The organism is Vibrio sp. YYF0003 (genome assembly GCF_036350715.1).
Lineage (GTDB): Bacteria > Pseudomonadota > Gammaproteobacteria > Enterobacterales > Vibrionaceae > Vibrio > Vibrio natriegens.
On sequence record NZ_JAZDWA010000005.1, the window covers coordinates 1 to 57,671 of the forward strand.

48 protein-coding genes (1 of these 48 running past the window's edge) are annotated in these 57,671 nt (G+C 46.0%); 27 read left to right on the top strand and 21 right to left on the bottom strand.

Annotation, left to right across the window (positions count from 1 at the left end):
- Positions 1-628 precede the first annotated feature (628 nt).
- The 9 genes from V1U08_RS14850 to luxS all read left to right on the top strand — a co-directional run bounded on the left by V1U08_RS14850 (position 629) and on the right by luxS (position 11,185).
- Positions 629-886, top strand: coding sequence for an oxaloacetate decarboxylase subunit gamma (locus V1U08_RS14850; protein WP_014232970.1), 258 nt, complete (start codon positions 629-631; stop codon positions 884-886).
- 32 nt (positions 887-918) lie between these two features.
- Positions 919-2,706 (top strand): sodium-extruding oxaloacetate decarboxylase subunit alpha, encoded by a 1,788-nt coding sequence (gene oadA / locus V1U08_RS14855; protein ID WP_118119360.1) that lies wholly within the window; start codon positions 919-921, stop codon positions 2,704-2,706.
- Positions 2,707-2,715: 9 nt separating this feature from the next.
- Positions 2,716-3,846: a sodium ion-translocating decarboxylase subunit beta gene (locus V1U08_RS14860; RefSeq protein WP_014232968.1), complete on the top strand. Its 1,131-nt coding sequence runs from the start codon at positions 2,716-2,718 to the stop codon at positions 3,844-3,846.
- Positions 3,847-3,983: 137 nt separating this feature from the next.
- Entirely contained in the window at positions 3,984-4,934 is a 951-nt protein-coding gene (locus V1U08_RS14865) for an NADP-dependent oxidoreductase (protein WP_329349786.1), read from the top strand.
- Positions 4,928-5,389 (top strand): YqaA family protein, encoded by a 462-nt coding sequence (locus tag V1U08_RS14870; protein WP_330470921.1) that lies wholly within the window; start codon positions 4,928-4,930, stop codon positions 5,387-5,389. Before V1U08_RS14865 ends, V1U08_RS14870 begins: the two co-directional genes overlap by 7 nt.
- Before the next feature lie 9 nt (positions 5,390-5,398).
- Entirely contained in the window at positions 5,399-8,242 is a 2,844-nt protein-coding gene (locus V1U08_RS14875) for a M16 family metallopeptidase (RefSeq protein ID WP_330470922.1), read from the top strand.
- Between the two features lie 156 nt (positions 8,243-8,398).
- Entirely contained in the window at positions 8,399-9,967 is a 1,569-nt protein-coding gene (gene gshA / locus V1U08_RS14880) for a glutamate--cysteine ligase (RefSeq protein WP_020333954.1), read from the top strand.
- Positions 9,968-9,991: 24 nt separating this feature from the next.
- Positions 9,992-10,597, top strand: a complete 606-nt coding sequence (locus tag V1U08_RS14885; RefSeq protein WP_014232963.1) for a transglycosylase SLT domain-containing protein — start codon at positions 9,992-9,994, stop codon at positions 10,595-10,597.
- Between the two features lie 69 nt (positions 10,598-10,666).
- A complete protein-coding gene (gene luxS, locus V1U08_RS14890; RefSeq protein ID WP_014232962.1) occupies positions 10,667-11,185 on the top strand; it encodes an S-ribosylhomocysteine lyase in 519 nt (172 codons plus the stop codon).
- 84 nt (positions 11,186-11,269) lie between these two features.
- On the opposite strand, the gene V1U08_RS14895 is transcribed toward luxS, so the two are convergent.
- Both V1U08_RS14895 and V1U08_RS14900 read right to left on the bottom strand, forming a co-directional pair.
- Entirely contained in the window at positions 11,270-12,547 is a 1,278-nt protein-coding gene (locus V1U08_RS14895) for an HlyC/CorC family transporter (protein ID WP_014232961.1), read from the bottom strand.
- Between the two features lie 118 nt (positions 12,548-12,665).
- Positions 12,666-13,460: a cytochrome C assembly family protein gene (locus tag V1U08_RS14900; RefSeq protein WP_014232960.1), complete on the bottom strand. Its 795-nt coding sequence runs from the start codon at positions 13,458-13,460 to the stop codon at positions 12,666-12,668.
- Positions 13,461-13,684: 224 nt separating this feature from the next.
- Here V1U08_RS14900 and ffh point away from each other — a divergent pair, with 224 nt between their 5' ends.
- From ffh to rplS, 5 genes are all read left to right on the top strand, one after another.
- On the top strand, positions 13,685-15,067 hold the full coding sequence (gene ffh, locus V1U08_RS14905; protein WP_014232959.1) for a signal recognition particle protein: 1,383 nt from the start codon (positions 13,685-13,687) through the stop codon (positions 15,065-15,067).
- 208 nt (positions 15,068-15,275) lie between these two features.
- On the top strand, positions 15,276-15,524 hold the full coding sequence (gene rpsP, locus V1U08_RS14910) for a 30S ribosomal protein S16 (RefSeq protein WP_005379962.1): 249 nt from the start codon (positions 15,276-15,278) through the stop codon (positions 15,522-15,524).
- A gap of 30 nt (positions 15,525-15,554) precedes the next feature.
- On the top strand, positions 15,555-16,103 hold the full coding sequence (rimM, locus tag V1U08_RS14915) for a ribosome maturation factor RimM (protein WP_014232958.1): 549 nt from the start codon (positions 15,555-15,557) through the stop codon (positions 16,101-16,103).
- Positions 16,104-16,130: 27 nt separating this feature from the next.
- Entirely contained in the window at positions 16,131-16,892 is a 762-nt protein-coding gene (gene trmD / locus V1U08_RS14920; RefSeq protein WP_014232957.1) for a tRNA (guanosine(37)-N1)-methyltransferase TrmD, read from the top strand.
- A gap of 40 nt (positions 16,893-16,932) precedes the next feature.
- The gene (gene rplS / locus V1U08_RS14925) at positions 16,933-17,286 is read left to right on the top strand and encodes a 50S ribosomal protein L19 (RefSeq protein ID WP_005379971.1); all 354 of its coding nucleotides are present in this window, start codon (positions 16,933-16,935) and stop codon (positions 17,284-17,286) included.
- Positions 17,287-17,627: 341 nt separating this feature from the next.
- Here the strand turns inward: rplS and yacG are convergent, their stop codons facing one another.
- The 8 genes from yacG to nadC form a co-directional block, all read right to left on the bottom strand.
- Positions 17,628-17,822 (bottom strand): DNA gyrase inhibitor YacG, encoded by a 195-nt coding sequence (yacG, locus tag V1U08_RS14930; protein ID WP_014232956.1) that lies wholly within the window; start codon positions 17,820-17,822, stop codon positions 17,628-17,630.
- A gap of 73 nt (positions 17,823-17,895) precedes the next feature.
- Positions 17,896-18,636 carry a cell division protein ZapD gene (zapD, locus tag V1U08_RS14935; protein WP_014232955.1) on the bottom strand — a complete coding sequence of 247 codons (741 nt, stop codon included), beginning with the start codon at positions 18,634-18,636 and terminating at the stop codon, positions 17,896-17,898.
- 26 nt (positions 18,637-18,662) lie between these two features.
- Positions 18,663-19,277 carry a dephospho-CoA kinase gene (gene coaE / locus V1U08_RS14940; protein WP_014232954.1) on the bottom strand — a complete coding sequence of 205 codons (615 nt, stop codon included), beginning with the start codon at positions 19,275-19,277 and terminating at the stop codon, positions 18,663-18,665.
- Positions 19,278-20,147, bottom strand: a complete 870-nt coding sequence (locus V1U08_RS14945; protein WP_330470923.1) for a prepilin peptidase — start codon at positions 20,145-20,147, stop codon at positions 19,278-19,280.
- A gap of 67 nt (positions 20,148-20,214) precedes the next feature.
- Entirely contained in the window at positions 20,215-21,438 is a 1,224-nt protein-coding gene (locus tag V1U08_RS14950) for a type II secretion system F family protein (protein ID WP_330470924.1), read from the bottom strand.
- Between the two features lie 30 nt (positions 21,439-21,468).
- Positions 21,469-23,154 carry a type IV-A pilus assembly ATPase PilB gene (pilB, locus tag V1U08_RS14955; protein WP_330470925.1) on the bottom strand — a complete coding sequence of 562 codons (1,686 nt, stop codon included), beginning with the start codon at positions 23,152-23,154 and terminating at the stop codon, positions 21,469-21,471.
- 3 nt (positions 23,155-23,157) lie between these two features.
- Positions 23,158-23,607, bottom strand: coding sequence for a pilin (locus tag V1U08_RS14960; RefSeq protein WP_330470926.1), 450 nt, complete (start codon positions 23,605-23,607; stop codon positions 23,158-23,160).
- 258 nt (positions 23,608-23,865) lie between these two features.
- Positions 23,866-24,753: a carboxylating nicotinate-nucleotide diphosphorylase gene (nadC, locus tag V1U08_RS14965; RefSeq protein WP_020333946.1), complete on the bottom strand. Its 888-nt coding sequence runs from the start codon at positions 24,751-24,753 to the stop codon at positions 23,866-23,868.
- Between the two features lie 92 nt (positions 24,754-24,845).
- Here nadC and ampD point away from each other — a divergent pair, with 92 nt between their 5' ends.
- The 5 genes from ampD (at position 24,846) to lpdA (ending at position 32,881) form a co-directional block, all read left to right on the top strand.
- Positions 24,846-25,391 (top strand): 1,6-anhydro-N-acetylmuramyl-L-alanine amidase AmpD, encoded by a 546-nt coding sequence (gene ampD / locus V1U08_RS14970; protein ID WP_330470927.1) that lies wholly within the window; start codon positions 24,846-24,848, stop codon positions 25,389-25,391.
- A 409-nt stretch (positions 25,392-25,800) separates the two neighbouring features.
- Positions 25,801-26,568 carry a pyruvate dehydrogenase complex transcriptional repressor PdhR gene (gene pdhR, locus V1U08_RS14975; RefSeq protein WP_014232947.1) on the top strand — a complete coding sequence of 256 codons (768 nt, stop codon included), beginning with the start codon at positions 25,801-25,803 and terminating at the stop codon, positions 26,566-26,568.
- A gap of 49 nt (positions 26,569-26,617) precedes the next feature.
- Positions 26,618-29,278 (top strand): pyruvate dehydrogenase (acetyl-transferring), homodimeric type, encoded by a 2,661-nt coding sequence (gene aceE, locus V1U08_RS14980; RefSeq protein WP_014232946.1) that lies wholly within the window; start codon positions 26,618-26,620, stop codon positions 29,276-29,278.
- 19 nt (positions 29,279-29,297) lie between these two features.
- Positions 29,298-31,187, top strand: a complete 1,890-nt coding sequence (aceF, locus tag V1U08_RS14985) for a pyruvate dehydrogenase complex dihydrolipoyllysine-residue acetyltransferase (RefSeq protein WP_065297359.1) — start codon at positions 29,298-29,300, stop codon at positions 31,185-31,187.
- A gap of 266 nt (positions 31,188-31,453) precedes the next feature.
- Positions 31,454-32,881 carry a dihydrolipoyl dehydrogenase gene (lpdA, locus tag V1U08_RS14990; protein ID WP_014232944.1) on the top strand — a complete coding sequence of 476 codons (1,428 nt, stop codon included), beginning with the start codon at positions 31,454-31,456 and terminating at the stop codon, positions 32,879-32,881.
- 123 nt (positions 32,882-33,004) lie between these two features.
- Here lpdA and V1U08_RS14995 read toward each other — a convergent pair whose 3' ends face one another.
- Positions 33,005-33,619 carry a LuxR/HapR/OpaR family quorum-sensing transcriptional regulator gene (locus V1U08_RS14995; RefSeq protein WP_065300180.1) on the bottom strand — a complete coding sequence of 205 codons (615 nt, stop codon included), beginning with the start codon at positions 33,617-33,619 and terminating at the stop codon, positions 33,005-33,007.
- A gap of 317 nt (positions 33,620-33,936) precedes the next feature.
- Between V1U08_RS14995 and hpt the strand changes: the two genes are divergently transcribed.
- Positions 33,937-34,467 (top strand): hypoxanthine phosphoribosyltransferase, encoded by a 531-nt coding sequence (hpt, locus tag V1U08_RS15000; protein WP_014232942.1) that lies wholly within the window; start codon positions 33,937-33,939, stop codon positions 34,465-34,467.
- 88 nt (positions 34,468-34,555) lie between these two features.
- On the opposite strand, the gene can is transcribed toward hpt, so the two are convergent.
- A complete protein-coding gene (can, locus tag V1U08_RS15005) occupies positions 34,556-35,224 on the bottom strand; it encodes a carbonate dehydratase (protein ID WP_014232941.1) in 669 nt (222 codons plus the stop codon).
- Positions 35,225-35,503: 279 nt separating this feature from the next.
- Between can and V1U08_RS15010 the strand changes: the two genes are divergently transcribed.
- The 3 genes from V1U08_RS15010 (at position 35,504) to V1U08_RS15020 (ending at position 39,173) form a co-directional block, all read left to right on the top strand.
- Positions 35,504-37,174 carry a SulP family inorganic anion transporter gene (locus tag V1U08_RS15010; protein ID WP_014232940.1) on the top strand — a complete coding sequence of 557 codons (1,671 nt, stop codon included), beginning with the start codon at positions 35,504-35,506 and terminating at the stop codon, positions 37,172-37,174.
- 307 nt (positions 37,175-37,481) lie between these two features.
- Positions 37,482-38,393, top strand: a complete 912-nt coding sequence (locus tag V1U08_RS15015) for an ABC transporter ATP-binding protein (RefSeq protein WP_014232939.1) — start codon at positions 37,482-37,484, stop codon at positions 38,391-38,393.
- A 9-nt stretch (positions 38,394-38,402) separates the two neighbouring features.
- Positions 38,403-39,173, top strand: a complete 771-nt coding sequence (locus V1U08_RS15020) for an ABC transporter permease (protein WP_014232938.1) — start codon at positions 38,403-38,405, stop codon at positions 39,171-39,173.
- 68 nt (positions 39,174-39,241) lie between these two features.
- Here the strand turns inward: V1U08_RS15020 and panC are convergent, their stop codons facing one another.
- The 7 genes from panC to sfsA form a co-directional block, all read right to left on the bottom strand.
- A complete protein-coding gene (gene panC, locus V1U08_RS15025; protein WP_268668701.1) occupies positions 39,242-40,144 on the bottom strand; it encodes a pantoate--beta-alanine ligase in 903 nt (300 codons plus the stop codon).
- A gap of 11 nt (positions 40,145-40,155) precedes the next feature.
- Positions 40,156-40,950 carry a 3-methyl-2-oxobutanoate hydroxymethyltransferase gene (panB, locus tag V1U08_RS15030; protein WP_020333937.1) on the bottom strand — a complete coding sequence of 265 codons (795 nt, stop codon included), beginning with the start codon at positions 40,948-40,950 and terminating at the stop codon, positions 40,156-40,158.
- 24 nt (positions 40,951-40,974) lie between these two features.
- Positions 40,975-41,460: a 2-amino-4-hydroxy-6-hydroxymethyldihydropteridine diphosphokinase gene (folK, locus tag V1U08_RS15035; RefSeq protein WP_065297357.1), complete on the bottom strand. Its 486-nt coding sequence runs from the start codon at positions 41,458-41,460 to the stop codon at positions 40,975-40,977.
- Positions 41,457-42,821, bottom strand: coding sequence for a polynucleotide adenylyltransferase PcnB (gene pcnB, locus V1U08_RS15040; protein WP_065300178.1), 1,365 nt, complete (start codon positions 42,819-42,821; stop codon positions 41,457-41,459). The genes folK and pcnB overlap by 4 nt, the downstream gene beginning before the upstream one ends.
- A 100-nt stretch (positions 42,822-42,921) precedes the next feature.
- Positions 42,922-43,785, bottom strand: coding sequence for a tRNA glutamyl-Q(34) synthetase GluQRS (gene gluQRS / locus V1U08_RS15045; protein WP_014232933.1), 864 nt, complete (start codon positions 43,783-43,785; stop codon positions 42,922-42,924).
- 76 nt (positions 43,786-43,861) lie between these two features.
- Positions 43,862-44,308 carry an RNA polymerase-binding protein DksA gene (gene dksA / locus V1U08_RS15050; protein ID WP_014232932.1) on the bottom strand — a complete coding sequence of 149 codons (447 nt, stop codon included), beginning with the start codon at positions 44,306-44,308 and terminating at the stop codon, positions 43,862-43,864.
- Positions 44,309-44,432: 124 nt separating this feature from the next.
- Entirely contained in the window at positions 44,433-45,161 is a 729-nt protein-coding gene (gene sfsA / locus V1U08_RS15055) for a DNA/RNA nuclease SfsA (protein WP_020333934.1), read from the bottom strand.
- A gap of 67 nt (positions 45,162-45,228) precedes the next feature.
- On the opposite strand from sfsA, the gene hrpB reads away from it, so the two are divergent.
- From hrpB to acnB, 4 genes are all read left to right on the top strand, one after another.
- Positions 45,229-47,697, top strand: coding sequence for an ATP-dependent helicase HrpB (hrpB, locus tag V1U08_RS15060; RefSeq protein ID WP_330470928.1), 2,469 nt, complete (start codon positions 45,229-45,231; stop codon positions 47,695-47,697).
- Positions 47,690-50,062 carry a penicillin-binding protein 1B gene (mrcB, locus tag V1U08_RS15065; RefSeq protein WP_330470929.1) on the top strand — a complete coding sequence of 791 codons (2,373 nt, stop codon included), beginning with the start codon at positions 47,690-47,692 and terminating at the stop codon, positions 50,060-50,062. The genes hrpB and mrcB overlap by 8 nt, the downstream gene beginning before the upstream one ends.
- 136 nt (positions 50,063-50,198) lie before the next feature.
- Positions 50,199-52,517 carry a patatin-like phospholipase family protein gene (locus V1U08_RS15070; RefSeq protein ID WP_330470930.1) on the top strand — a complete coding sequence of 773 codons (2,319 nt, stop codon included), beginning with the start codon at positions 50,199-50,201 and terminating at the stop codon, positions 52,515-52,517.
- A gap of 267 nt (positions 52,518-52,784) precedes the next feature.
- Positions 52,785-55,382, top strand: a complete 2,598-nt coding sequence (acnB, locus tag V1U08_RS15075; protein ID WP_065302855.1) for a bifunctional aconitate hydratase 2/2-methylisocitrate dehydratase — start codon at positions 52,785-52,787, stop codon at positions 55,380-55,382.
- A 76-nt stretch (positions 55,383-55,458) separates the two neighbouring features.
- Here acnB and V1U08_RS15080 read toward each other — a convergent pair whose 3' ends face one another.
- Together V1U08_RS15080 and V1U08_RS15085 are read right to left on the bottom strand one after the other, a co-directional pair.
- A complete protein-coding gene (locus tag V1U08_RS15080) occupies positions 55,459-56,592 on the bottom strand; it encodes a glycerate kinase (protein WP_330470931.1) in 1,134 nt (377 codons plus the stop codon).
- Positions 56,593-56,609: 17 nt separating this feature from the next.
- Positions 56,610-57,671, bottom strand: the 3' portion of a protein-coding gene (locus V1U08_RS15085; RefSeq protein ID WP_330470932.1) for a GntP family permease. It continues 204 nt past the right edge of the window; only the last 1,062 of its 1,266 coding nucleotides appear in the window; its start codon lies off the right edge, out of view; the stop codon is at positions 56,610-56,612.

Here is a 57,671-nt window from a genome sequence, read left to right on the forward strand (position 1 = left end):
TCCTTAGCTCAGCTGGATAGAGTACCTGGCTACGAACCAGGCGGTCGGAGGTTCGAATCCTCCAGGACGCGCCACTTATTACAAAGCCTCGCTTATGCGAGGCTTTTTTGTATCTGCCATTTGTGCTCTTTCTCTCAAATAAATTCTCTGTTTGCCGATTTTCAGCTTTTACTGATTTATTCAAAACTTGCTTATCATAGCCAATTTGTTTTGTGGCGAAGGTTTTCACGCTGAAAATGACGTTTTCTCCCTGTTTAACCTCTTTTCCTTCCTCACTTCTTTTGTTGTAAATTCTTTGTTTTTCTTATGTTTTTAAAATGTTAAATCTAATTATCCCATTGTTTATTATTGGTTTTTATTGATCTTGCCTATCGTTGTTTTGAAGCCCTAATCGCAGTTTTTATATGTGCTTTGATTTAGTCTGTTTATGAATTGAATTGTCACATTACCTGCATTGTTTGCATACGAACTGTGATCTGGGTAGTGAATGAATAATCATTTGTAGGGTTTACTACCAACCTTCCTTAAACAAAATTGACAAAGTTTAACCAGTCGAGATAATCCATGGGTCGGGATATGACACAATTAACATCCTGCACCTGTCAGGATGACAAAGAAAGGAAGCAACATGACTAATATAGGAAGCCTGCTAGTAGATGCAGCCACTCTCATGATTACTGGGATGGCGGTTGTATTTATTTTCCTCACTATTCTTGTTTATCTCGTTCGGCTCATGTCGAGACTCATACCAGAAGAAGTCCTAGAGCCGATCGCTGCACCTAAAATAAAAAACAATAATCAATCAACCTCTTCAGCTGTTAGTCCACAAGTCGTGGCGGCGATCTCGGCTGCGATTCATAAACATCGCACCTCTGTCGCGAAGTAGCCGAAAATAGGATTAAAAAGGAGTTTAAGAGTATGTCTAAACCACTAGCTATTACTGATGTGGTCCTAAGAGACGCCCATCAATCACTGTTTGCTACGCGTATGCGTATTGACGATATGCTGCCTATCGCGGCTGAACTGGACAAGATTGGTTATTGGTCTTTAGAGACGTGGGGTGGGGCAACGTTTGATTCGTGTATTCGATTCCTTGGAGAAGATCCGTGGGAGCGTTTACGAGAGCTGAAAAAAGCGATGCCGAACACACCAATGCAAATGCTGCTGCGTGGTCAGAACCTTTTAGGATACCGCCATTATGCTGATGACGTAGTAGAGAAGTTTGTTGAGCGTGCACATGCCAATGGTATGGATGTTTTCCGTATTTTTGATGCGATGAATGATGTGCGAAATTTCCAAAAAGCGGTTAAAGCAACCGTGGATGTTGGCGCTCACGCACAAGGCACGCTGTCTTACACAACCAGCCCAGTACACAACGCTGACACGTGGGTTGATCTGGCAAAACGTCTGGAAGACCTAGGCTGCCATTCTTTATGTATCAAAGACATGTCAGGTCTACTAAAACCTTATGAAGCTGAAGAGTTGATTACTCGTATCAAAGCATCGTGTGATGTGCCACTGGCACTGCACTGCCATGCAACTACGGGGCTATCGACGGCTACTGCGATTAAAGCGGTAGAAGCGGGTATCGACATTCTTGATACTGCGATTTCATCAATGAGTAGTACCTACGGCCATACGCCAACAGAAACTGTGGTAGCGATGCTTCAGGGTACAGAGCGTGACACTAACCTGAAACTGGAAGAGATTGAGCCAATTGCTGCTTACTTCCGTGAGGTTCGTAAGAAATACGCGAAGTGGGAAGGTCAATTGAAAGGCGTGGACTCTCGCATTTTGATTGCTCAAGTGCCAGGTGGCATGTTAACCAACATGGAAGGCCAGCTTAAAGAGCAGGGCGCTGCTGATCGTCTTGATGAAGTACTAGAAGAGATCCCTCGTGTTCGTGAAGATCTTGGTTTCATTCCATTGGTAACACCAACTTCGCAAATTGTCGGCACTCAGGCTGTTATCAACGTACTGACTGGCGAGCGCTACAAGAGCATTACCAAGGAAACTGCGGGTCTGTTGAAGGGCGAATATGGTCAAGCGCCTGCGCCAATCAATGCAGAGCTACAAGCTAAAGTTCTGGAAGGTAAAGAGCCTATCACTTGCCGCCCGGCTGATTTACTAGAGCCAGAAATGGAAGCGCTGACAGTTGAGCTGATGGATAAAGCGAAATCTGAAGGCATCAAGCTGGCAAGTGAAAGAGTTGATGATGTATTAACTTACGCGCTATTCCCTCAAGTTGGCCTTAAGTTCCTGAAAAACCGCGGCAACCCTGAAGCGTTTGAGCCAGCTCCTACCTTAGAATCTGCTAAACCAGCTCCGGCACCAGTTGCTCAAGCATCAGTAGGCGGCGTAGAAACATACAGTGTTCGTGTTGACGGACAAGTTTATGAAGTAGAAGTAGGACCGCAAGGTGAGCTGACGTCGGTAACACCTTCAGCAGCGCCAGCGAAAGCCGCGGCTCCAGCAGTACCAGCTAACACTTCCGCTGAGTCAGTTCCTGCTCCACTTGCGGGCAACATCTTTAAAGTCAATGTACAGCCAGGTGCTGAAGTGGCTGAAGGTGACGTGCTACTGATCTTAGAAGCGATGAAGATGGAAACGGAAGTTCGAGCTGCGCGTGGTGGTATCGTTCAGGAATTAAATGTGAAAGAAGGTGATGCCGTGACGGTAGGTGCACCTCTTCTTAGCCTGGCGTAAGGGAGTATCATGGACGGATTGATGACCCTATGGTTAGAAACAGGGATCGCTAACTTTGAGTTTGGCCAAATCTGCATGATGCTGGTTGGCTGTACTCTGCTGTTTTTGGCGATTCGAAAGGGTTTTGAACCCCTGCTTCTACTTCCAATTGGTTTTGGTGCGATTTTAGCTAACATTCCTAATGCGGGTTTCACCGAGCCGGGTGGTTTGCTGTACTACGTCTACCACATCGGGATTGAGTCGGGTGTCTTCCCGCTGTTGATCTTTATGGGCGTTGGCGCAATGACGGACTTTGGCGCGTTGATTGCGAACCCTAAAACGCTTTGGTTAGGTGCTGCGGCGCAGTTTGGTATTTTTGCAACGCTATTTGGTGCGATTTTGCTGAACTATGTACCGGGCATGGAATTCTCCATGGCAGACGCATCGTCAATTGCGATTATCGGTGGTGCTGATGGCCCAACCGCTATTTTCCTGGCAAGTAAACTGTCTCCAGACTTACTCGGCGCGATTGCGGTTGCGGCATATAGTTACATGGCGTTGGTGCCGATTATCCAGCCACCAATCATGAAAGCGTTAACCACACAGGAAGAGCGTCAGGTAAAAATGGCTCAGTTGCGTCATGTCGGTAAGTGGGAAAAAGTGATTTTCCCGCTAGCTGTACTGTTGATGACCATTCTGTTTTTGCCATCTGCAACACCTCTGGTAGGGATGTTCTGTTTGGGTAACTTGATGCGTGAAGCAGGGGTTGTCGATCGTTTATCGAAGACAGCCCAGAACGAACTTATCAATATCGTGACCATCTTCCTTGGTCTTGGTGTTGGCTCTAAGTTGCAAGCGGATAAGTTCCTAAACTTGGAAACGCTTGGTATTTTGGCTTTGGGCGCGGTTGCTTTCAGTATCGGTACGGCAGCTGGCGTTCTAATGGCGAAGTTACTCAACAAGTTCTCGAAAGAAGACATCAACCCACTTATCGGCGCGGCTGGCGTTTCTGCTGTGCCAATGGCGGCGCGAGTGGTGAACAAAGTGGGCTTGGATGCAAACCCACAAAACTTCTTGTTGATGCACGCTATGGGTCCTAACGTAGCGGGTGTTCTTGGCTCTGCAGTAGCGGCAGGTATTCTGCTTGCACTGGTCGGCTAGTGTGTGGGTAACATACTCGCGCAGTGACTGTGCGGGGGATTAAATTATCCGCTTACAGCCATTAACTTAGCTAAACAAAATGGTTTATAGTCAAAGGGATGCTTCGGCATCCCTTTTTGTCTTTCAAGGAATGGTTTATGGAACACAAACAAATAGTTATCACTGAATTTGGAGAAGCAAGCGTACTTGCGGTTCAACATGCCCCAACACCGTCACCACAGTCAGGTGAAGTGTTAGTTAAGGTTTCTTTTTCTGGCATTAATCCTATTGATGTGAAGACTCGTGCAGGTCTGGGCTGGGCTGCGGCGCAAAACAAAGACAATCTGCCTTGGGTTCCGGGATATGACATTTCAGGCGAAGTCGTATCTTGTGGAGAGCAAACATCCCGCTTTGCTGTTGGAGATAAGGTAGCTGGTTTCATTGGTTTTCCAGTAAGAGGTGGCGGATACAGTCAATATGTATCTGTGCCTGAATCAGAACTGAGCCACGTACCAAGTAATGTTCCTTTGGAATCGGCGGCAGTGCTTCCTCTTGCCGGCCAAACCGCGGCTCAGGCACTGGAGAAAGCTAACGTCACAGAAAGCGATCGTGTTTTAGTGCTTGCTGGTGCGGGTGGCGTAGGACACATTGCGGTGCAACTGGCTGTCGCAAGTAAGGCTGAGGTTTTTACAACTTGTAGTGAGCGAAATGTCGATTATCTCACCTCACTTGGTGCCCATGCAGTGAACTATCAATTAGGACCAGTGTCAGAACGTGTTGAAGATATAGATGTTTTAATTGATTTAGTGGGTGGAGATGCGGCTCTGGACGCTCTCAAATGTCTCAAGCCTAATGCTAGGATTGTGACTATTCCTACGATTACTGCTGAGAAGATTTGCGAACAAGCGAAACAGTTGGGCTTAGAAGCGAACGGTATGTTGGTTGAGCCTAAGCCAGAGCAGCTGGATTCTTTACTGTATATGGCTGATGTAGGTTTACTAAAAACAGAGGTTCAACATGTCTACGCAATGGACGAGGTTGTCTCAGCTCACGAACAAGTGGAGTCTGGGCGCACTCGAGGCAAGGTTTTGCTTGATATGACATGTTAGAAGCATTCAATGCTGGCTTTGAGAGCATCGCGCTTTGGTTTTCTGGGTCAGCATTGTGGGTGCTTTTTATGACAGGCTTTCTCAGTGCTACCTTACTTCCTGGTGGCTCTGAGGCTGGTCTCATAGCGACCCTCTCTCTAAATCAATATTCCGTCTTTTCCATCATCACTGTAGCTACGATTGGTAATACCCTTGGCGGTTTGACCAATTACTGGCTTGGATTATGGATTCCAAATAAAACCCAGGATGAAAAACATGGCCATACCGCGTTAAAGTGGTTAGCAAAATATGGTTACTGGGCTTTATTTTTCAGTTGGCTACCTATTGTTGGTGACCCGCTGTGCTTAGCGGCAGGATGGTTAAGGATGAATTTCCTGCCGTGTGTAATGTTAATATTTTTTGGAAAGGCCGCTAGATACAGCCTTCTAGCAGCCATCTATCTCGGATTATTTTAAGGAAAGTACATGAGAATGTTTTGGGTTGGCGCGTGTTCACTGCTCGTGATCACGGGTTGTGCATCACAATCCCCTGTTTCTTCACTGCCAGAGGGGATCACTTTCGTAGAGTCATCACAAGCGGAAGAAGGCAAAGTTAAAATCCCATACCAAAAATACAAGCTTGATAACGGATTGACCGTCATTCTCGCACCAGAAGATTCAGATCCGCTGGTACACGTTGATATGACTTATCATGTTGGCTCTGCTCGTGAAGAAATCGGTAAGTCTGGGTTTGCACACTTCTTCGAGCACATGATGTTCCAAGGCTCAGAGAACGTAGGTGACCAAGAGCATTTCAAAATCATCACTGAGGCTGGTGGTACACTCAACGGGACAACCAACCGAGACCGCACTAACTACTTTGAAACTGTACCAGCCAATCAGCTAGAGAAAATGCTTTGGCTCGAATCTGATCGTATGGGTTTCTTGCTTGACGCAGTTTCACAGCATAAGTTTGAAATTCAACGTTCTACGGTTAAGAACGAACGTGCTCAACGTTACGATAACCGTCCGTACGGTTTGATCTGGGAACGCATGTCAGAAGCGTTATATCCGGAAGGCCACCCTTACTCATGGCAAACAATCGGTTATGTGGAAGATTTAGATCGCGTTGATGTTAATGATCTGAAAGCCTTTTTCTTGCGATGGTATGGCCCAAATAACGCCACGCTGACGATAGGTGGTGATCTGGATGTTGAAAAGACGCTGGCTTGGGTTAACAAGTACTTTGGCTCTATTCCTCGTGGCCCAGAAGTTGAGAATGCAGCAAAACAACCAGCAACGCTGACCGAAAGCAAATACATTACGTTAGAAGACCGTATTCAGCAGCCAATGGTGATGATTGCGTGGCCAACGACTTACGATGGTGAAGCAAGCCAAGCGTCACTGGATACCTTATCCGAAGTACTTGGTGGCGGAACCAACAGCTTACTTTATCAAGATCTGGTGAAAACACAGAAAGCGGTTGATGCGGGTTCATTCCACGACTGTGCAGAGCTGGCATGTACCTTCTTTGTCTATGCGATGGGAGACTCTGGCGACAAAGGCGATTTATCTAAACTGTATGACGACGTAATGCAGTCTTTAAATAAATTTGCTGACACAGGTGTAACAGAACAGCGTCTCGAACAGCTTACCGGTAAGGCTGAAGCCGATGCGATTTTTGCGTTGGAAAGCGTAAAAGGCAAGGTGACACAGTTAGCCTCTAACGAAACTTTCTTTGGCCAGCCTGACTTAATTGAAAAGCAGCTAGAACAAATTCGAGCTGTGACTCCTGACTCTGTTGATAAAGTGTACCGTGATTTTATTCAGGGTAAATCCAAAGTGACCTTAAGTGTGGTTCCAACGGGTAAAACCGATCTTGCTGTCAAACCAGCGACGTTTGTCACGCCTGAGCGCACACTACCTGAATACAAAAAGATCACTGATGACCAGCTTGCTTACCGCCGAGCTACCGATAATTTTGATCGCTCCGTTCAGCCACCAATTGGTGATCCTGTAAAAGCCACTATGCCGGACTTATATGATGTGCACTTCGACAACGGTTCTGAACTCTTGGGTGCGGTGAGTAATGAAACGCCTACCGTTATGATGCAATTCAGCCTGCCAGCAGGCACTCGTTTTGTTGAAAAAGGTAAAGAAGGGCTGGCACAGCTAACCGCTTCGATGCTTCAGGAAGGTACAACCAAACGCAGCATGGAAGAAATTCAGGCTGAGCTTGATAAGCTCGGTAGTGTTATTTCTGTCGATGCAACAGGATATACGACCAACATCAGTGTTTCTGCTTTGGAGAAAAATTTAGCGCCAACCTTGAAGATCGTCGAAGAGATGTTGCTATCACCTGCATTCAAACAAGAAGATTTTGAACGCGTGAAACAGCAAGCTCTGGAAGGACTGGTTTATGAGCACCAAAGCCCAAGCTGGATGGCTTCGCAAGCCAGTCGCCAGGTACTTTTCGGTGATTCCATTTTTGCGCGCCCTAAAGATGGTACACAAGCCGGAATGGAAGCGCTAACCCTCAATGATATCCGTGAGTTTTACGCAACACACTACACCCCACAAGGTGCACAGATCACCGTGGTAGGTGATGTGAGTAAACAAGATATCGAGCAACAGTTAGCGTTCTGGGCTAACTGGCAGGATGACGCAGCACCGCTATATGCGCCGCAAAGTATTCCAGCATTGGGTAAGCAAAAAGTTCACCTTGTCGACAAACCAGGAGCACCACAAAGCGTGGTTATGATGGTGCGTCAAGGGGTGCCATACGATGCTACGGGAGAATTCTTCCTGGGTCAGTTGGCTAACTTCAACCTGGCAGGTAACTTTAATAGCCGTATCAACCAAAACCTGCGTGAAGACAAAGGTTACACTTACGGTGCATATGGCTACTTCTCTGGCAATCCGGAAACAGGCTCCGTTGTATTCACCGCACAAGTGCGTGCTGATGCGACCATTGCTTCGATCATGGAAATGAAGAATGAACTGAATGAATTCTCTCAAGCTGGTATGACGGACGATGAATTGACGTTTATGCGCCAGGCGGTAGGACAAAAAGATGCACTGAAATATGAAACTCCAACACAAAAGGCGGAGCTCATCAGTGATATCTTTAAGTACAACCTTGATAAAGACTATCTTCAGCAGCGAAATGCGATTGTGGAAACCGTGGACAAGCAGACGCTTAACACTCTCGCACAGAAGTGGTTTGACCCTAATGACTACCAAATCATTGTGGTTGGCGATGCAAAATCACTTCGTCCTCAATTAGAAAAGTTGGGGAAAGACGTAGAAGAGCTTGAAATCATTCGATAGAGTACACATCTAATAGCGGAGGGCGTGCTCTCCGCTATACATCTAGATAAGTGACTTTTCATGGGTTATTTATCTAGATGAACTAAATATCAATAACTTAGCTTTCACTTGCTTCGGATGGCAAGTGGCCTGCTCCTAATATAAGCGAACCTCATTTTGACTGATTTTGCTGCGCGACTGGAAAAAGTTGCATCAAACCCGGAAGTATTTAAACAGTTTGGACGCGGTGTTGAGCGTGAAACGTTACGCTATCGTCAGGATGGACAGCTAGCAACAACACCTCATCCAGAGGGATTGGGCTCAGCGTTCACAAACCAGTGGATTACCACGGACTTTTCAGAGTCGTTACTGGAGTTCATTACTCCGGTTTCTCATGATGTTCCGGAGCTAATGGCACAACTGAAAGATATTCATCACTTTACTCAAACTAAAATGGGTGAAGAAAAAATGTGGCCGCTTTCTATGCCATGTTATGTCGCCAGTGAAGATAATATTAATCTGGCACAGTACGGATCGTCTAACGCAGCTCGAATGAAAACGCTCTACCGAGAGGGTTTGAAACGCCGTTATGGCAGCTTAATGCAGATCATTTCGGGTGTTCACTTCAACTTCTCGTTCCCAGAATCGTTTTGGGATGCCCTATATGGTGAGCAGGATGAAGAGGCTCGTCAGGAAACCAAATCCGATGCCTATTTTGCCCTCATTCGTAACTACTATCGTTTTGGTTGGATGATTCCCTACTTCTTTGGTGCTTCGCCTGCGTTGTGTGGTTCGTTTATTCAAGGCCGAGAAACAAGCTTACCGTTTGAGAGCTTGGGTGGAACGTTATTCTTACCGAAATCAACGTCTTTGCGTCTGAGTGACCTTGGTTACACGAATAATGCACAGAGTTCGCTAAAGATTGGCTTCAATAGTATTGACCAGTATCTGGAAGGTTTAAGTGATGCTATTCGTCGTCCGTCAGAAGAGTTCGCAAAAATTGGTGTGAAAGTTGATGGCGAGTACCGTCAGCTCAACTCGAATGTGTTGCAAATAGAAAACGAATTGTACGCGCCAATTCGTCCTAAACGCGTGGCTAAAAGTGGTGAGAAACCATCAGAAGCGTTAAAGCGTGCGGGTGTTGAATATATTGAAGTTCGTTCATTAGACGTGAACCCATTCAGCCCAGTAGGCATAACTGAAGAGCAAGTTCGCTTTCTCGACCTGTTCCTGACTTGGGCAGCACTGTCAGACTCAGAACCAATGGATAACTGTGAACTGGAGTGTTGGCGTGATAACTGGAACAAGGTCATTGTATCGGGCCGTGAAAAAGGCTTGATGCTTCAGATCGGTTGCCAAGGTGAGCGCTTACCTCTACAAGAGTGGGCTCACCGTGTGTTTGCAGATCTACGCCAAATTGCTGTGATGATGGATGAAGTGAATGGTGATAATGCTTACCAAGAGGTTTGCGATAAGTTAACTGGTTGGATTGATGAACCTGAATTGACGACTTCTGGTCAATTGTTGGAACTGACCAAGGAGTTGGGCGGCTTAGGTAAAGTAGGTTGTTCACTTGGTATGAAGCATCGTGAAGATAACCTGAATCACGGCTACCAGCATTACTCACAAGAAGTGATGGAACAGGAAGCGTTAGCATCGGTTGAAAAGCAAAAGCAAGCAGAGCTAAGTGACACGATGTCTTTTGATGACTTCCTGGAAGACTATTTTTCTTATTTAAAACAATAACAGAGTAGTAAGGATTGGGTGGGATTGAATATTAAGCCTCTGGTTGTATCGGTGTTAGGTAGTGTGTTGCTCGCAGGATGTGCGACGGCACCACCACAGCAGCAAGATAATCTATGTGAGATATTCCGCGAAAAATCTGGCTGGTATGATGATGCAAAAGATATGGAAGAAGAGTGGGGTACTCCGATCCATGTCGCAATGGCGATTATCAAGCAAGAGAGCGGATACCGACACGACGCAAAACCACCCAAAGATTATGTGCTGGGCTTTATCCCTTGGGGTAGAGTCAGTAGCGCATATGGCTACGCTCAGGCGCAAGATCCCGCTTGGGACGATTTTCAGGATTCGACCGGGCAAGGTGGCTCGCGTACTAACTTTGATGACGCTATGATGTTTGTCGGTTGGTATACCCACGAAACCCGTCGCCAGCTTGGTATCTCTTTATGGGACCCATATAACCAGTATCTTGCCTATCATGAAGGGAGAGGTGGTTATCAGCGCGGAACCTATAAAAGGAAACCTAGCTTAGTTAAAGTCGCGAGACGTGTAGAACAAACCGCGAAGAATTATGGCTGGCAGCTGAAACAATGTCGTCAGGAACTGGAAGACAACAGCAGCTGGTTCTTTTAACCCTAATAGGGATAAACAGAAATCAAACCAATACCGTAAGGTGTTGAGATTACAATCAGGAGAGATGTAATGCCTTTACTCGATAGTTTTACTGTGGATCACACTCGTATGAATGCACCTGCTGTGCGAGTCGCGAAAACCATGCAAACCCCAAAAGGGGACACCATTACTGTCTTCGATTTACGCTTTACTGCACCAAACAAAGATATCCTTTCAGAGAAAGGCATCCATACACTAGAGCACCTTTACGCCGGCTTTATGCGTAGCCATCTAAACGGTGACAGCGTTGAGATCATTGATATTTCACCAATGGGATGTCGTACTGGCTTCTACATGAGCCTGATCGGTACGCCTTCAGAGCAGCAAGTCGCGGATGCTTGGATTGCATCAATGGAAGATGTACTGAAAGTAGAAAGTCAGAACAAAATCCCTGAGCTAAATGAATACCAATGTGGCACTGCGGCAATGCACTCACTGGATGAAGCAAAGCAAATTGCGAAAAACATTCTGGATGCGGGTGTGTCAGTGAATAAAAATGATGAGCTAGCTCTGCCTGAGTCGATGTTAAAAGAACTGCGTATCGACTAAGACCTGAGTTGTCTTATCAAATGATTTAACGAAAAGAGCCTGACAATGTCAGGCTCTTTTTATGTGTCTGTAAACAGATTACTTTTAGTTACTGCCTTTCTTCCGTTTAGGGTAGACGCGAACTAACTTAATTCGGTTCTCTTCAATCTCGACAATTTCCATCGGATGTCCGGACACTTGCACGCTCAGGTGACTTTCGGGAATGTCTTCTAAGTGCTCTAAGATCAAGCCGTTTAGTGTACGAGGACCATCAGTCGGCAGATGCCACTTCAGACCTTTATTGATGTCACGGATATTGGTGCTGCCTTCGATTAGGAAGCTACCATCCCCTTGCGGGCTGATTTCATCAGATAAGCTTGGTGAGATCGAAGTGGTAAACTCACCGATGATCTCTTCCAGGATATCTTCAAGCGTTACCAAGCCAATAATGTCACCATACTCATCAACAATAAGACCAATGCGCTGTTTATTGCGCTGGAACTTCAACATCTGTACGTTCAGAGGCGTGCCTTCAGGAATGTAGTACACTTCGTCAGCCGCACGCAGTAATGTCTCTTTGGTGAACTCGTTCTTTTCAAGCATCAGGCGGTAAGCCTCACGCAAACGCAGCATACCGACCACTTCATCGATTTGATCGCGGTAAAAAACGATACGGCCATGTGGTGAGTGCGTTAACTGACGAACGATAGACTTCCAGTCGTCGTTGATGTCGATACCAGTAATTTCATTACGTGGCACCATAATATCGTTTACCGTGACGTGCTCAAGATCTAGGATGGACACCAGCATATCTTGGTGGCGACGAGGAATAAGACCGCCGGCTTCATTTACAACCGTACGTAGCTCTTCTGAACTGAGGTGATCTTCCACAGAGTGATCAGCCTTTACCCCAAGCAGACGAATAAAGCCATTGGTAATGAAGTTTACAAGCAGCACAAGTGGTGAAAGTAACTTCATCAGAATGGTCAACAGAATACTGCTGGTATAAGACACGCGCTCCGGATACAGAGCGGCGATGGTTTTTGGCGTCACTTCGGCAAACACCAAAACCACCATGGTGAGCGCACCAGTCGCAATCGCCACACCCATGTCACCGTAGAGGCGCATGCCGATAATAGTCGCAATTGCAGAAGCGAGGATGTTCACAAGGTTATTGCCGATAAGAATAAGACCGATCAGGCGATCCGGACGGTCTAATAATTTTTCGACACGCTTTGCTCCCTTATGCCCATTTTTGGCTAAGTGTTTCAAGCGATAACGGTTCAGTGACATCATCCCTGTTTCTGAACCGGAAAAGTAACCTGATATGACGATAAGACACGCGAGTAGCGCAAATAAGATACCCGTAGATATGTCGTCCAAAACGTTGCTGTTCCTTGTAAGTATTGGGTTATTTTTAAAAGCTATGTATAACTGTTAAGTCATAGATTTACGGTACTGTATTTGATTTAACTTTGAATATAAAGGGTTTGTGGACGCCTTAATTCAAAATGATCTCTTTTACAAAGCGACTGCCGAAATAAGCCAGAGTGAGTAATGTGGCTCCCGCAACGGCAAACCAGGTCACTTTTCTTCCGCGCCAACCTTTTTGATAATGGCCCCACAGTAATACTGAATAGACCACCCAAGCAATGAAAGAAAGAATGGCTTTATGCGCTTTTCCTTCCGCGAACATATCTTGAACAAACACGTAGCCAGTAATAAGCGTAGCCGTAAGAAGCAAATTACCAATCAAAATAATTTTAAACAACTGACGTTCAACCATGAGTAATGGCGGTAAATTAGGGTTGATTGCCAGAGACTTTTTGGTTTTCAGTTTGTGGTCCAGCCAAGCGAGTTGCAGCGCATACAACGCACCAATACTCAGAGTGGCATAAGAAAACAGAGCAAAAGAAATATGAATGAGTAGCTTAGGATCGTTTTCTAAATGCTTGATGAAGGTGCTTGGTAAAAAAGCCGCGGCAGATAAGTTGATGGCAGCAAAGCTATAGACAACAGGCAACAGAAACCAAAGCCGGTTCTTTAGCATCGCAACGCTCATCACCAGAGAGATGATGAAACTGATAAGAGAGGCGACATTAAGAATACTAAAGTTCTGACCAGAACCATCGAGGATCAGATCACTCAATAACCACGCATGGAAAACAAGCGCACAGGCAGCGCTGGCAAATACGGTTTTTGCTTTGATGACTGACTGCTGTGAAAGTCCGGGTATGATCGTCGCAATCGCTAATACGTAAAGTATGGCGGCCGCGATGGCAATTACGCTATCCATGAATCCTAAATGTTGTTGTGCACAATAGAGAAATTATACCTTGCATTACTCTTTGCGGCTACGCTCTATGCGACAACAATCGCGATAGATGAGATATTGAAATTAATAAGTTACCCCTCCATATAGAAATAGAGACAATAATAGAGCAGCGGTACGGGTATGACTCAGACCTTGGCTAAGGTATACTCACACTAATTAATCGCCATTTTAGCGAAGAGACAAAGATGTTTGAGAATTTAACGGATCGATTATCCAAAACGCTGAAAAATATCAGTGGCAAAGGTCGTCTGACAGAAGACAACATTAAAGAAACCCTACGTGAAGTGCGAATGGCACTCTTGGAAGCGGACGTTGCGCTTCCTGTTGTTCGTGAATTTGTAAACCGCGTTAAAGAAAAAGCGGTTGGTGTAGAAGTTTCTAAATCTCTGACTCCGGGTCAAGAGTTTATTAAGATCGTTCAAGGCGAACTTGAAGCTGTAATGGGTGAGTCTAACGAAGCTCTGAACCTAGCCGCTCAGCCGCCAGCAGTGCTTTTGATGGCAGGTCTACAAGGTGCGGGTAAAACCACATCGGTAGGTAAGCTATCCAAGCTGTTAAAAGAACGTGATAAGAAGAAAGTACTGGTTGTGTCTGCCGACGTTTACCGTCCTGCGGCGATCAAACAGCTAGAAACACTGGCATCAGACATTGGTGTTGATTTCTTCCCGTCCTCACCAGACCAAAAGCCTATTGATATTGCGAACGCAGCAATCGACCACGCGAAGAAGAAATTCTACGACGTTCTGATTGTCGATACCGCTGGTCGTTTGGCGATTGATGAACAGATGATGGGTGAGATTAAAGATCTTCACTCTGCGATTAACCCTGTCGAGACACTGTTTGTTGTTGATGCAATGACAGGTCAGGATGCGGCGAATACCGCTAAAGCCTTTGGTGATGCACTGCCACTTACGGGTGTGATTCTAACCAAAGTTGATGGTGACGCTCGTGGCGGTGCGGCGCTATCGGTTCGTCATATCACGGGTAAACCAATCAAATTCCTGGGTGTTGGTGAGAAAACTGACGCACTAGAACCTTTCCACCCAGACCGCGTAGCATCACGTATTCTTGGCATGGGTGACGTTCTGTCTTTGATTGAAGACCTGCAACGTAACGTTGACCAAGAAAAAGCAGAAAAACTGGCGAAAAAGTTCAAAGAGAAGAAAGGCTTCGACTTAGAAGACTTCCGTGAACAGCTAGGCCAAATGCAAAACATGGGCGGCATGATGGGCATGATGGATAAACTTCCAGGCATGTCTCAGCTACCTGACAATGTCAAAGATAAAGTCGATGACAAGATGTTTAAGCAAATGGAAGCGATCATCAGCTCTATGACGATGAAAGAGCGTCAACGCCCAGAAATCATCAAGGGTTCGCGTAAGAAGCGTATTGCTGCAGGTTCAGGTGTGCAGGTTCAGGACGTAAACCGTCTGCTAAAACAGTTCACCCAGATGCAGAAAATGATGAAGAAGATGCAAAAAGGCGGCATGAAAGGCATGATGCGCAACATGCAAGGCATGATGGGTGGCATGGGCGGAGGTGGTGGTTTCAACCCATTTGGTCGATAATCACTCGCTCACACTATAGTTTCAGGGTGTTAGCTACATCACAAACTTTAATTTCAATTTATGTTGGTGAAAAAGTAACTAAATCCCTTGCATTGCTCCGGCATAAGAGTAAAATTCCGGAGCTTTATTTTGGCACGAGCCCCAAATTGTTCATTTATTGAATGGTTCTTGGGGTTAATTTTATTTTTGAGAAAGCAAAGAGGACGACATGGTAACCATTCGTTTGGCACGTCACGGCGCTAAGAAGCGTCCATTTTATCAAATCGTAGTAGCGGACAGCCGCAACGCTGCAACTGGCCGTTTCATCGAGAAAGTTGGTTTCTTTAACCCAACTGCTAAAGGTCAAGAAGAAGGTCTACGTCTAGACCTAGACCGCGTTAACCACTGGGTTGGTCAAGGCGCGTCTGTATCTGACCGCGTTGCTAAGCTAGTTAAAGACGCTCAAAAAGCGGCTTAATTTTTTACTGTTAGAAGTAGAAACTAGTTTATGTCGATGAAAGGTAAAGAAACAATGAGCAACGAAAAGATTGTTGTAGGCAAGTTTGGTGCTACTTACGGCATTCGAGGTTGGCTTAAGGTTTTTTCCTACACAGACAATGCTGAAAGCATTTTCGATTACAGTCCTTGGTACATTAACCAAAAGGGCACATGGGTTGAATACAAAGTAGAAAGCTGGAAGCGCCATAACAAAGGTATGGTGGCTAAGCTGGAAGGCATGGATGTTCGTGAAGACGCGCATTTAATGACGAACTTTGAAATTGCTATTGACCCTGCGGTACTACCTGAATTGTCAGAAGATGAGTTCTACTGGCGTGAATTGTTTGGGATGCAAGTAGTAACCACTAAAGGTTACGATCTAGGTGTCGTTACTGACATGCTAGAAACTGGCTCAAACGATGTTCTGGTTGTTAAAGCAAATCTTAAAGATGCTTTCGGGCAAAAGGAACGATTAATTCCGTTCCTTGAAGAGCAAGTGATCATTAAAGTTGATCGCGAAGCTCAACGGATCGAAGTTGACTGGGATCCTGGATTCTAATCTCCAAAATTACAGAGCGAGATAAACATGTGGGTTGGCGTTATTAGCCTTTTTCCTGAAATGTTCCGTTCTGTTACTGATTTTGGAGTAACAGGTCAAGCGGTTAAAAAAGGTCTTTTGTCGATTGAGACTTGGAATCCTCGAGATTTCACTCACGACAAACATCGAACTGTCGATGACCGACCTTACGGTGGTGGCCCTGGTATGTTAATGATGGTTCAGCCTTTGCGCGATGCCATTCATACCGCTAAGCAAGCCTCACCGGGTAAGACGAAAGTCATTTACCTCTCTCCTCAAGGTCGCAAACTCGACCAGCAAGGGGTTGAAGAACTGGCAACAAATGAGAATTTACTTCTTATTTGTGGCCGTTATGAAGGGGTAGATGAGCGCATCATTCAATCCGAAGTCGACGAAGAATGGTCGATTGGGGATTTTGTGATGACGGGTGGCGAGATACCAGCCATGACGTTAATTGATTCAGTTTCTCGGTTTATACCGGGAGTGCTGGGTGATTTCTCGTCAGCAGAAGAAGATTCTTTTGCTAATGGTTTGCTAGATTGCCCTCACTATACGCGTCCTGAAGTATTGGATGGCAAAGAAGTACCAGCGGTACTGATGTCAGGTAATCACAAGGACATTCGTCAATGGCGACTCAAGCAGTCGCTGGGCCGAACTTGGCTAAGAAGACCAGAACTCCTGGAAAACCTAGCTCTGACTGACGAACAGGAACAATTACTTGCCGAGTTTGTTAATGAGCATAAAGCCGTTAACGAACAGAATGCAAAGTAACCTAATTTATTTAGTATCAGTTTATTCTAGGAATTTTAAAATGAGTAACATCATCAAAGCTCTTGAAGAAGAGCAAATGAAATCAGACCTACCTAAATTTGCACCAGGTGACACTGTTGTTGTTCAAGTTAAGGTAAAAGAAGGTGACCGTGAGCGTCTACAGGCTTTCGAAGGCGTTGTAATCGCAATCCGTAACCGTGGTCTACACTCTGCTTTCACTGTACGTAAGATCTCTAACGGTGAAGGTGTTGAGCGTACGTTCCAAACACACTCTCCAATCGTTGATAGCATCGAAGTTAAACGCCGTGGTGCAGTACGTCGTGCCAAGTTGTACTACCTACGTGAGCGTTCTGGTAAGTCTGCTCGTATCAAAGAGAAACTTGCTAAGAAGTAATGCTATAACTAGCGTTCTCATTAAACGGAGTCCTTTTGGGCTCCGTTTTTTTATTTCTGGGTTTAAGCTGGTTGTATTTCACTATAGCTGTGTCGGCGGTACTCATTTACTGGCGTAAACTCCGTTCCTTCTCCTTGCTATAGTAAAATACACCTTCGCTTAATCCTCTGAAACTAAGCCGAATTGCAGATAGAAAGGCGGTAAACCAGTAGAGAAAGAGAACTGCTTTTCGACAGGCAATAAAAAAGTTGACGCTCTCACGCCAACTTCCTCAATCTTTAGAACCTAGAACCTAGAACCTAGAACCTAGAACCTAGAACCTAGAACCTAGAACCTAGAACCTAGTATTGATCTTCTGACCAGCCGTCACTGTCTGACATGTCTGGCGCGCCAGCAATGGCATTCTCTTCGTCTGCCCATTCACCAAAATCAATCATCTGGCATTTTTTGCTACAAAATGGTCGGTGAGGGCTTTGCTCTCCCCATTCTACGTCGGCTCCACATTGAGGGCATTGAACGATAGTAATTTTAGACATGGGTTGGTTCTCTGAATTAACAATGTTTCTCGAATATAGAGGAATAATGAAATAGTAGTTGAGTGAGTTTCGGCTAGCTACATACCGCTAATTCAAACTCGACATCTTGAGTGCAAGCTTGACCACTTTCAAACGACATAAACTTAATCGCAAAGCGGTTTTTATGACCTGAAATCATTGGGTAGACGCCGTGCTCCATAGGGATATGAAGTCTCAGAATATTCGCTTCATCAGCATCGCTCTGGAAGAAGCCCGCACGGCCGATTTGAGCTTTAAATTGCCCGGTTTCTCGGGTTAACTTTAGCCATAAGTTCAACGCATCCGAAAGCGGCTTCAAGCTATCCAGCCATTTTTGTGCATCCTGCTTTTTACGATCAAGTGGTAAATGCAGCCAGTAGTGCAAAGCTGGTAAATCAAAACAACAAGAGCCACCAGGCAGATTAAATCGTTGTCTGATAGAGCTTAAGAATCGATCATCTTTCAGTGCCTGACCAAACCTTTCAGCGCGCATTAATTGTTTGTGCACCACATCGATATCATTGAGTAAGGACGTCAGTGCCTCTTGGTCGACACCTTCCACATGGAGCCAGTGTCGATAACTCAAACGCTGTTTTTCAAGATCTTTGGCCAGTTCACTTTTCAGCTGCAGTTGCTCAAAAATCTCAACCATATCAAACAACGCACGGAAAAAGAGCTGGTACTGATGATTTTCAGCAAAGCCAGAAGCCAAGTGAGCCTGACGCAGCAGAGACTCTACTCTTAGATAAATACGAGTTTTCTCATTTAACGGATGTTCAAATTTGTGCGTGGTCATCGACATAAGCCTTGGTGAATTTCATTCTAATTTTGCAGATTTTTCTTACACATGGCTAGGTACTTTTCATGCAAATCTGTGATTTGAAGCAAAAGATCTTGGTCATCCGGGTTATTTTTAACCACATCGTCTGCCATATCGAGCCTTTGCTGTCTTGATGCCTGGGATACAAGTATCGCACGGGCTTGTTCTTCGCTGACATTATCGCGTTTCATCGTACGCGATATTTGCGTTTCAGGATCGACATCCACCACCAGAACACGGTCACACAAGCTTTCTAGTTGGTTCTCTACCAGTAGCGGCACAACCAGAAGCGCATAATCAGAGGTGACTTGCTGTAAGTCTTCTACCATTTTTTCGCGAATGATCGGGTGCAATAGCTTATTAAGCCAGTCTTTTTCATCTGGGTTCGAGAAGATCTTCTCTCTTAATTTTGCCCGATCGAGCATTTGATCGTCACGAACAATATCGCTACCAAAGTGCTCAATAATTGCTGTCAGTCCCGGAGTTCCGGGTTCGACGACTTCTCTTGCAACAATATCTGCATCAACGATGTCGATTTTAAATTGCTGCTTGAACAGATTCGCCACGGTGGTTTTACCGCTAGCGATACCGCCTGTTAAGCCAATAACCAAAGCCATTTACGCTCCTAGAATTGATGTGAAATACCAATTTAGAAATTGATCACCCCAGAGTAAACTTACCCATCCGGCAATCGCTAAGTAAGGACCGAAAGGGAAGGCCTTTTCGATCCCTTTCTTCTGCAATCGTAGCTGAATTATTCCAAATATGACGCCTACGATAGAAGAAAGCAAAATGATCATTGGTAAAGCTTGCCAACCCAGCCAAGCGCCAAGCGCTGCGAGTAGCTTAAAGTCGCCATAGCCCATGCCTTCCTTGCCAGTGAGCAATTTAAAGCCCCAATAAACAGACCAGAGACATAAATAGCCAGCGATTGCACCGATCACGGCATCTTGCAGACTAACAGGACTGACTTCGAACAATGCTAGAGCAATGCCAGCCCAAGTTAATGGCAATGTTAATTGATCGGGCAGCAGCATGGTATCGAGATCGATAAACGTCGCTGCGATCAGAATGAAAGTAAAGAATATTAGCGCAATAGTGAAATAGCTGAATCCAAAATGAAACGCAACGTAGCCGGAGCAGGCTGCCGTCAGTATTTCTACAAGTGGGTATCTGGCGCTGATCGGTGCGCTACAGCTGTGGCATTTACCTTTCAGAAGTAGCCAACTGATAACCGGGATGTTATCGCGAATGCGAATCGGAGTACCGCACTGTTGGCAAGATGAGCGGGGTACGCTTAATGTGAGTACTTCTTTAGGTGATTCAATATTGTATTCAGGAAAAGACTCAGCACATTCACGGCGCCATTCCAGCTCCATGATTTTTGGAAGTCGATAGATAACGACATTGAGAAAACTTCCCACGATCAAACCAAAAACCACGGCGAATACAACGAATAACCATGGGTAGTACTGAAATACTTCCATATTTGTCTCTTGAGCGGTGCATCAAACGGCAAGGTGCTGTTTTAATGATTAATTTACAGCCTCCATTTTAGCCTAATACACTCATTAAGTTAAAGATTGGCAGGTACATTGCTGTCACTAATCCACCAACGACCACACCTAGAAAAACAATAATCAGCGGTTCAAGAATCTTACTTAGGTTATCGACGGTATTATCTACTTCGAATTCATAGATCGTAGCAACTTTATTGAGCATATCGTCAAGCCGCCCGGACTCCTCTCCTATCATCACCATTTGTAGCACTAATTCAGGGAAAACATCGCAGTTACGCATCGCGACATACATTGGCATACCAGCGGCTGTATCACGATAGACCTCTTCTACTGCCAGCTGATAGTGCAGATTTCCTGACGTTTTGGAGGTGGTTTTTAAACTGGTCAGAATAGGAATACCAGCACTGAAGCTGGTGGCCAGGGTGCGGCTAAATTTAGCAATTGCAGCCTTGGACAACACAGCGCCAAGAACTGGAATTCTCAATATGGCTCGATCCATCATCAAGCGAAAAGAATCAGAACGTTTTACCAGTATTCTTGCTGATATAACTAGGCTAAGTGCCCCAAGAGCGATGAATGAACCCCAATTTTGCATCCACGCAGACAAGTCCAGTACTTGTCTGGTGAACCAAGGTAACTCAGCCCCAAACCCAGAAAACATTTTTTCAAACTCGGGGATAACTTGAGTGAGCATGAGATAGGACACGCCGAGCGCAACCAACATAACCATGGCTGGGTAGATCAGGGCCTTGATAACTTTCGCTCTGAGTTCCTCACTTTTTTCACGATAAGTGGCCAGTCGTTCAAAGACTTCTGCCAGATTACCTGAGAGTTCTCCTGTTGCGATGAGGTCAGTATAAAGTGCGTCAAAATGTGTGCTGGCGGTGCGCATGGCTTTCGACATCGGCGTGCCCGCTTCAACTGCTCGAGTTACGCTCATTAAAATAGACTTCATCTCGGCTTTTTTATGGTTGTTGGAAACCAATTTCAACGCCTGAACGAGTGGGACACCGGTGACCAGCATAGTCGAAATTTGGCGAGTAAGAACGGTGATGTCTTTGCCTTTTACCCGATGGCTCATTTTGGTTAAAAAAGAAATACTGCTTTTTTTCAGTTTTTTTATTTTTATGTGCTGAGCGCTGAGTCGTTCTCGTACTTCCACTTCGCTCATGGCCAGCGTTTGCCCAGAAGTTTTTTTTCCTGAGCTATTAATGCCTTTCCAGCGGAAGTTCTTTAGTTGTGGGGTCGTCGTTTTCATAGGCTAAATGGCTGCTAGTTCAAAGTGAATTTAAAAGTAGAGCACGCGCTGCAGTTCGCTAAAGCTTGTGACGCCTTGCTTAAGCTTTTCAATACCTGACATTTGTAGTGTGCTCATCCCGTTACGGATGGCGAGTTTTTCCAGTTGATTTACAGAGGCTCCTTTAATCAGTGCTTCGGATAGGGTTTCATCGAAACGCATTACCTCATAGATGCCTGTTCTTCCCGAATAGCCGTGTGTACAGTGGTTGCAGCCATTTGGGTTGGCTTGATAAATCTGGTCAGTTGCTTGAATGCCGATATGTTGTAATGCGGCGGTAACTTCTTGAGGCTGTTTACAGTGCGGGCAAAGTTTACGAGCTAAGCGTTGGGCAATAATAAGGCTGAGCGAAGAGGCGAGGTTAAAGCTTTCAACACCCATATTCGTTAGGCGGATAACGGTTTCAGCGGCTGAATTTGTGTGGAGTGTCGACAAGACTAAGTGTCCGGTTTGTGAGGCCTTAATCGCGATTTCTGCTGTGTCCAAATCGCGGATTTCTCCCACCATGACCACATCAGGGTCTTGACGCAGGAAAGAGCGCAGCGCCTCGGCAAAACCAAAGCCTATCTTAGGCTGAACCTGAACCTGATTAATTCCGGAGAGGTTGATTTCGACCGGGTCTTCAGCCGTAGAAATATTGATCTCTGGTTTATTGAGTATGCTCAGCCCTGTGTACAACGAGACGGTTTTGCCGCTGCCGGTTGGGCCAGTCATTAAAATCATGCCTTGTGGGCGACGCAGAGCATCTAAGTACAGCTGCTTTTGCTGGTCACTGTAGCCTAGTTTATCTATATCCAGAGAAGCTGAGCTGCTGTCGAGCAGTCGCAATACGATTTTTTCACCGAACAGAGTGGGTAAGGTGGACACTCGCATATCAATGGCAGTGTCTTGATTAAGCTTTAACTTTATTCGACCGTCTTGCGGCATGCGTCTTTCAGCAATATCAAGTTTGGACAGAATTTTGATTCGGGCTGATAAGCGTCGACTTAAATGGCTTGGCGGCTGTTGAGTCTCAATCAGAATACCGTCGCAGCGTAGGCGAACCCGATACATTTTTTCATAAGGCTCAAAGTGGATATCAGATGCCCCTTTACGCACAGCATCAAGTAAAATTTGGTTGATATAGCGACTAACCGGAGATTGGTCCTGACTTAAGTCTTCGATGTTATCGATTTCATCAGCACCGACGTCAACCAAATTAGCCAATTCTTCTTGGTTGATCTCTTTTAAGCCCGATTTTTCCTGACCTAACGCACGACCGTACAAACGGCGAATCGCAGCATCAAGCTCCGAAAAATCAGCGATAACTAAGTCGACTTGTAATCCGGTAGCAAAGCGAAAATCATCTTCAGCTTGTTGGTTCGTTGGGTCGGCAATGGCGAGAGTTAACGTCGAAGGCGTTCGCTCCAGTGGCAATGCATGGTGACTCGTGATCAGTTCACGTAGCCCCAATTTTTGGCACAGGGCGGTGTAATCATAGTGAGATAAGGATTCGTAGGGTAAACCAAAGGTAGAACTAAGGTGAGTCGCGAGTTCACTAGAGGTGAATATGCCAGAGTTAACTAACGCTTCCGGCATCGAAATACCGGAAGCGTTGACTTGCTCTATTAACGATTCTTCTTGGTGTAAATTGATTAATCCCATTTGACGAAGAATCGTTGAGAGGTTGCTCTCCATTGCTTATAAGGTACTATCATTATCACATGATTTTGGAAGGAGTTTTTTTACGGGGCTGGCCTTACACTCCCATTTTCCGCCTGTAGCTCTTTGGAGGGCAATTTTTTCGCCATTGATGTCCGGGCTATTTCCAGTCGCCGCGAAAGTAAGAAGTATCAGACCTTTTTCTTTATCAAATGAGATAGTTCCATTTTTGGGTTGAATCACCCCCAGATCCTCTGGTTTTTGACCTGCTGCTGAGTTATCCGGGAAAGATCCGTTTGTCACCATATAATCTTCTACATTTGTTCGTATTGACGTAATTGTAGCTAACCCGGCTCCGAGTTCAGATTTGGCTACATAGTTTTGATATTGAGGAATAGCGATAGCTGCTAAAACACCTATCACTGCGACCACAATCATTAATTCAATCAGCGTAAAGCCTTGCTGTTTTTTCTGTTTATTTGACTTCATTTTCTCTTCCTTCTCATGAGATAGATAATGCTGTTGCATTGGCACAAGATTATGGAGAGTAAGAAGTGGTGAAAACTGGCAGGCAGCGGGTGATCGAGTCAGATAGATATCTTTAATGCTTAATTACATTTGATATGCAACGAATTGCGATTGATTTGGCTTTTTACGAATAAAAATAAAGGGCCAAAGGGCCCTTTATTTAATGTTTGTTTTGTAACTTGTTGAATTTGTTTGTCTAATATGGTTTTTGTCAATTGATTATTTGAAGCGCATCGAAAGATCCATCGCTTTCAGGTGCTTGGTTAGCGCGCCGACAGAGATGTAATCTACGCCAGTTTCCGCGTATTCTGCGATGGTGTCTAAGGTGATGTTGCCAGAGTTTTCTAATGCTGCGCGACCTGCGTTGATTTCTACTGCTTCACGCATCATCTCTTTGGTAAAGTTATCCAGCATGATGATGTCCGCACCGGCTTCAATCGCTTCTTTTAACTCGTCTAAGCTTTCTGTTTCTACTTCGACTGGTTTGCCAGGGTTCAACTCTTTTGCTGTTGTGATCGCTTGAGTGATGCCACCGCAGGCAATGATGTGGTTTTCTTTAATGAGGTAGGCATCGAATACGCCGATACGATGGTTAAAGCCACCGCCACAAGCGACGGCGTATTTTAGAGCGCTACGCAGACCCGGAATAGTTTTGCGCGTATCTAACAGACGGCACTCGGTGTGCGCGATCTTTTCTGCGTACACGGATGTTGTGGTCGCACAACCAGAAAGCGTCTGAATAAAGTTCATCGCGTTACGCTCGCCAGTAAGCAGGTCACGAGCAGGGCCTGATAAGGTACAAAGTGTCTGGTTTGGTTCAACCTTGTCACCGTCTTGTACATACCACTCGATAGTCACTTTACCGCCCAACTGTTTAAATACTTCATCTGCCCAAGCCTGACCGCAGAACACACCGTGCTCACGTGTAATGATCGTCGCAGTGTTAACGGCATCTTCAGGGATAAGAGATGCGGTGATATCGTTGTTGATATCCACTGTGCCGCCGAGGTCTTCTTTTAAGGTGTCGGCGACGGAGCGAGTGATCTCCAGAGGAAGTTGTTGTTTCAGGTATTCCAGGCGTTCTTGGCTGTTGTGTGTGTTCTTCATCGCAAATCTAGTCTTGAAAGGGAGATGGCAACGAATGATACTCTCCGGTGTCAATAATTTCAGCAGTTAATTTGCAAAGTATAGAGGTTGATATGCCCCCAATAATCGAGAATGGCTGGTTGACGCAAGCAAAGCATGTTCCGTCGCCTTTTTTTGATGCTCGTTCAGATAGCAATGATATCTCTCTGCTTGTTGTGCATAACATCAGTTTGCCGCCCGGCCAGTTTGGTGGTCCTTATATAGAGGACTTTTTCTGCGGGAAATTGGACCCTAAAGCGCATCCATTTTTTGAAGTAATTCACAAAATGGGGGTTTCGGCTCATTGCTTAATTAAGAGAAATGGCGAGATTGTACAGTTTGTGTCCTTTCTCGATAGAGCATGGCATGCTGGCCAGTCAAGTTTTGCCGGACGAGCTGGATGCAATGACTATTCGATAGGTGTTGAACTGGAAGGGACTGAGTTTGTCGCATACACAGACGAGCAATATCAGTCACTTGCAGGTTTATCTCAAGCGATCATGTCGCAATACCCTAACATTACTCCCCAACGAATTACTGGCCACCAGTACATCGCCCCGCTGAGAAAAAGCGACCCTGGCCTAAGCTTTGACTGGGTCAAGTATCGACGACTGATTTGAAATTAAGTTGTGATAAATATGTAAATTATAAAAGCTAGAATCAATAAGGCATGGTTGAAACCATGCCTTTTTGTATACAAAAAATAATTACTTTTGTTGAAAATTAACTACATTTTTGTGTGTACAGCGAGGGAAGTGGCCGATATTTGCCCTGATCTTTTTGTCATTTTATGCTTTTACTTTCAAAATGCTCAGCACGTCATTTCCCCACTTGTTTTGTTATTGTAATTGGTAAGACCAATTTTATTGCTGTTTTAACCGTCAATTGTTATCAGAGTGTTTTTGCTAGGCCCGTTCTATGATTTAGGTCAATTTTTGGCTGGACAGTGACGTTTTAATTATGTTAATTTCTGCACCAACTTAAAATTGGTATTACCAATTACCTGCAAGAGTAGAAGAATAATAAATTATGGCTTATCAAAGGATTCGTCAGCCAAAGCTCTCTGATGTTATTGAACAAGAGTTAGAAAGGTTGATTGTGGAAGGAACATTGTCTCCGGGGCAGCAGTTGCCACCAGAGCGCGAACTGGCAAAACAGTTTGATGTTTCTCGTCCGTCGATCCGTGAGGCAATTCAACGCCTTGAAGCTAAGCGTCTTCTTACTCGCCGTCAGGGTGGTGGCACTTTTGTTAGTGAGAACATCTGGAAAAGTTTTTCCGATCCTCTGCTAAATTTATTGTCTAGTCACTCTGAAACTCAGCTGGATTTACTGGAAACGCGCCACGCGATGGAAGGTATTGCAGCTTACTTTGCAGCCGTTCGTGGTACCGAAGAAGATTTTGCTCGAATTCAAGCCTGCCTTGAACGAATCAGCCAAGCGCAATCCAATGATGACGTTGCAGCTGAATCGGCGGAAGTAATGCAGTTCTTAATTGCTTTAACGGAAGCGGCTCACAACGTAGTACTACTGCATATTGTGCGCAGCCTGGCACCTTTGCTTGAGCAAAATATTCTACAGAATTTTAAATTATTGCATCGCCGCCCTGAGGCGGTCGAGAAAGTAAGTAAACACCGAGCTAACATCGTGGATGCGATTGTATCTGGTCAGCCAGAAAAGGCGCGTGAGATGTCACATTCACACTTAGCTTATATTGAAGAAACATTGTTGGATTTGACCAGAGAAGAGTCTCGTCGTGAACGCTCTTTACGTCGAATGCAACAGGGCAATGACTCTTAAAGACGATTTGCTTGTTTTATAGATCCAACCAACAGAAGGATAGATCGCCATGTCTGATATGAAGCATGACGTAGATGCACTGGAAACTCAAGAATGGCTACAAGCACTTGAGTCAGTTGTACGTGAAGAAGGCGTAGAGCGTGCTCAGTTCCTACTTGAGCAAGTTCTAGATAAAGCACGTCTAGACGGTGTTGACATGCCAACTGGAATCACCACGAACTACATCAACACGATTCCAGCAGATCAAGAACCAGCTTACCCAGGTGACACAACACTTGAGCGTCGTATTCGTTCCATCATTCGCTGGAACGCAATCATGATTGTTCTACGTGCATCGAAGAAAGACCTAGAACTAGGCGGCCACATGGCGTCTTTCCAGTCTTCTGCTGCATTCTACGAAACATGTTTCAACCATTTCTTCCGTGCTCCAAACGAGAAGGATGGTGGCGACCTAGTTTACTACCAAGGTCACATTTCTCCAGGTATCTACTCTCGCGCATTCGTTGAAGGCCGTCTAACTGAAGAGCAGCTAGACAACTTCCGTCAAGAAGTAGATGGTAAAGGTATCCCATCATACCCGCACCCTAAACTAATGCCTGAATTCTGGCAGTTCCCAACCGTATCTATGGGTCTAGGTCCGATCTCTGCGATCTACCAAGCTCGTTTCCTTAAGTACCTTGAAGGCCGCGGCATGAAAGATACTTCTGAGCAGCGTGTTTACGCGTTCCTAGGCGACGGTGAGATGGATGAGCCAGAATCACGTGGTGCTATCTCTTTCGCTGCGCGTGAGAAGCTAGACAACCTATGTTTCCTAATCAACTGTAACCTACAGCGTCTAGACGGCCCTGTAATGGGTAACGGTAAGATCATTCAAGAACTTGAAGGTCTGTTCAAAGGTGCTGGCTGGAACGTAGTAAAAGTAATCTGGGGTAACAACTGGGATTCTCTACTAGCGAAAGACACCACTGGTAAGCTTCTACAGCTTATGAACGAAACAATCGATGGCGATTACCAAACGTTCAAAGCGAAAGACGGTGCATACGTACGTGAGCACTTCTTTGGTAAGTACCCAGAAACAGCTGCACTAGTTGCTGATATGACTGATGACGAAATCTTCGCACTTAAGCGTGGTGGTCACGAGTCTTCTAAGCTATACGCAGCATACAAAAACGCGGCAGACACTAAAGGCCGTCCAACGGTTATCCTAGCTAAGACTGTTAAAGGTTACGGCATGGGTGAAGCGGCTGAAGGTAAGAACATCGCGCACCAAGTTAAGAAGATGGACATGACTCACGTTCTACACCTACGTGATCGTCTAGGTCTACAAGATCTTCTAACTGACGAAGCAGTGAAAGAGCTTCCGTACCTGAAACTTGAAGAAGGTTCAAAAGAGTACGAATACCTACACGCTCGTCGTAAAGCACTACACGGTTACACGCCTCAGCGTCTACCGAACTTCACTCAAGAACTGATCGTTCCTGAACTAGAAGAATTCAAGCCTCTACTAGAAGAGCAGAAGCGTGACATCTCTTCTACTATGGCATTCGTACGTTCACTGAACGTTCTGCTTAAGAACAAGAACATTGGTAAGAACATCGTTCCTATCATTGCTGACGAAGCACGTACATTCGGTATGGAAGGTCTATTCCGTCAAATCGGTATTTACAACCCGCACGGCCAGACTTACACACCAGAAGACCGTGGCGTTGTTTCTTACTACAAAGAAGCGACTTCAGGTCAGGTTCTACAAGAAGGTATCAACGAGCTAGGTGCTATGTCTTCATGGGTTGCAGCAGCAACTTCATACTCGACAAACGACCTACCAATGATTCCGTTCTACATCTACTACTCTATGTTCGGTTTCCAACGTGTTGGCGACATGGCGTGGATGGCTGGTGACCAACAAGCACGTGGTTTCCTACTAGGTGCAACTGCTGGTCGTACTACACTGAACGGTGAAGGTCTGCAGCACGAAGATGGTCACTCGCACATCATGGCGGGTACAGTTCCTAACTGTATCTCTTACGATCCGACATTCGCTTACGAAGTAGCGGTAATCATGCAAGACGGTATCCGTCGCATGTACGGTGAGCAAGAGAACGTGTTCTACTACCTAACGCTAATGAACGAGAACTACGCAATGCCAGCAATGCCAGAAGGCGCTGAAGAAGGCATTCGTAAGGGTATCTACAAACTAGAAACTTACACTGGTTCTAAAGGTAAAGTTCAGCTCATGAGCTCTGGTACTATCATGAACGAAGTACGTAAAGCAGCTCAAATCCTTAGCGATGAGTACGGTGTTGCATCTGACGTTTACTCTGTAACGTCATTCAACGAAGTAACTCGCGACGGTCAAGCGGCAGAGCGTTACAACATGCTACACCCAGAAGCGGAAGCGCAAGTACCATACATCCAAACAGTAATGGGTACTGAGCCAGCTATCGCAGCAACTGACTACATGAAGAACTACGCAGAGCAGGTTCGTGCATTCATCCCTGCTGAATCTTTCAAAGTTCTTGGTACTGATGGCTTCGGTCGCTCAGACAGCCGTGAAAACCTACGTCGTCACTTCGAAGTGAACGCAGGTTACGTAGTAGTAGCAGCGCTAACTGAACTAGCGAAACGTGGCGAAGTTGAGAAATCTGTAATTGCTGAAGCAATTAAGAAATTCGACATCGACACTGAAAAAACAAACCCGCTATACGCTTAATTAAGAAGGTAGATAAGAAATGGCAATCGAAATTAATGTACCAGATATCGGTGCGGATGAGGTTGAAGTTACTGAGATTCTTGTAAGCGTTGGCGACAAGGTTGAAGAAGAGCAGTCTCTGATCACTGTTGAAGGCGATAAAGCTTCTATGGAAGTTCCTGCTTCTCAAGCGGGTATCGTTAAAGAAATCAAAGTTGCAGAAGGCGACAAGGTTTCTACTGGTTCTCTAATCATGATTTTCGAAGCCGAGGGTGCAGCTGAAGCTGCACCTGCTCCTGCGGCGGAAGCAGCTCCAGCAGCAGCTCCAGCTCCAGCAGCAGCGGCAGAACTGAAAGAAGTTCACGTACCAGATATCGGTGGTGACGAAGTTGAAGTTACTGAAATCATGGTAGCAATCGGCGACAGCATCGAAGAAGAGCAATCTCTGATCACTGTAGAAGGCGACAAAGCTTCTATGGAAGTTCCTGCTCCATTCGCAGGTACGCTTAAAGAGATCAAAGTAGCAGCAGGCGATAAAGTATCGACTGGCTCTCTAATCATGGTATTCGAAGTAGCAGGTTCAGGTGCTCCAGCAGCAGCTCCTGCGGCAGTAGAAGCACCAGCGGCAGCTGCTCCAGCAGCATCTGCAGCGAAAGAAGTTAACGTTCCAGATATCGGTGGCGACGAAGTAGAAGTTACTGAAATCATGGTTGCAGTTGGCGATACAGTGGAAGAAGAGCAATCTCTAATCACTGTAGAAGGCGACAAAGCTTCTATGGAAGTTCCTGCACCATTCGCTGGTACTGTTAAAGAAATCAAGATTGCAGCTGGCGACAAAGTGTCTACTGGCTCATTAATCATGGTATTCGAAGTGGCGGGCGCAGCTCCAGCTCCTGCAGCGGCTCCAGCTCAAGCGGCAGCACCTGCAGCAGCGGCTCCTAAAGCAGAAGCTCCAGCGGCGGCAGCTCCAGCAGCGACAGGCGATTTCAAAGAGAACGACGAGTACGCTCACGCGTCTCCAGTTGTTCGTCGTCTAGCTCGTGAGTTCGGCGTAAACCTTTCTAAGGTTAAAGGTTCTGGTCGTAAGAGCCGTATCCTGAAAGAAGACGTTCAGAACTACGTGAAAGAAGCGCTTAAGCGTCTTGAGTCTGGTGCTGCAGCATCTGGCAAAGGCGACGGTGCAGCTCTTGGTCTACTACCATGGCCAAAAGTGGACTTCAGCAAGTTCGGTGAGACAGAAGTTCAACCTCTATCTCGCATTAAGAAGATCTCTGGTGCTAACCTACACCGTAACTGGGTAATGATCCCGCACGTTACACAGTGGGATAACGCAGACATCACGGCTCTTGAAGCATTCCGTAAAGAGCAAAACGCGATTGAAGCGAAGAAAGACACTGGCATGAAGATCACTCCACTAGTGTTCATCATGAAAGCAGTTGCTAAAGCACTTGAAGCGTTCCCTGCGTTCAACTCTTCTCTATCAGAAGACGGTGAGAGCCTAATCCTGAAGAAATACGTGAACGTTGGTATCGCAGTAGATACACCAAACGGTCTGGTTGTTCCTGTATTTAAAGACGTGAACAAGAAAGGCATCTACGAGCTATCTGAAGAGCTAATGGCTGTTTCTAAGAAAGCTCGTGCTGGTAAGCTAACTGCGGCTGACATGCAAGGTGGCTGTTTCACTATCTCTAGCCTTGGCGGCATCGGTGGTACTGCGTTTACTCCAATCGTGAACGCGCCAGAAGTGGGTATCCTAGGTGTATCTAAGTCAGAGATGAAACCGGTATGGAACGGTAAAGAGTTCGAACCGCGTCTACAACTTCCACTGTCTCTATCATACGACCACCGTGTGATCGATGGTGCGGAAGGTGCGCGTTTCATCACTTACCTAAACTCATGTCTATCTGACATTCGTCGTCTAGTTCTTTAATAGAAGTTAGATGTATGAGAGGCGGCAATTTAGCCGCCTCTGCTAATAATAATTACTGAACAATTTGGTTATCGCCCTTATTCACTATGGGGTTTTCACAATCGAATTGTTGTCTAGCTCACAGGCTAAATTGATTTACTTTTCACGCCATTAACATCTCTGTAAACTGTTAGCGGTCTGAAAGTCACTGTTTAAAAAATCTTACTTAAACAAAAAGAATCAAAAATCACTCAGCCTGTTAGGGATAATGACTACAAGAGGTCAAAATGAGCAAAGAAATTAAAGCCCAAGTTGTTGTACTTGGTTCTGGTCCTGCTGGTTACTCTGCAGCATTCCGTTGTGCGGATTTAGGTCTTGAAACTGTACTAGTTGAACGTTACAGCACTCTTGGCGGTGTGTGTCTGAACGTGGGTTGTATCCCATCTAAAGCACTTCTTCACGTTTCTAAAGTAATTGAAGAAGCAAAAGCAATGGCTGATCACGGCGTTGTATTTGGTGAACCGCAAACTGACATCAACAAAATCCGCATCTGGAAAGAAAAAGTTGTTAACCAACTTACTGGCGGCCTAGGTGGCATGGCTAAGATGCGTAACGTAACTGTAGTTAACGGTTACGGTAAGTTTACTGGTCCTAACTCTATCCTTGTAGAAGGTGAAGGCGAGTCAACTGTTGTTAACTTCGACAACGCAATCGTTGCTGCTGGTTCTCGTCCAATCAAACTGCCATTTATCCCGCATGAAGACCCACGTATTTGGGATTCTACTGACGCTCTTGAACTAAAAGAAGTGCCAGAAAAACTACTTATCATGGGTGGTGGTATCATCGGTCTGGAAATGGGTACGGTTTACCACTCTCTAGGTTCTAAAGTTGAAGTTGTTGAGATGTTTGATCAGGTAATCCCTGCAGCAGACAAAGATATCGTTAAGGTTTACACCAAGCGTATCAAAGACAAGTTCAAGCTAATGCTAGAAACGAAAGTAACAGCAGTTGAAGCGAAAGAAGACGGTATCTACGTTTCAATGGAAGGTAAGAAAGCACCTGCTGAAGCAGAGCGCTACGATGCTGTTCTTGTTGCTATCGGTCGTGTACCAAACGGCAAACTGATCGACGGTGAAAAAGCGGGTCTAGAAATCGACGAGCGCGGCTTCATCAACGTTGATAAGCAAATGCGTACTAACGTTCCTCACATCTTCGCGATCGGTGATATCGTTGGTCAACCAATGCTTGCTCACAAAGGTGTGCATGAAGGTCACGTAGCTGCTGAAGTTATCTCTGGTAAGAAGCACTACTTTGACCCTAAAGTTATCCCTTCAATCGCGTACACTGAGCCAGAAGTGGCTTGGGTTGGTAAGACTGAGAAAGAAGCGAAAGACGAAGGCATCAAGTACGAAGTGGCAACATTCCCATGGGCTGCATCAGGTCGTGCGATCGCATCTGACTGTTCAGACGGTATGACTAAGCTAATCTTCGACAAAGAAACTCACCGCGTAATCGGTGGTGCTATCGTTGGTACTAACGGTGGTGAACTACTTGGCGAAATCGGTCTTGCGATCGAGATGGGTTGTGATGCAGAAGATATCGCTCTGACTATCCACGCTCACCCAACTCTACACGAGTCTGTTGGTCTAGCTGCTGAAGTATTTGAAGGTTCTATCACTGACCTTCCAAACAAAAAAGCAGTTAAGAAGAAGTAAGTTTCTTTACTGATTAAATAATAAAAACCGCTGAACATTCAGCGGTTTTTTGTTTTTAAAAGCTAAGTTTCAAATACAAAAAAGCCAGGCAGAAGCCAGGCTTTATGATTTTTGGTGTAGACCTTACTGATTGCGATCGTAAATACAAAGCATATCAAGGTATGAACTTACGAGGTTTTTCAGCCCATCTTCACCCTTAAAACGGTTTGCTTGTACAAACAGTGAGTAGCAAATGCCGTGGAACAAGTTAGTCAAATGTTCTGGTTGATGCGTGTTACAGATTTCACCACGCTCAATTGCTTTGATAAACATGTTCTGTACCAACAGCTGGTTGGTGCGGTTGGTTGACACGAATAGTGGCCAAACTTCGTCGCGTGTCGATGCGCTCCACTCAAACCATACTTTCAGCCAGTGGCAATCTTGATTGACTAGCTCAATCATTGCGCTGGTGATATTCGCAATATTGTCACGAGCGTGTAGGTCTAGATCGATGTTATCTGAAAGGAAGTTCGAGAACTGACGTACAACGTGGTTCAGCACTTCATCAACGAGATCTTCGCGAGTTGGGAAGTAGTTAAAAACGGTAGCAACAGAAACCTGCGCGATTTCAGCGATATCCGCATGACCACCACGGCCAATACCGCGACGCGCAAATACTTCCAACGCGATTTCCATGAGTTGTTGTTTACGCTTAATAGGGGAAAGCCTAGTACGGGCTCTCTTTGCAATTGAGTCCATTATATTTACCTTGCCATTTTCGTTGAATGGGGGGAAAACCCCCTAATTGATTATTTTAATAATTGCTTAAAGCAAGTGATGAGTGTAATGGTGCATATACTCAAGGTCAACATTTGTTGTGTAATTTGTAGACAGTAATGCCCTGATTGTTGATGCTTTTCGTCATAATATGGCGAAAATACGGTTACGCTCCCAAGAAAATCGGGAAAGGGTTGTGGCTTTCAACACAATGAACGTGGTGATACACTACGCGCCGTAAGATTAGGTGATCGTTTGCGCGCGATTGACCTTAACCCACCAAATAAATTGAGCAGAGTATGAAACATACAGTAGAAGTCATGATTTCTGAGGAAGTCGTTCAGGATCGAGTTCGTGAAATAGGCAAGCAAATTACTGAGCGTTACCAAGGTAGCGAAGATCTGGTTTTGGTTGGCTTATTGCGTGGTTCATTTGTTTTTATGGCCGACTTAGCCCGTGCCATTGACCTGACTCATCAAGTCGATTTCATGACGGCTTCAAGCTACGGCAATACGATGGAAAGTTCACGTGATGTTCGTATCCTGAAAGATCTGGATGACGATATCAAAGGCAAAGATGTGTTGCTTGTTGAAGACATTATCGATACCGGTAATACGCTGAACAAGATTCGTGAGATCCTGTCGCTGCGTGAGCCAAAATCTATCGCAATCTGTACCTTGTTGGATAAACCATCTCGCCGTGAAGTGAACGTGCCAGTTGACTGGATTGGCTTTGAAATTCCGGATGAGTTTGTGGTTGGTGTAGGTATTGATTACGCTCAGAAATACCGCCACTTACCATTTATCGGTAAAGTTGTGCCTCAAGAATAAGCACAAGTCCATTATCGGATTATAAAAAATCAGATAGAAAAAACGCCCATTTCGAAATGGGCGTTTTTTGTTTAATCAACTTGTCGTATTAACGACACAGCAGCTTGTTCTCGGAGTTTAAAATCGTCGACAAGGCTGTTTTGTACGACTCTTCAACGGTTTCTTTAGAGTTAGAGCGAATACCCAGATACTCTAAACGGCCGTCTTCAATACCATAAACAAAGCCGTGAATCTCAACGTCTTGTCCGCGCTCCCATGCATTTTGCATGATGGTTGAATTACCCAAGTTATAAACTTGTTCGGCAACGTTAAGTTCACCTAGTTTATCGGCACGATCTTCCAGAGGCATTTGATCCAGATAGGTGCGATGCTTGAAGTAAATATCACGAATGTGCAATAACCAGTTATTGATCAAACCGAGTTGCGGATTATCAATCGCAGCGTTAACACCGCCACAACCGTAGTGACCACATACGATAATGTGTTTTACTTTGAGAACGTCAACGGCATATTGAACAACAGAAAGGCAGTTTAGGTCTGTGTGGATGACTTGGTTTGCAACATTACGGTGAACAAATAACTCTCCTGAGTAAAGGCCGGTTAATCGTTCTGCTGGTACGCGGCTGTCTGAACAACCAATCCAAAGAAAATCGGGTTTCTGGCCCTCTGCGAGCTTAGCGAAATATTCAGGGCGATCAGACTTAATCTCTTCTGACCATTTTGAATTATTCTCAAATAATTGTTTAATTTCCGGCATCTTGCAAATAACTTCCCTTAAATGACAAAAGCACTGATAGCTAAGCTGTTCAAATATAGCAAGCGATCAGAATTTCAACTATACACAATGTTACAATTTCGATCCCGTTAAATATTCGTCAGACAGGACTCATCTGACGTGTTCTTACCAATAAATTCGTACAATTGAGCTCGTTTATTTATCTCCCTTCAAAGCCCATGAAATTGTTATGGTTTAAGGGAGAATGTCACTGGTTACAGTGATGAGTTTGGTTTGATATTAATGCAAGGGAATTAAGTGTTGTTCGGGAATCGATTTGAGGATATCAATTTCAAAGGGGACATCTTTGGTGGTGTCACTACGGCAATTATCTCGCTGCCTTTGGCTTTAGCATTTGGTGTCGCCTCAGGAGCTGGCGCAGAAGCTGGTTTATGGGGTGCGATCATGGTGGGTTTGTTTGCTTCTCTGTTTGGTGGCTCTAATACGCTGATATCAGAACCGACCGGGCCGATGACCGTCATTATGACCGCTGTATTGACGAGCATGATGGTGAAATATCCGGAAACAGGGATGGCGATGACGTTTACCGTCGTCATGATGGCTGGTGCATTTCAGATTTTGCTAGGGACACTTAAGCTGGGTAAATACGTTACCTTAATGCCTTACAGTGTGATTTCCGGCTTTATGTCTGGCATTGGTGTCATACTGATTATCCTGCAATTATCTCCTCTGCTGGGACACGCAGCGCCTTCAGGTGGGGTGCTAGGGACACTATCCGCATTACCAGAAACTATTTCTAACCTGAAGTTTAGTGAGCTGTTCTTAGGCTTGCTGACGCTAGGTATTCTGTTTTTCTTCCCGAAACAATATCGCAAGTATGTCCCTGCTCAGCTGGTGGCACTGGTTGCTGTAACCTTATTGTCGGTGATGCTGTTTGATACGGATGACATTCGCCGTATTGGTGAAATCCCAGCAGGCCTGCCTTCGTTGGTGGCGCCACACATTAATCCAGACATGTTTGTTGAGATGGTTATCGATGCGCTGGTCCTAGGTACCCTTGGCTGCATCGATACACTACTGACGGCGGTTATCGGTGACTCGCTTACGCGTAAAGAACATGATTCTGATAAAGAACTGCGTGGTCAGGGCTTAGCGAATATGATTTCCGGATTGTTTGGTGCGCTACCGGGAGCGGGGGCGACGATGGGAACCGTGACCAACATTCAGGTTGGTGCGCGCTCACCGTTATCTGGTGTGGTACGTGCGCTGATGCTGGCATTAGTCGTGTTGGTTGCTGGCGGACTGACCGAGCCAATTCCAATGGCGGTACTGGCTGGTATCGCGGTGTATGTCGGATTTAATATTCTCGACTGGAGCTTTATTCAACGTGCTCACAAGGTCAGTTTTTCGGGCATGGCGGTGATGTACGGGGTGATGCTACTGACCGTTTTCGTCGATCTGATTGTTGCGGTCGGGCTTGGGGTGTTTATCTCCAACATCATTATTATCGAACGCCTGAGCCGTGAGCAGGCGCGCCAAGTTAAAGCCATTAGTGATGCCGATGAAGATGATGTGCCTCTAACAGACAGTGAAAGAGGACTATTGGATCGAGCCAACGGCACGGTTCTGTTCTTCTACCTTTCCGGGCCAATGATCTTTAGCGTATCAAAAGCGATTTCTCGTCAGCACTCAAGTATTGCCGATTATGAAGTGATGATTCTGGATCTTACGGATGTACCAATGATTGATGTGACCGTGGGGTTAGCACTGGAAAACGCGATAAAAGATGCGCTGGATGCGAATTGTGAAGTGTATCTGTTGTGCCCAAATCAACGTACACGTGAACAACTAGAAAAGTTCCACGTGATTGATCTGGTTCCGGCTGCCAACATTTATCGATTCCGCTATGAAGCTTTGAACGCCGCAGTTGCGCATGTTGAGGAAGCACAATACCAACGCATTACTGCGTAATTCACCCAGTTTCTATTTTCAGCTCTGCCAAGCCTTTTGGCAGAGCTCGTTATCTCACTGCCTGTTCCAGACACTCATTTCACTCTGTTATCGACTCTCCAACGCTCAGGAAACCATAGGTTTACTGTGGATTAAGCGTCCAAGTTTATCGAAAGGTTTAATTGTAATCATCGTTATTCAACGATAAACTAATAATCCTTCACTGCAATACCGAAAGATGTTTCTGGGGCATCGGCTCTTAATCGTTCAAATACTCTCACTTGGTATCAGCAATCACGAATTACAACAGACGGCAATCAACTACGCTATGTACGCATTAGAAATCGAACAGCTACGTAAAACGTACGCAGGCGGCTTTGAGGCGTTAAAAGGCATCAGTCTACAAGTTAAACAAGGTGACTTTTACGCGCTTCTCGGCCCAAACGGGGCAGGGAAATCAACCACAATCGGTATTATCGCTTCGCTTGTCAACAAAACTTCTGGAACCACCAAAGTTTTTGGTTATGACATCGACACCGACCTTGAATTAGCGAAACAAAATTTAGGTCTGGTTCCTCAGGAGTTCAACTTCAACCAATTTGAATCGGTTGAGCAAATCGTTATTCAACAAGCAGGGTATTACGGCGTACCAAAAGCGGTTGCAAAAGAGCGTGCACAGAAATACCTGACTCAACTTGACCTTTGGGATAAACGTTCAGAGGCTGCTCGTAATCTATCAGGTGGTATGAAGCGTCGACTCATGATAGCCCGAGCGCTAATGCATGAACCAAAATTGCTGATTCTGGATGAGCCAACCGCTGGCGTGGATATCGAATTGCGCCGTTCAATGTGGGAATTCCTTAAAAAGATTAACGCTCAAGGTATCACGATTATTCTGACCACTCACTACCTTGAAGAAGCAGAAATGCTTTGTCGCAACATAGGTATTATTAATCGTGGAGAGCTGATTGAGAACACCACTATGAAAGGCTTGTTGTCTAAACTGCAAGTCGAGACGTTTGTCCTGGACGTTGAGAATGAAAGCTGTCTTCAGCCTCTTGATGGCGTCATTTCTCAAACATTGAGAGAAGGCTCTCTAGAAATTGAGCTTGAGAAGTCGGAAGGCTTGAACCATGTGTTTACTCAGTTAACTGAGCAAGGCGTAAGAGTACTGTCGATGCGTAATAAGGCTAACCGCTTGGAAGAGTTGTTTGTCCGTATTGTTCGCGAGCAGAGTTAAGGAAACGGTATGTATCATATTTATTGGACAGCTTTTGTCAGTTTGCTGGGTAAAGAGATCAATCGCTTTACGCGTATTTGGGTACAAACCTTAGTCCCGCCAGTAATTACCATGTGCTTATATTTCATCATCTTTGGTAATCTTATTGGCTCGCGTATCGGTCAGATGAACGGATTTAGCTATATGGAATACATTGTTCCTGGCTTAATCATGATGTCGGTCATTACCAACTCATATTCAAACGTTGCTTCGTCATTTTTCAGTGCAAAAATGCAAAAAAATATCGAAGAATTGCTTGTGGCTCCGGTTCCTAACTATGTCATTATTGCAGGTTATGTCATGGGTGGAGTTACCCGAGGCTTGTTGGTTGGCACCTTTGTCACTTTCGTATCGCTATTCTTTGTTGATTTGAATGTGGATCACTGGGGAATTATATTCCTGACCGTATTTATGACTTCGGTTGTTTTTGCGTTAGGTGGATTAATCAACGCTGTATTTGCTAAGACGTTTGATGATATTTCTATTGTCCCTACGTTTGTCCTGACGCCATTAACCTACTTAGGCGGGGTTTTCTATTCGATCAGTCTGCTACCAGAATTTTGGCAAGGGGTATCGAAAATCAATCCGATCGTCTATATGGTCAACGCATTCCGTTATGGATTTTTAGGCGTATCGGATGTGGGCATCGTGACATCGTTTAGTGTACTAGGGGTTTTTGTTGTATTGCTGTATGCCGTGGCGCATTACTTAGTGACCAAAGGTAAAGGTTTACGCACCTAAACTTTACCGATGAAGTGACAACAAAAAAGGTCGACTCGAAGTCGACCTTTTGTTTTTACTTTTGCTTGCTAGGCATCATTTGACTTGCCATCGCTTGATTCTGAATTATCTTTAGCTTCAATAACCATATCGACGGTTTGATTGTCGATCAGGCGAACATTACCTAAAAATGCTGACATCAGAATAACGGCTTGTGTTGTGTCTGCCGTGATCACATCTAAGGTGCGAGCATCACGGATAAATATTTCATCCGGATGTAACCCAGCCGCTCTGAGCTGATCACTTGCATCTTCAATGATTGAAGCGTAATCATCACGCCCGCCACGCATTGCACTGCTAATCCAACGCATGGTACGTGCAAGCACTGGAGCACGCTGACGTTGATCAAGCGTAAGTAGACCATTGCGAGAGCTCATCGCAAGCCCGTCCATTTCACGAACAGTCGGTACGCCTACGATTTCAATATCCATTGCCAGGTCATCAACCATCTTGCGAATAACAGCAAGTTGCTGGAAGTCTTTTTCGCCAAAACAAGCCAGATCTGGTTGGACAATATTAAATAACTTATTGACGATAGTCGTCACGCCGCGGAAGTGACCCGGACGAGAGGCACCTTCTAAAGTGGTCGAAAGACCAGGTACATCGACAAAAGTCTGCTTATCTAAACCTTCAGGGTAGATAATCTCCGGTGTTGGAGTGAACACTAGCTCAACCCCTTCAGCGGAGAGCTTGCTGAGGTCTTCATCCAATGTTCGCGGGTAGTTACTTAAATCGTCGGCACGTTCAAACTGCATCGGGTTAACAAAGATGCTTACGACAACCACATCAGCGTATTCGCGAGCTTTACGAACAAGTGTTAAATGACCGTCATGAAGATTGCCCATGGTTGGGACAAACGCGATTTTACGTCCTTCACGCTTATAGGTTTTTACCTGTTCACGAACCGCTGAAATTTCCGCAAAAGTTTGCATTCACTTATCCTCTAAGCAATGGTATGTGCATCGTCTGGGAATACACCGTTTGCAACATCTTCCATGTATTTTGCAACGGCTTTGCGCATATCACCTGTTTCTGCAAGAAAGTTTTTGGAGAATTTAGGCATGTAGTTGGCAGAAATACCAAACATATCATGCATGACAAGAATTTGACCGTCAGTCGCATTACCGGCACCGATACCGATGACTGGTACGTCAAGCAACTGAGTGATGCGTTCTGCTAAAGCTGCAGGAACACATTCTAGTAGGATAATTTGAGCACCCGCTTCTTGAAGCGCCAGTGCGTCTTTGACCATGCGATCGGCGTTTTCCTGCTCGCGACCTTGTACTTTATAGCCACCAAAGATGTTTACAGACTGAGGCGTCAGACCCAGGTGAGCACAGACAGGAACCGCACGTTCAGTAAGCATTTTAACGGTATCAACTAACCAATCACCGCCTTCGATCTTCACCATGTTTGCGCCAGCACGCATGATTTTTGCTGCATTTTCGCAGGCTTGCTCTGGCGTTGCGTAGCTCATGAATGGCATATCAGACATCAGCAAACAGTTTGGGCTACCAGCACGAACGCAGCGAGTGTGGTATACGATATCTTCTACGGTAACTGGAAGCGTATCGTTTTCGCCCTGAAGCACCATGCCTAGTGAGTCACCCACTAGTAGAACTGGCATTTCCTGGCTTTCAAAAAGTTGGGCAAAACTTGCATCGTAAGCTGTTGAAGTAGCAAATTTACGACCTTCTTGTTTGCACTTAATAAGGTCGTTAATGGTCATTTTTTTCATTGTTTTATCCTTACTAGGAGTTGGCTATGACTGCCAAATATTGAGGCCGTTTCTATCTACTTGATTCAGTAGTGAAGAGACCTCGGTCCCATCAGGGAGTTGTAAACTTGGTGCAATTTCCGCAAGAGGGTAGAGCACGAACTCGCGCTCTTTCATTCCGTAGTGAGGAATGGTCAGTCTTTCGGAATTAATCACCTCATTGCCGTAAAGCACAATGTCGAGATCCAACGTTCTTGGCCCCCAACGTTCATCTTTACGGACACGCCCTTGCACTTGCTCGATAGCTTGGGTGCAATCAAGCAGTTGCAAAGGCGTCAAATTGGTTTGAATCGCCACGACCGCATTAATGTAATCCGGCTGATTTTGTGGCCCCATAGGCGTGCTGCTGTAAAGCTGTGAAGCCTTAACAAATTTTGATTCAGGTAGTGTTTTTAGCGCTTCGATCGCTTGTTTTGCTTGGCTGACAGGATCAGCCAAGTTGCTGCCTACCGCAATGTACGCTGTGATCATGACTTCGGCTTACTCTTTTTCTTGCGATAGGTTTTACGGCGACGCTGGCCTTTCGGCGCTTGGTCGTCGAGATCACCAGCCATTGCCTGGCGCATTTCTCGGCCTGCATTTTGGAAAGTTTCCCACCACTTGGCAAGCTTCTCTGTCTCTCCGCCTTCAATTTCGCCACGCATTTCAAGAAAGTCGTAGCCCGCGCGGAACTTGTTTAATTCCATAAGGCGTGAGGCGCGCTTACCATTGCGTCGTGGCAGGCGTAATTGCAGCTGCCAAATCTCGCGAATAGTCGCAGTGTGACGTCGCGGGATCGCAATTGTGCGAACCTGCTCATCAAGGATGATGTTACTGGCTTCCATGATGGCATCGTAGTAACCAAGATGGCGTTGTTCCATCAGTTTCTCGGCAACGGCACACAGTGGATACCACAGCATCGCTGCGAACATAAATGCAGGGTTGATGCGTTTGCCTTCTTCGATTCGCATATCTGTAGAATCGAGGACCAAATCGAGCATCTGTTCGGTGTGTGATGAGTAGTCTTCAGTGAAGTGCTCGGAAATCGTCGGGAAAAGCTGTTGGAATAAGTTGTATTCGCGCAGCAGGTGATAGGTTTCTAAACCTTGACCAGACTGTAACAGCTTTAAAGATTCTTCGAAAAGACGTGCAGATGGTATGTCACGCAATAGCGTCGACATTTCTTCGATTGGCGCTGCGGTGTCTTCTTCAATATCAAAGTCGAGCTTAACGGCGAAACGAATCGCACGCAGCATGCGTACCGGATCTTCACGGTAGCGAGTTTCTGGATCACCAATCAGGCGAATCAGACGATCTTCTAAGTCCTCGATACCACGAGCATAATCGTGAATCGAGTAATCTGCGATGTTGTAGTACATCGAGTTGATCGTGAAATCGCGACGTTCAGCATCTTCATCGATGGTGCCGTACACGTTGTCGCGTAACAGCATGCCTTCTTTTGATTGCTGAGAAATACTTTTGTTTTTCTGTTCTTGATGGTGACCACGGAAGGTCGCGACTTCAATGATGTCTCGGCCAAACATGATGTGAGCCAAGCGGAAACGACGCCCAATCAAGCGGCAGTTTCTGAATAGCTGTTTTATTTGCTCTGGTGTTGCATTGGTCGCAATATCAAAGTCTTTTGGTCTCTGTCCAAGCAGTAAATCTCGAACCCCGCCACCCACAAGAAAAGCATCGAAACCAGCACCATTAAGGCGGTACAGTACCTTCAGTGCATTGTCACTGATCTGCTTACGCGAAATGTTGTGCTCTTCACGAGTTATTACATTGAGAGCGAGCTCTGGGATTGTGGCAGGTTCGCTTGGTGTATAGTCGTTTGTATTCATGTGCATCTGGCAATAACTGGGTTTAATCCAATTTTGCTTTGGTTAGTTTTGGTGCCCTCGGGCAGATTTGCGGCTAATGATAGCACTACACAGCGCCATTTGAGAATCATGCTGTGATTTCGATCTCTGTTGGTAGCTGTTCTAACTGCCAGTTTTCGCTGCCCCAGCGAAGGATATTCGTAATATCTGAGGCGCGTATTTCTTCTGGTATATCAAAGCCTAAAAACGTCATCGCTTTTAGTAGTGCTGGCTTCGGATTGTCAATATCAATAGCCGTCGCGTGATTTTGTTTCGACAGTTTATTGCCGTTATCATCTATCGCCAATGGTAAGTGCAAGTAACTGACTTCAGATTGCCCCAGAATTTGGTACAAGCTGATTTGGCGCCCAGTCGGTTCGATTAAATCTGCGCCACGAACAACTTCAGTGACCCCTTGGTCGATATCATCCAATACTACCGCAAGATTATAAGCAAATAAGCCATCTCGACGTTTAATAATGAAATCTTCATTAACCAGTTGTTCTGGAATCTGAATAGTTCCATGTTTCAGGTCGAAGAAACTGGCGATAGGTTTGGTCATTTTTAGGCGTATTGCGCCTTCTTTCAAGTTTTTATCTCGGCAAGTACCCGGATAAAACCCACCATGTTGCTTAATTTGCTTGCGTGTACACTGGCAATAATACGCGTCACCATTTTCTAGCCAAGTATCTATTTGAGCCTGGTAGAGATGATGACGCTGACTCTGGTAAACCACCTCGCCATCCCAATGTAATTGGTAAGCTTGCAGTGCTTCCAGAATGGCTTGTGTTGCGCCGGGCATTTCCCTTGGAGGATCGAGGTCTTCTATGCGAACTAACCATGATCCATGGTTAGCTTTTGCCTGAAAATAACTGCCAAGGGCGGCTACCAGTGAGCCAAAATGCAGTGGCCCTGAAGGAGATGGGGCGAATCGGCCAACATAGCTTGTCATGTGTGTGAATCTCGAACAGATAAGCCAAAACAAAAAGGGAGCCAGAGCTCCCTTCCATAATCAAAATGCGTGGTGATTAGCCTTGCATCTGCTTTTCTTTGATTTCTGCAAGTGTTTTACAGTCGATACAAAGATCGGCAGTTGGGCGTGCTTCAAGACGGCGAATGCCGATCTCTACGCCACAAGACTCACAAAAGCCGAAGTCATCTTCTTCGATTTTGTCTAACGTCTTTTCAATCTTCTTGATCAAACGGCGCTCACGATCACGATTACGCAGTTCTAGGCTGAACTCTTCCTCTTGAGAGGCGCGGTCCACTGGATCAGGGAAGTTTGCTGCTTCATCCTGCATATGGTGAACAGTACGGTCCACTTCAGATCTTAGCTGATCACGCCAAGCCGTTAGGATTTTCGTAAAGTGTTCAACCTGCTCTGGTGACATGTATTCTTCACCAGGCTTTTCCTGATATGGCTCCACGCCTGCAATGGCTAGGATGCCAATCGTTTTTTTCTTTGATTCTGGCATACAGCATCTCCTACTTACACCTAGTCAACTGCTTCGCAGTCTATTTAAGGCGGGTATCTATAGCAAAAAGAGGCGGTGCAGGCAAATACTGATTTGCAATCTTATCGTCAATGTGAAGATAACATCATTTTTTCTCTAAATTGATGAAATCAACAGCGGAAATTAGCGATATGTCAGTACTGCTTAGTTCAGCTTTATAGCAGAGAACTTCGACTCCAGCGTCTTGTGCTTGTTTGAGTAATTGTGAATATTTTGCGTCTATATGGTGTGCCGCAGATACTTTTTCAATACCCGAATGTAAAACAGTAAATAAAAGTATGGCTCTACTTCCATTTTGTGCCATTTCTGTGAGCTCTCTCAGATGCTTTTGTCCTCGAGTAGTGACTGCATCGGGGAAGTATCCTTGCCCATCCGAGTGAGTTTCATCAAGAAGAGTGACGCTTTTCACTTCTATATAACACTTTGGTTTATCACTTGCGCTGAGCAAGATATCAATTCGGCTATTTTCATTGCCATATTTCACTTCAGTTTGAAGTGTGTCATAACCGCAAAGTTCTGAAATGACGTTATTTTCAATCGCCTCAACCGCTAATTGGTTGGCACGCGCGGTATTGATACAAATTCGATGGCCGAGCTTGGTTTCACTGAGCTCCCAGCTATTAGGGTATTTACGCTTAGGGTTATCGGATGTCGAGTACCAAACTTTATTACCAGGTGTGGCACAGCCAGTCATTGCGCCTGTGTTGGCACAATGGATGGTGCGAATTTCACCGTTATCAAGCTCAATATCGGCAAGGAAGCGTTTATAGCGTTTAAGTAGAGTCGCTGACTCTAAAGCGGGTTCGAAATGCATTTTGCTTATTTAGACAGGAATGTTTTTATGTACAATGTTGCCATCATTACACCATAAGGTATTTCCTTTGTCACAATTGCCGATTGAAGCCGTGATGCCTCAGTTACTTGCCGCGGTCAAAAACCAACATCAGGTCATCCTAAAAGCTGCGCCAGGTGCAGGTAAGTCGACTTACTTTCCTCTCCAACTAATTAAGCACAAATTGGTGACTGGCAAAATTATTATGCTGGAACCAAGACGACTGGCAGCCCGCAATATTGCTCGCTATTTGTCTGAACAATTAGGAGAGCAAGTGGGGCAAACCGTCGGGTATCGTGTTCGCGGTGAGACAAAGGTAAGCGCTGCAACGCAATTGGAGATCGTGACGGAAGGGATCATGACGCGCATGATCCAAAATGACCCTGAACTGGATGGTGTCGATCTACTGATTTTTGATGAATTTCATGAGCGTAGTATTCATGCGGATACGGCGTTGGCATTCAGTTTAGAAGTTCAGGAAGCGCTACGCGATGATCTTAAGCTGGTGGTGATGTCGGCAACGCTCGATCAAGATGCTTTGCAAGTGTTGCTACCCGAAGCGAGTTTCATTGAATCAGAAGGGCGTAGTTTTGATGTTGAAACGCGCTACGCACCACTCGCCGTTAATGATCATCTTCCCGTTGTTATGGCCAAAACGATTGAGAGTCTGATGAATAAAGAGTCAGGCTCTTTACTGGCTTTTCTACCCGGCGTTGCTGCAATAAAACAGGTTGAAGAACGTTTATCGCATTTGCCAACGGAAGTCGAAGTGTGCCCACTATACGGCCAGCTTAGCTTTGCTGAGCAGCAAAAAGCGATCTCTCCGGCGGTAAAGGGGAAACGTAAAGTCGTACTGGCAACGAACATCGCGGAAACCTCCCTGACAATTGAAGGTATTCGCCTTGTTGTGGACTCTGGTTTAGAGCGTATCGCACGTTTTGATCTCAAGAATGGTCTCACCCGTCTGGAGCAGGTTCGTATTGCCCAGTCTTCGGCGATACAGAGGCTGGGGCGAGCTGGTCGAATTGAAGAGGGGATTTGTGTTCGCCTCTATTCTGAAAGTCAGTTCAAGCAGCAACCGACGGTACCGCAGCCTGAAATTCTGCATTCTGATCTGGCGAGTTTGGTTATGGAGCTGGCTTTCTGGGGCGCGAGTGATATTCAGGACCTAAAATGGCTTAATATCCCCTCTCAAGCCGCTTTGAGTCAGGCGAAGCAACTGCTAGTTTCACTTGGACTTTTAACTGAACAAGGTCAATTGACGGCGGATGGCAGACAGGCTCATGAGCTTGGTGTGGAACCTCGCGCGGCTGCAATGTTGATAAAATCTTCGCAGCACAGTGAGAAGATGTTAAATACTGCGCTTGCAGCGGTCGCCCTTATAGAAGAGCCAGAAAGAAACGTCACCAATATTGCCCATAGCTTGCATCGCTGGGTAACAGGAACACATCCGAAAAGGTCGTTGTTGCTTAAACGCGCGCAATCTTTGTCTCACAAGCTGGATGGTGCCTTTTCCGTTGCTGGTGTCGATGAGAGTTTGTTGCCGCTGGTATTGAGCCTGGCGTTTCCGGATCGCATTGCGCAGCAACGCAGTAATCAGTACGGTCGATTCACGCTCTCAAACGGTCACGGTGCGGAATGTCGCCCCGACGATACCTTAGGTGCCAGTGAATATTTAGTCGCGGTTGATCTTATGCGTTCACATTCCAATTCGAGTCAAATTCATTTGGCGTGTAAATTAGACGTCAACTTACTGCAAACAACGTTTAAGTCGCTATTTTCCTCTGAAGAACTGGTGGATTGGGACGAAAAAAGAGGGCGTTTAATCGCGCAGCGGCAGCAAAAACTCGGTCAGTTGGTGATAGAAAGCGAGTCGTTGCCAAGCCCGGGCAAAGAAAAAATGACACAAGCTTTACTCACTTATGTCCGCCGTCAGGGATTGAGCAGTCTAAACTGGACACCGGCATCGGAAAGCTTGCTTGAGCGTATTCGCTGCGCAATAGACTGGCTTCCAGAGCAACCTTGGCCAAGTTTTGATAACGAGAGTTTGCTTGAATCACTGGAAGAGTGGCTAGAGCCGTACATGGCGTCCGTAGCGTCAGTAAAAGATCTGAATAAGGTTAATTTGACGGAAGCTTTGAATGCGCGTTTAGGCTGGCCCTTAAATCAGAGTATCGATGAGTGGCTACCTGAGCACTATCAGCTACCGACAGGTACAAAGAAATGCATTCGATATCAATACGGTCATGAGCCCGTGTTATCAGTCAGAATGCAGGAAGTATTTGGCGAAAGCACATCGCCAACCGTTGCTTTAGGGCGTAAACCTTTGGTGCTGGAGTTACTTTCTCCCGCGCAGCGTCCATTGCAAGTGACCACGGACCTCGCTGCGTTCTGGAAAGGCAGTTATAAAGACGTACAGAAAGAGATGAAAGGGCGCTACCCAAAACACGTTTGGCCAGATGATCCTGCCAGCCATGTAGCGACAACGAAAACAAAAAGACAATTGAATAATGACTGACACTAAAAAGCCAAGCACAAAAAAAGCGCCTGCGAAGAAAAAAACAGCAGCGAAAAGTACGGCAACACGTAACAAACGTAGCCCGGGTAAAAAGCCGGACAATGGCAAACGTTCGTGGTTGAAAACGTTGTGGTCGTTTGGCTGGAAAGCGGGTGTTGCGCTGGCTGCGGTATTGTTGTTCGTCGGAATCTATTTAGATAGCGTGGTCAAAGAGCGCTTTGATGGTCAGCTATTTGAACTGCCAACCGTTGTTTACGCGCGTATTCTGAATTTGAGCCCGGGTGAGAATATCACCATCAAAGAGCTGCGTAATGAATTGGATGTACTCAAGTATCGAAAGGTGAGCACGCCTCGTTATCCGGGAGAGTACTCTTCATCTTCTACCCGCATTGAATTAATTCGTCGTCCATTTGAGTTCGCTGATGGCCCGGAGCCAGATCGTCACGTGATGCTGCATTTCTCTGACGGTGGTTTACAGCGCATTCAGTCTTTGGAATCCAAAGGGGATCTTGGCTATCTGCGTCTTGAACCTAAAATGCTGGGTATGTTGGAGAAAGATCAGGACGAGCAAAGACTGTTTTTACGTCGAGACCAGTTCCCTGAAATTTTGGTTGATGCGCTACTGGCTACTGAAGACCGAAACTTTTATCAACATGACGGTGTTTCTCCGCTGGCCATCGGGCGAGCGCTGGTTGCGAATATAAAGGCAGGCCGTACGGTTCAGGGTGGTAGTACACTGACTCAGCAGTTGGCGAAAAACTTATTTCTTACCCGCGACAAGACATTGTGGCGTAAGCTACGTGAAGCCTACATCGCGTTGATTCTGGATTACCGCTACAGCAAAGATCGTATTCTGGAAGCGTACTTAAACGAAGTGTATTTAGGGCAAAGTGGCGGTGAAGCGATCCATGGCTTTGGCTTAGCTTCGCGTTACTACTTTGGCCAGCCGATCAGTGAGCTACGTGTTGATCAACTTGCCATGTTAGTCGGTATGGTCAAAGGGCCGTCTTATTACAACCCTATTCGCTATCCAGAGCGAACCAAAGATCGCCGTGACCTGGTATTGCGTCTGTTGATGCAACAAAATCTACTGACGGCACAAGAGTATGATCAGGCAGCCAGTCGTCCGCTTGATACGCAAAGCAATCCTCGAATTGCCAGCCGTCAGCCTGCTTACTTCCAGCAATTGAACATCGAGCTGAAAGAAAAAGTCGGCGAACGTTTTAAGGCGGAAACGGGGTTAAGAGTCTTCACCTCTCTCGATCCGGTATCGCAAAGCAAAATGGAAAAAGCCATCGCGAAAAAGATCCCAGAGTTGGCGAAGCGCGGCGGTAAAGATCTCGAAGCTGCAGCGGTGGCAGTTGACCGCCACAGTGGTGAAATCCGCGCGATGGTTGGTGGGAAGAGAGCGGGTTATGATGGATTTAACCGAGCGCTGAATGCGAGCCGTCCTATTGGTTCTTTGGTGAAGCCTGCGATTTACCTGACTGCACTGGAGCAACCGGAAAAATACAATTTGGGAACAACGCTGCATGACACGCCACTAAGTCTCAAAGGCAGTGAAGGCACGGTTTGGACACCGCGTAACTATGATCGTAAATATCGTGGCGATGTGCCACTGTACCTTGCGTTAGCGAAGTCGCTTAATGTACCAACAGTGCGTTTGGGTATGGAGCTAGGTATTCCTGAAGTGACGAATACGTTAGAGCGCTTAGGCGTAAGCAAAAATGAAATCCGCCCAGTGCCTTCTATGTTCCTTGGCGCGTTTTCATTGACGCCGCTTGAGGTGGCTCAGATGTACCAGACTCTGACAAACTCTGGCAAACGAGCAAGGTTAACAGCACTTCGCTCAGTCATTGATATGGAAGGAAATGTTCTGTACCAATCACTTCCTCGCTCGTCTCGTGAGGTTGATGAACAGGCGGCCTGGCTCACCACTTACGCGATGAAACAAGGCGTTGCTCAGGGAACAGGGCGCTATTTGCAGAATCAATTTTCTTGGGCTGCATTGGCTGGTAAAACAGGTACTAGTAATGATACCCGCGACAGTTGGTTTGTGGGCGTGGACGGTCGAGAAGTTACCACTATCTGGCTGGGACGTGATGATAACAAACCAACTAATCTAACCGGCGCAAGTGGTGCTTTACGTGTGTATGCCGAATATTTGTCTCAGCGTATTCCTGAACGTTTAGCATTACCTTGGCCACGAGAAGTGACAACACTGGGCTTCAAACAAACAGCCGAAGGCGGGTTGGAAATGAACTGTCGTAGTGAATATAAACTGCCGGTTTGGGATAAAACAGGTCAGGTAAAGCAGCAGTGTGAGAAAAAATCCAACTGGATTAATGATTTATTTAATTGGTAGTGTCGCTAAACTGCAAGTGGAAACTTGTTTCACTGGTCAATTCTTAGTACATATTAGTGCGTATAATCTGGGAGCTTTGGCTGACCAATGCAGTCATGCGCTCCCTGTGACCAGAGATTCTATAAAGGAAAAATGAATGTTCAAAAAGTTGTCATGTAGCCCGTTAACTCGCCATTTCGCGCTTTGGGTAAGCTTCTTTTTGATCGCTGCGCCTTCGGTTGGCCGGGCTCAGGAAGAGACTTCCGCATCGCGCCCTAAAATCGCAGTGGTTCTCGCTGGTGGTGGTGCAAAAGGTGCCGCCCATATAGGCGTGTTGAAAGCAATGGAAGAGATGCACATTCCGGTCGATATCATAACCGGAACGAGCATGGGCGCGTACGTTGGTGGCTTGTATGCCACTGGTATGAGCGCCGATGAGATTGAGAGCTTTATTTACACCGTGGATTGGAACGGCGGTTATCGAGACCGTGTAGACCGAAGCCAGCGCCGAGTTCGCGATAAAGAGTACGAAGACCGTTATCAGATTTACACCGACCTTGGCCTGAGATTGACTGAGGTTAGGGCGCCAACAGGTGTTGTGCTAGGGCAAAACATGCTGCGCATTCTGCGTGAAAGCACGGGTAATTTGGGGCGTTTTGATTCCTTTGATGAACTCGCCATTCCGTATCGCTCTGTCGCAACGGACATCTTAGAGCTTGAAGAAGTCGTCATTGGTAATGGCTACTTGGTGGATGCGATGATGGCGAGTATGTCTGTGCCAGGTGCGCTCCCGCCTTATCAGTTAAATGGTCACATGCTGGTCGATGGCGGCGTAGTAAATAACATGCCGGTTGATGTGGCTCGTGCAATGGGCGCGGACGTTGTTATCGCCGTAGATATCAGCACCGATTACAAAACCAAAGAAGACTTTACCGGGCTGTTTACCGTGGCCGACCAACTTTCCAACTATCTTGTGCGTCGCAGTACTCAAGAGCAAGTCGAAGCACTCCAAGAGCAAGACATTTACATTCGTCCGAATGTTGGTCAAATGGAAACCGTTGAGTTCGATAAAATGCCTTCGGCGTTTCAGTCGGGGTATGAAATCACTAAGACGTTGGCACCGAAATTAGAAGGCTTGAGTCTATCCAGTGCGGATTATCAACGTTACATCGACCATAAACAAGAAGCGCGGAAAACCTTAGTCCATGGTGATGAACGTGTGGTTGATGAGGTCGTGATCATCAATAACACGCACTACAGCGATGTGCTGCTGACCAACCGTCTGCATTTGGAGACAGGGCGAAAAATCCCTACGCAAGAAATAGAAAAAGCGGTTGAAAACCTATACGCGCTTGATCGCTTTGAGCTGATTACTTATCAGTTTGAGGAAGAAGAAGGCGTCACACAACTGGTGTTTAACGTTAACGAAAAATCGTGGGGCCCTAATTACCTCAACTTTCGATTTTTCCTCGAAGATGATTTTGATACTGACAGCCAGTATGGCATCGGCTTATCAACCAATTTCACCAACCTAAATTCTCATGGTGCAGAGCTGGCATTTAATGTCGAAATGGGGACGGATAAGCTGATTGAGGCTGAACTGTACTCGCCAGTCATGTCCAGCCAGCAGCTTTTCGTATCCGGAAGACTCACCTACAGCAATGAAAGCCGAAACTTGCCGCTGAGTGACTTCCAAAACCCGGACATTGGCGCAGTGGACGACTTCCTGCCTGTGTCGTACAGCGATTTTACATCAGAGCTTTCTATTGGTCTTCAACCTACGTTATGGCAAGAGTTACGATTGGGCGCACGATACTCAACCGGCAGTATTGAACTTTCCACTTTAGCATCGGCAGGTAATCTGGATTTTGACCGACTTGGCGCATTTGCAAGTTATCGTTTAGACACGCTCGATGACTTCGCTTTTCCTACTCGTGGCCTGTTGGTTGACTTGGAGTATTTCGTCTCTCATGACAAAAGTCCGGAAGGTGATAACTTCTTGGAATCCGAGTCTTCGGTTGAAGATACGGTGTATGAAATTTCCGCCAGATTTAAAGGTGCAGTGAGTCATCAGCGTCATACTTTAGTCGGACATGCTGAATACAGCTTTGTTGAGAGCAAAAACTCCACCATCCCACTCGATCCGCGAGAGTTAGGGGGCTTTTTAAACCTTTCGGGCATTCCGAGAAATAGCCTGATTGGGCAGGACTTGTTCTTTAGCAGTCTGGTCTACCGCTATAAATGGTTCGATAATGACTTCGGATTGTTCGAAGCACCGGTATACATAGGCGCGTCATTGGAACATGGTGGAGTATGGTCTGACAACGATCTCCATTTAGATGAAGCACCGCTGTATAATGCGGGCTCAGTATTCTTTGGCGTCGATTCCCCAATCGGGCCTATAATGTTGGCTTACGGTCGTACAGAGCAGAACTTGGAGGCAGTGTATTTGATCGTAGGAACCTCGTTTAATTAATCGGGACAAGAAGGCATAACCTAAGCATATTTGTTCAAAATTAGCAGAACTTTAGTCGTAAGTTGCTATGTTGGTCAAAATGATGAGATTTTAATTGAAGGTTAAATTTGCTATTCTTTGGCCCACAGTTTGGCCTCTACGGCGCTGTTTCTCAATCATAATTGAATGAAAACAAGGGCAATGGAGAGCCAAGTTTCCAAGGATGTTCACTCCTTTACTTTAAAAATAGTAATAATAAAGGAGGAACCGCAATGAGAGGAAAAAGTCGTGCTTGAAGCCTACCGTAAACACGTCGAAGAGCGTGCTGCCGAAGGAGTTGTACCTAAACCACTAGACGCTGAGCAAGTAGCTGGCCTTGTGGAACTTCTGAAAAATCCCCCTCAAGGTGAAGAAGAAGTCCTTCTTGACCTACTAGAGAACCGTATCCCACCAGGTGTTGATGAAGCCGCTTATGTTAAAGCTGGTTTTCTGACCGCAGTAGCAAAAGGTGAGGTATCTTCTCCGCTAGTAAGCCGTGAAAAAGCGGCACAGTTGCTAGGTACTATGCAAGGTGGTTACAACATCGAGCCTCTAGTAGACCTACTAGAAGACGATGCTCTAGCACCAATCGCTGCAAAAGCGCTATCTCACACTCTGCTTATGTTCGATGCTTTCTACGATGTAGAAGAGAAAGCGAAAGCAGGCAACGCGCATGCACAGCAAGTTCTACAATCTTGGGCTGACGCGGAATGGTTCCAGTCTAAGCCTGCGCTACAAGAAAAAATCACTCTTACTGTATTCAAGGTTACTGGTGAAACAAACACCGATGACCTGTCTCCAGCACCAGATGCTTGGTCTCGCCCAGATATCCCAGTTCACGCGTTAGCAATGCTGAAAAACGAGCGTGAAGGCATCAACCCTGACCAACCTGGTAGTATCGGTCCGATCAAACAGATCGAAGAACTGCAAGAAAAAGGTCATCAACTGGTTTACGTTGGTGACGTAGTAGGTACGGGTTCTTCTCGTAAATCTGCAACTAACTCAGTGCTTTGGTTCATGGGTGATGATATCCCTAACGTTCCAAACAAACGTGCTGGTGGTTACGTGCTAGGTGGTAAGATTGCACCAATCTTCTTCAACACAATGGAAGACGCGGGCGCACTACCAATCGAAGTTGACGTATCGAAACTGAACATGGGCGACGTTATCGACGTTTATCCATTCGAAGGTAAAGTTTGTAACCACGAAACTGGCGAAACACTGGCTGAATTTAAGCTAAAAACAGACGTGCTTATCGACGAAGTACGTGCTGGCGGTCGTATTCCACTGATCATCGGTCGTGGTCTGACTGACAAAGCTCGCCAATCTCTAGGTCTAGCGCCTGCAGATTTCTTCCGCAAACCAGGTGACGTTGCTGATACAGGCAAAGGTTACTCGCTTGCACAGAAGATGGTTGGTAAAGCATGTGGCGTAGAAGGTGTTCGTCCGGGCACTTACTGTGAGCCTAAGATGACTACGGTTGGTTCTCAGGATACAACGGGTCCTATGACTCGTGATGAGCTTAAAGACCTTGCGTGTCTTGGCTTCTCTGCTGACTTAGTAATGCAGTCTTTCTGTCACACCTCTGCGTACCCTAAACCAGTTGACGTAAACACGCACCACACACTTCCTGATTTCATCATGAACCGTGGCGGTGTATCTCTACGTCCGGGTGATGGTGTTATCCACTCGTGGCTAAACCGTATGCTTCTGCCTGATACAGTAGGTACAGGTGGTGACTCGCATACTCGTTTCCCACTAGGTATCTCTTTCCCAGCAGGTTCTGGTCTGGTTGCATTCGCAGCGGCAACAGGTGTTATGCCACTGGATATGCCAGAGTCAATCCTGGTTCGCTTCAAAGGTGAAATGCAGCCTGGTATCACGCTACGTGATCTAGTACATGCAATCCCTTACTACGGCATCAAGCAAGGTCTGTTGACGGTAGAGAAAGCAGGTAAGATCAACGAATTCTCTGGCCGCGTTCTAGAAATCGAGGGTGTTGAGCACCTAACGGTTGAGCAAGCGTTTGAACTTTCAGATGCGTCTGCAGAGCGTTCAGCAGCAGGTTGTACCGTTAAGCTATCTCAAGAGTCTATCGAAGAGTACCTAAACTCGAACATCACTATGCTTAAGTGGATGATCTCTGAAGGTTACGGCGACCGTCGTACTATCGAGCGTCGTATCACTGCAATGCAAGAGTGGTTGGATAATCCAGAGCTAATGGAAGCGGATGCGGATGCGGAATACGCGCACGTAATCGAAATCGACCTGGCAGAAATCAACGAGCCAATCCTATGTGCTCCTAACGATCCAGATGATGCTCGTCTACTTTCTGAAGTTCAAGGTACACAAATCGACGAAGTCTTCATCGGTTCATGTATGACTAACATCGGTCACTTCCGCGCTGCAGGTAAACTGCTTGAGCAATGGGGTGGTCAGCTAGATACGCGTCTATGGGTGGCTCCGCCAACTAAGATGGACCGCGATCAGCTAACAGAAGAAGGTTACTACGGTATCTACGGCCGTGCTGGTGTTCGTATCGAAACTCCGGGATGTTCACTATGTATGGGTAACCAGGCTCGCGTAGCAGACAAAGCAACAGTAATGTCTACTTCAACGCGTAACTTCCCGAACCGTCTGGGTACTGGTGCGAATGTTTACTTGTCTTCAGCTGAACTAGCAGCAGTTGGCGCAATTCTAGGTAGAATTCCAACTAAGGAAGAGTACCTGGAGTACGCAGCGAAGATCAACGCAACAGCAGCGGATACTTACCGCTACCTGAACTTCCATAAGATGGATCAGTACACTAAGAAAGCAGATACGGTTATCTTCCAAGAGCCAGCATAAGCTTTATAGGTGAAATACAAAAACCGCAGACAGTGTCTGCGGTTTTTTTGTTTAGCGACTTAGGGAAATCTATCTTTTAAAGCTTTAACTGCAACATCGCTGCGACATTGCGTGCGGTTAGTTCAATGTTCTGTGCTGCTTCAGCGAATGCTGTTGGCAGGTCTACCGAGCGGTTTACAATCGAAAAAACTGCATCAATACCATGCTCATGAACGACGCCACAATCGTGAGACAAACTGCCCGCGATACCGATCACTGGCACAAAATGTTTATTGGCCACACGAGCAACACCAATAGGCGTTTTGCCATGAATGGTTTGACTGTCAATACGACCTTCACCCGTGATGACAAGATCTGCACCTTCGACGATTTCGTCCAGATTAACCGCATCCATTACGATCTCAATTCCAGGGCGCAGTTCCGCATTAAGCAGGCCCATTAGTGCCGCGCCTAAACCTCCCGCAGCGCCAGCGCCTGGACGTGTTAGAACATCTTGGCCGAGTTGCGCTTTGATTACGCTTGCGTAGTGTGCCAGGTTTCGATCGAGCTGCTCAACCATGTCAGGCGTCGCGCCTTTTTGCGGACCAAACACTTGTGATGCACCTTGAGGCCCGCACAGAGGATTGTCTACATCACACGCTACCTCCAGGCGCACTTGTGCAAGTCGGAGATCGAGACCTCGCATATTGATACGGTGAAGTTTGGAAAGCTCGCCACCACCAAAGCCAAGTGGTTCATGATTCTCGTCCAGAAGGCGAATACCTAGTGCTTGCGCCATGCCTAACCCCCCATCATTAGTCGCGCTGCCGCCAATACCGACGATGATGTGCTCGACACCTTTATCTAGCACCGCTTTGATCAGCTCACCAGTACCAAACGTTGTGGTAATCATTGGGTTACGTTTATCTGGATCGACCAAGTGCAAACCAGATGCGGCCGCCATTTCGATGATCGCTGTTTTGCCATCTCCCAGTAGTCCATAGAAGCCAGAAACAGGTTCGCCAAGTGGGCCTGTTACTGAGTGCTCAACTATTTCGCCACCAGTGGCATCAACAAGAGATTGAACGGTGCCTTCACCGCCATCAGCCATTGGCAGTTTGATGTACTCTGCATTTGGCAGGACGTGTTTAAACCCTTGCTCGATAGAGATTGCAACTTCCATCGCGCTTAGACTTTCTTTATAAGAATCCGGAGCAATAACAATTTTCATAGTGATACCTAAACGCCTTAAACAAATAAACCAAACACACCAAACATCATGGTAGAGACAAACGCGATCATCAGACCAACCGCTGACTCATAAGGGATGAGCTTAAGACGCTCGCGGATATCCATGTTGAGTGCACCACCTGTTGCGTGGAAGAAGCTACCATGAGGCATGTGATCAAGGACGGTTGCACCAGAGTGAATCATTGCTGCGCCTGCCAGTGCAGGAACACCAAGCTCAAGAATCGTGTGGCTAAATACGCTCGCTGCTACTGCTGTACCAGCGGTTGTCGAAGCGGTAGCCAATGACATCATGGCACCAGAAATTGGCGCAAGTAAGTATGATGGCAAACCTGAAGCAGTGAGGACTTCAATCAGGCCTCCTTTAAGACCTGAGTTAGCGATGATGCCTGCGAGTGTGCCAGTACCTAATAGCATGACAGCGACAGGAGCCATACGGGTTAGACCTGATACGGCAAAGTGGTTCGTGTCGTTAAAACGGCCCATGACAACCGTGCCGATCAGGCCACCAAGAGGCAAAGCGATAAGAGGGTCAACGTTAATACCAGCGATTGGGCGCAGTGCCAGTAGCGCGATAGCCACAAGTGGAGCGACGATAGCAGCACCAAAGGTTGGTAATTTTTTGCGGTCAACAGAAACCACTTCGCTTGCTTGTACCATGCTTCCTTTATTGCTTAGACGCTTAGCTAAAAAGTAAGCGAGCGCAAGACCAAACAGGCCAGGGACAACGCCAGCAAGCATTACGGAAGTCAGTGGTACGTCAAAGGCATCAGCGGCTGCGATGGCATTTGGATTTGGTGACATTACGTTACCGGCTTTACCACCGCCAACCATCGCCAACAGTATCGCAGTTTTAGAAATGCAAGCACGCTGGGCAATAGCTAAAGCAATGGGAGAAACCGTAATAACGGCAACATCAACGAATACACCAACGGAGGTTAAAATGAGAGTCGCTAGCGCCAGCGCTAGTAGTGCACGAGTTTCGCCTACTTTTTTGACAATCGTTTCTGCGATAGAAGTTGCCGCGCCAGATTCTATAAGCACACCAGCTAATACGCCGGC

Bases quoted from the DNA above. Each gene is read 5' to 3' on its own strand.
- V1U08_RS14850 (WP_014232970.1), top strand. From the start codon at position 629: ATGACTAATATAGGAAGCCTGCTAGTAGATGCAGCCACTCTCATGATT.
- oadA (WP_118119360.1), top strand. From the start codon at position 919: ATGTCTAAACCACTAGCTATTACTGATGTGGTCCTAAGAGACGCCCAT.
- V1U08_RS14860 (WP_014232968.1), top strand. From the start codon at position 2,716: ATGGACGGATTGATGACCCTATGGTTAGAAACAGGGATCGCTAACTTT.
- V1U08_RS14865 (WP_329349786.1), top strand. From the start codon at position 3,984: ATGGAACACAAACAAATAGTTATCACTGAATTTGGAGAAGCAAGCGTA.
- V1U08_RS14870 (WP_330470921.1), top strand. From the start codon at position 4,928: ATGTTAGAAGCATTCAATGCTGGCTTTGAGAGCATCGCGCTTTGGTTT.
- V1U08_RS14875 (WP_330470922.1), top strand. From the start codon at position 5,399: ATGAGAATGTTTTGGGTTGGCGCGTGTTCACTGCTCGTGATCACGGGT.
- luxS (WP_014232962.1), top strand. From the start codon at position 10,667: ATGCCTTTACTCGATAGTTTTACTGTGGATCACACTCGTATGAATGCA.
- V1U08_RS14900 (WP_014232960.1), bottom strand. From the start codon at position 13,460: ATGGATAGCGTAATTGCCATCGCGGCCGCCATACTTTACGTATTAGCG.
- ffh (WP_014232959.1), top strand. From the start codon at position 13,685: ATGTTTGAGAATTTAACGGATCGATTATCCAAAACGCTGAAAAATATC.
- rpsP (WP_005379962.1), top strand. From the start codon at position 15,276: ATGGTAACCATTCGTTTGGCACGTCACGGCGCTAAGAAGCGTCCATTT.
- rimM (WP_014232958.1), top strand. From the start codon at position 15,555: ATGTCGATGAAAGGTAAAGAAACAATGAGCAACGAAAAGATTGTTGTA.
- trmD (WP_014232957.1), top strand. From the start codon at position 16,131: ATGTGGGTTGGCGTTATTAGCCTTTTTCCTGAAATGTTCCGTTCTGTT.
- rplS (WP_005379971.1), top strand. From the start codon at position 16,933: ATGAGTAACATCATCAAAGCTCTTGAAGAAGAGCAAATGAAATCAGAC.
- yacG (WP_014232956.1), bottom strand. From the start codon at position 17,822: ATGTCTAAAATTACTATCGTTCAATGCCCTCAATGTGGAGCCGACGTA.
- zapD (WP_014232955.1), bottom strand. From the start codon at position 18,636: ATGACCACGCACAAATTTGAACATCCGTTAAATGAGAAAACTCGTATT.
- coaE (WP_014232954.1), bottom strand. From the start codon at position 19,277: ATGGCTTTGGTTATTGGCTTAACAGGCGGTATCGCTAGCGGTAAAACC.
- V1U08_RS14945 (WP_330470923.1), bottom strand. From the start codon at position 20,147: ATGGAAGTATTTCAGTACTACCCATGGTTATTCGTTGTATTCGCCGTG.
- V1U08_RS14950 (WP_330470924.1), bottom strand. From the start codon at position 21,438: ATGAAAACGACGACCCCACAACTAAAGAACTTCCGCTGGAAAGGCATT.
- pilB (WP_330470925.1), bottom strand. From the start codon at position 23,154: ATGGAGAGCAACCTCTCAACGATTCTTCGTCAAATGGGATTAATCAAT.
- V1U08_RS14960 (WP_330470926.1), bottom strand. From the start codon at position 23,607: ATGAAGTCAAATAAACAGAAAAAACAGCAAGGCTTTACGCTGATTGAA.
- nadC (WP_020333946.1), bottom strand. From the start codon at position 24,753: ATGAAGAACACACACAACAGCCAAGAACGCCTGGAATACCTGAAACAA.
- ampD (WP_330470927.1), top strand. From the start codon at position 24,846: ATGCCCCCAATAATCGAGAATGGCTGGTTGACGCAAGCAAAGCATGTT.
- pdhR (WP_014232947.1), top strand. From the start codon at position 25,801: ATGGCTTATCAAAGGATTCGTCAGCCAAAGCTCTCTGATGTTATTGAA.
- aceE (WP_014232946.1), top strand. From the start codon at position 26,618: ATGTCTGATATGAAGCATGACGTAGATGCACTGGAAACTCAAGAATGG.
- aceF (WP_065297359.1), top strand. From the start codon at position 29,298: ATGGCAATCGAAATTAATGTACCAGATATCGGTGCGGATGAGGTTGAA.
- lpdA (WP_014232944.1), top strand. From the start codon at position 31,454: ATGAGCAAAGAAATTAAAGCCCAAGTTGTTGTACTTGGTTCTGGTCCT.
- V1U08_RS14995 (WP_065300180.1), bottom strand. From the start codon at position 33,619: ATGGACTCAATTGCAAAGAGAGCCCGTACTAGGCTTTCCCCTATTAAG.
- hpt (WP_014232942.1), top strand. From the start codon at position 33,937: ATGAAACATACAGTAGAAGTCATGATTTCTGAGGAAGTCGTTCAGGAT.
- can (WP_014232941.1), bottom strand. From the start codon at position 35,224: ATGCCGGAAATTAAACAATTATTTGAGAATAATTCAAAATGGTCAGAA.
- V1U08_RS15015 (WP_014232939.1), top strand. From the start codon at position 37,482: ATGTACGCATTAGAAATCGAACAGCTACGTAAAACGTACGCAGGCGGC.
- V1U08_RS15020 (WP_014232938.1), top strand. From the start codon at position 38,403: ATGTATCATATTTATTGGACAGCTTTTGTCAGTTTGCTGGGTAAAGAG.
- panC (WP_268668701.1), bottom strand. From the start codon at position 40,144: ATGCAAACTTTTGCGGAAATTTCAGCGGTTCGTGAACAGGTAAAAACC.
- panB (WP_020333937.1), bottom strand. From the start codon at position 40,950: ATGAAAAAAATGACCATTAACGACCTTATTAAGTGCAAACAAGAAGGT.
- folK (WP_065297357.1), bottom strand. From the start codon at position 41,460: ATGATCACAGCGTACATTGCGGTAGGCAGCAACTTGGCTGATCCTGTC.
- pcnB (WP_065300178.1), bottom strand. From the start codon at position 42,821: ATGCACATGAATACAAACGACTATACACCAAGCGAACCTGCCACAATC.
- gluQRS (WP_014232933.1), bottom strand. From the start codon at position 43,785: ATGACAAGCTATGTTGGCCGATTCGCCCCATCTCCTTCAGGGCCACTG.
- dksA (WP_014232932.1), bottom strand. From the start codon at position 44,308: ATGCCAGAATCAAAGAAAAAAACGATTGGCATCCTAGCCATTGCAGGC.
- sfsA (WP_020333934.1), bottom strand. From the start codon at position 45,161: ATGCATTTCGAACCCGCTTTAGAGTCAGCGACTCTACTTAAACGCTAT.
- mrcB (WP_330470929.1), top strand. From the start codon at position 47,690: ATGACTGACACTAAAAAGCCAAGCACAAAAAAAGCGCCTGCGAAGAAA.
- V1U08_RS15070 (WP_330470930.1), top strand. From the start codon at position 50,199: ATGTTCAAAAAGTTGTCATGTAGCCCGTTAACTCGCCATTTCGCGCTT.
- V1U08_RS15080 (WP_330470931.1), bottom strand. From the start codon at position 56,592: ATGAAAATTGTTATTGCTCCGGATTCTTATAAAGAAAGTCTAAGCGCG.